We start from the raw sequence: 57671 nt of genomic DNA, 5'->3' as shown, positions 1-57671 counted from the left end.
CTAATCAAGTTGAGGCATGCAGCCTGTGGCATCGGCGGCACAAAATTATTCGTTTAGTCTCTTCGTTTAACGCAATGTGCCAATTCTCGTCAACGACAGCCTGTTAATAAAGATCACAAATTGCCGGTCACATTTGGAATGCAACGACTTGATCAATAGAAAAAACAGAGGAACTCAGTGTACCTTGATACGACCGAAAGTTACAATTTTGTAGCAGTTAAATTGTTAATTTCAGTAATAGTTTGGCCCTTCAATTGTAGAATAAATCCTCAGGGCCAACAGGGTTTTTAGCCAATAATTTCAGAAAGGCTAAGTTCTTCTGTGATCTGTTTCACCCAGGCATCAACACGTTCGCTGGTCAGTTCGGGCTGACGATCTTCGTCAATTGCCAGTCCTATGAAGTGCTTATCATCCGCCAGGCCTTTAGATGCTTCAAAGTGGTAACCTTCGGTAGGCCAATGTCCGACAATCACTGCGCCGCGTGGCTCAATGATATCGCGCACGGTGCCCAGCGCATCGCAGAAATATTCGGCGTAGTCTTCCTGGTCACCGCAACCAAACAGTGCCACCAGCTTACCTTCGAAATCTATCTCTTCCAGCGTTGGGAAAAAGTCGTCCCAGTCACACTGCGCTTCACCGTAATACCAGGTTGGAATGCCGATAAGCAAAATATCGAATTTTTCCAGATCCTCTTTGCTGCTCTTCGCAATGTCATGCACCTCTGCAACATCTTTACCCAATTGCTTCTGGATCATTTTTGCGATGTTTTCGGTGTTACCTGTATCGGATCCAAAGAAGATACCTACAACGGCCATAAGATTACCTAACCTCTTGTTCTCAATGAAGTGCTCTGCAACGCAGGCAATAATAATGCAGATGATAGCAAACTCGTGCGGCGGAGAATATGCTTCTGCTCGCCTTCTTAACTGGGAAATAAGTTTATCGGGCAATATTTTTAAGTGTTATCGCCTTTGTGTGCTTTCACCTGCGGCGAATTAACCTCAGGGTTAATGAGGTCAAAAGCAAGTTTGAGAAATAAGTCGTCACAATACTAAATTTCGAGAACATTCCGCCGATAGATGATTCGGGAGCAATCTCAACATAATAAAGAAATCGATGCCCGGAGAGGTGTTCAAACATGTCCTGGGGCACTTGCCTGCTGGTTACCTGTCTTGATTCTCCGCATCCCCGTCAATCCTCAGGCCAGAAACAGACATGTTTCGAGAGAGGCATATCGTGCAGTTTTTAAAAAATATCACCATCAGGGCCGCTTTATTAACCATTCTTGGCATCTTTTGCGTCATGTGGGCAGGTGTTTCCCTTTACACCGTCACCTCACTGGACACACTGACCCAAAATACCAAAAATAGTACCGAGCTGGTCAACAATATGGCGCTGATCAATAAAGGAAATGATCAGTATTTTCGTACCGTGACGCGCCTGAGCCGCGCCGTGGCACAGCTTCAGGCCGATCCGTCAAAAGGTCCGGAAATTTTTGATACCGCCAAACAATCACTCAGCGGGCTGACGCAGGCACTGGCCAGTTTTAAAGCGGCACCGCATCCGGGGCTGGAAGATTCCTCCGTGCAGGAATTGATCACCAGTTGGGAAAATCTGATCACGCAGGGCGTCACGCCATTGTTCGACGCAGCCCGCAGCAAAAATACGGAGTCCTATAACCAGCTAGCCAATTCCACCGTACCTGCACTGAGCCGCAGCTTTGGCTCATCGATGGAGAAAGTCAGCGGTCAGATCGCTGTCGATTTTGATGCGGCACAACGGCAATCCACCCATCTGACGTCATTTAGCAAAGTGATTCTGCTGACGGCATTTGGTATCGGGCTGGTGATTTTATTGCTGACTGACCGTTATCTGGTGATGGCGCTGGTGAAGCCGCTGGATAAAATCCGCGGTCACTTCGCGGTGATCGCCAGCGGCGATCTGACGTTTTATCTGGAAGAATTCGGTAAAAACTGCGCCGGTAAGCTGATTCCGTTGCTGAACGAGATGCAGTTGAGCCTGGTCAATACCGTTCAGACCATCCGCAACTGCACCAATCACATCTATCAGGGCGCGTCAGAAATTTCAGCCGGGAACAACGATTTGTCTTCCCGTACGGAAGAACAGGCGTCGGCGCTGGAAGAAACCGCTGCCAGCATGGAAGAACTGACGGCTACCGTTAAACACAATGCCGATAACGCGCATCACGCCAGCCAGCTGGTGATGGAGGCTTCCACCACCGCGCAGAAGGGCGGCAACATCGTGGCAGACGTGGTCAGCACCATGAAAGATATCTCCGGCAGCTCGAAGAAAATTGCTGAAATCACTTCTGTGATTAACAGCATCGCTTTCCAGACCAACATTCTGGCGCTGAATGCTGCCGTCGAAGCGGCACGTGCGGGCGAGCAGGGGCGCGGTTTTGCAGTGGTTGCCAGCGAAGTGCGCAATCTTGCACAACGCAGTGCGCAGGCGGCGAAAGAAATCGAGCAGCTCATCAGCGAATCGGTTTCCCGCGTCGACAGCGGTTCGAAATTGGTTGAAAACGCCGGTCAGACGATGAATGAAGTGGTGCGCTCAATTACGCATGTCACTGACATCATGGCGGAAATCGCCTCTGCATCCGATGAGCAAAGCAAAGGAATCAGTCAGGTGGCGGTTGCCGTCACAGAAATGGACAGCGTCACACAGCAGAACGCCGCGCTGGTAGAACAGGCGTCGCAGGCTGCAGTATCACTGGAAGAGCAGGCTTCATTGCTGAACAATGCCGTTGCTACGTTCAAACTTAAAGATAGCGTGACGAGCGTCGGTTCACGTCCGGGGAAGTCAATTTCCGCACCGTTATTGCGTCCGGATACCAGCATGCTTTCGGCGAAAAGTGCTGAAAACTGGGAAACGTTCTGAGCAGGAAGACGTGAATTAATATGGAATAAGTAAGAAAAAACAAACGGGTAGCCTGAGAGGGTTACCCGCTTTTCAATCAGCCTTCATGACCGTTAAGATGCGACAGCAGCATCTCTTCAATCAATTCGCTACGACTGATATTGCGTTCTTCTGCCAGCTTATTGAGCATATCAACAGCATCGGCATTCATTTTCAGCTCCACACGACGCAGGCCGCTCGCTTTATCGCGGCGTAACTGGTTGCGCTTATTGATCCTGAGCTGTTCATCACGGGATAGCGGATTTGTTTTTGGACGCCCCGGACGACGGTCATCTGCGAACAGATCAATCGTCGTGCGATCCAGTTGTTCTTTTGCCATAGGTAGCGGTACAACCAGGGAAGTTTTTACATCGGAAAACCGCAAGCCGGTTCCTGACGAGCGTTTCACACATTTCGGGCTAAGAAACCCTGACCCAATTCACCTCCCGCGACTCACTGTGAGTAAACGGGGCGGCAAAATTATAGCGCGCAATCATACACTGGCGCACCAGGGGTTCACAACGCCTGATTACCCTGATTTCATGATAACTTCTTAAGTTGTGCAGACTTTTTGCACAATTTATCCCCAGGATGTTAAACCTCAGGCCGCATCGATGAAACGGTGCACCGCGCGCAGTACTGCATCGGGTTTTTCCGCGTGCACCCAATGACCGGCTCCCGCCACCACATGCGCTTTGGCCTGCGGAAATTGTCGGGCAATCGCGTCGCGATATTCATCCTGCACATACGGCGATAGCCCGCCACGGATAAACAGCGCCGGGTGATCCCACGGAGGCACGTCTTCCCAGCCGGTAATAGTTTCGTATTCACTGAGCAGCACCGGCACGTTAAAGCGCCATTCTCCCTGCTGGAATGATTTGAGCAGGAACTGGATCACGCCGTCTTCCTTTATATACGTGCGCATACATTCGGTAGCGGAGGTACGGTCGCGGAGTCCTGCCTCGGTCACGGCATTAATCGCCGCAAAAATCTCATCATGGCGACGCACGTGATAATCCACCGGCGCGACATCAATGGCGATCAACTTTTCGATACGGTCGGGGATCAGTGCCGTCAACGCCATCGCCGCTTTCCCACCCATTGAATGGCCGATCACAATGACTTTTTGGAAACCAACAGCATCCAGCGTTTCCACTAAATCCTGCGCCATGGTGGCGTAAGACATTTCATCAGAACGTCCTGACTGGCCGTGATTACGCAAATCCACCTGTAACACGTTATGCTGTTGTCTCAGGTCCCGGGCCAGAATGCCCAGATTATCAAGGGTGCCGAACAATCCGTGGATGAGCAAAACCGGCAGTGCAGTGCTGCCAGCGACTTCAGATTCTTGCAGGCGATAATGTAATTTCATAGAGAAGTTCATACAGATAAACAATCTCATTAGGTTATCATGACTTGCGGATAATTTTTTAAAACAGAAAGTTTCTGCCAGATGCCTGAGCGGGATTTGACTACCAGGAGCAGAACGGGCCGGAGCCTGCATGCAGCAAAATCGGGAAGTTGTCTGGATTTTACTTCGCGGCGCAATTCCTCTGTTTGTTACTGCGTAGAAATTTGTATAATCCTTTCGAATGAATTAAGTAGAAAAACAGTACTGGATAAAGATGAAAACTATTGAGGTTGACGAAGAACTCTACCGCTACATTGCCAGCCACACGCAAGCAATCGGTGAAAGTGCGTCTGATATTTTACGCCGTATGTTGAAGTTTACTGCCGGTCAGACCGCTCCTGCCGTACCAGTGACCACTTCTGTTATCGCCGGAACTGTCGCGCAGGAAAAACCTGCCGCCGCCGCCGCACCGACGTCGCGTGATAAAGTCCGCGCCGTTCGTGAACTGTTGCTGTCCGACGAATACGCAGAACAGACTAAAGCGGTTAACCGTTTTATGCTGATCCTCTCGACCTTGTATACCCTGAACCCTAAAGAATTTGCGACGGCGACCGACTCTCTGACCGGGCGCACGCGGACTTACTTTGCCGGTGACCAGCAAACCTTGCTGCAAAACGGCATTCATACCAAGCCTAAACACGTTCCCGGAACGCCGTATTGGGTTATTACGAATACCAACACAGGTCGCAAACGCAGCATGATTGAACACATCATGCAGCTCATGCAGTTCCCGACGGAACTGACTGACAAAGTTTGCGGCACCCTTTAATTTCAGCGTAAGGGAGAAGCGCCAGTGGCTAATCACCCCCGTGCAGGGCAACCTGCTCAGCAAAGCGATTTGATCAATGTGGCGCAGTTAACGTCACAGTACTACGTTCTGCAACCGGATCCGGCAAACACGGCGCATGCTGTGAAATTCGGCACGTCCGGCCATCGCGGTAGCGCGTTGCGTCACAGCTTTAATGAAGCGCATATTCTGGCGATTGCTCAGGCGATTGCCGAAGTGCGTAAAGAGCAGGGCACCACCGGGCCATGCTACGTGGGTAAAGACACGCACGCGTTGTCTGAACCGGCGTTTATTTCCGTGCTGGAAGTGCTGACCGCCAATGGCGTTGATGTCATTGTTCAGGAAAACAACGGGTTTACGCCGACACCGGCTGTGTCTCACGCCATTCTGACGCATAACCGTAACGGCGGCGCGCTGGCGGATGGCATCGTCATCACGCCTTCGCACAACCCACCGGAAGATGGCGGCATCAAATATAACCCGACCAACGGCGGTCCGGCGGATACCAACCTGACCTCCGTGATTGAGAAACGTGCTAACGCATTGCTGGCCGCGAAACTGACAGGTGTGAAACGTCAGTCTCTGGATCTGGCGTGGAAAAGTGGTCATCTGGCAGCGAAAGATTTGGTTCAGCCGTTTATCGAAGGGCTGACCGACATCGTTGATATGGCTGCGATTCAGAAAGCGGGTCTGAAACTGGGTGTGGATCCCCTCGGTGGTTCCGGTATCGAATACTGGAAACGCATCGCGGAGCATTACAAACTGGATCTGACGCTGGTGAACGATGAAGTCGATCAGACTTTCCGTTTCATGCATCTCGACCACGACGGCGTGATCCGTATGGACTGCTCGTCCGAATCCGCAATGGCGGGTCTGCTGGCGCTGCGTGATAAATTCGATCTGGCCTTTGCTAATGATCCTGACTATGACCGTCACGGTATCGTGACGCCTGCGGGTCTGATGAACCCGAACCATTATCTGGCGGTGGCGATTCAGTATCTGTTCCAGCACCGTCCGCAGTGGGGCAAAGACGTTGCCGTCGGTAAAACGCTGGTCTCAAGTGCGATGATCGACCGCGTGGTGGAAGATTTGGGCCGTAAACTGGTGGAAGTGCCGGTTGGTTTCAAATGGTTCGTTGATGGTTTGTTTGACGGCAGCTTCGGTTTTGGTGGCGAAGAAAGTGCAGGGGCTTCTTTCCTGCGTTTCGACGGCACGCCGTGGTCTACCGACAAAGACGGCATCATCATGTGCCTGCTGGCGGCGGAAATTACTGCCGTTACCGGTAAGAACCCGCAGGAACATTACAATGAGCTGGCTGCCCGCTTTGGCGCACCAAGCTACAACCGTATTCAGGCACCTGCGACTCATGCGCAGAAAGCCGCGTTGTCTAAACTTTCTCCTGAACAGGTGAAAGCCGACACGCTGGCCGGTGACCCGATCACCGCCCGTCTGACCAACGCACCGGGCAACGGCGCGTCCATCGGCGGCCTGAAAGTGATGACCAAAAACGGCTGGTTCGCGGCCCGTCCGTCCGGTACAGAAGAAGCTTACAAGATTTATTGTGAAAGCTTCCTCGGTGCTGAACACCGTGAGCAAATCGAGAAAGAAGCGGTAGAAATCGTCAGCAAAGTGCTTGCCGACGCTAAATAAGCCGTTCTCTGCTTCTCATCAAAGGCGCTGATTATTCAGCGCTTTTTTTTTGTCCATTTTTTGCCGGAAGTTCAGACATCAAAAAGAGTTATCTAAATGCATTTTTCGGCTTGCCAGTTTCTGAAAACCGATCTAGTTTAGATATATCGAAATGATTCGATATATCTAAATGGGACATAAATTATGTTTAGCAAAATGTTTGAAGGCCGCCATCGCGGTCACGGTAGCCGGGAAGAAGGGCATCGCGGCCATTGCCGTCATGAATCAGAACGCAGTGATCACAGTGAGCGTCACATGTTACGCCGTGATGGTCGTCATCGTGGGGAAGACAGGGGTGAGGAAGGGCGTGAACATCGCGGGCGTGGCGATGGTCGTCGGGGTGGTCGTGGCGAGCGCGGTGTACATCGTCTGTTCGAACACGGTGATTTACGCCGCGTCCTGCTGGCGCTGGTGGCGAAAAAACCGAGCCATGGTTATGAGTTGATCAAAGCGATTGAAGAGGCATCGTCAGGTCTTTACGTACCAAGCCCTGGCGTGATTTATCCGACGCTGACGCTGCTGGAAGAGCAGGATTTCCTCGAGCCTGTCGCCACCGGTAATGGCCGGAAAAGTTATCAGATCACCGAAGCCGGTAAAGTGGAACTGGCGCAACATCAGGCGGTGGTTGATGTGATTTTTGCCCGTCTGGCTGGCGCGCAGCGTCCGCGTGAAAACAACCTGGCAGAGGGCATTCATGAGTCGATGCACCGCCTGAGGCATGCACTGCGCGGTAACATGATGCGTGCGGATTTAACGCCGGAACAGGTGGTGCGGGTGAGTGCGATTTTGCAGCAGGCTGCAGAAAGTCTGGAAGCCGAATTTGCCGAAACCAAACCGCAGACTGACGAACCTAAGGCATAAAGCGATAGCCCACGCCGGTTTCGGTCAGTAAATGACGTGGCCGGGTGGCGTCGGCTTCCAGTTTCTGGCGCAAATGCCCCATGTAGATGCGCAGATAATGGCTGTGTTCGACGTAATTCGGGCCCCACACGTGGCTCAGTAACTGACGCTGAGTAATGACTTTGCCGCTGTTCGCCAGCAGTTCGGCCAGCAGACGAAACTCAATCGGCGTCAGATGACAATCATCACCGTTACGCTGTACGCGCCGGTTGATCAAATCTACCGTCACATCAGAAAACGTCACCAGCGGGCTTTCCTGCGCGCTGCCCGTATGGCGGCGCAGGGCCACACGAACCCGCGCCAGCAGTTCACCCACGCCAAACGGCTTGGTGAGAAAATCATCGGCACCGGCATCCAGCGCGGCAATTTTGTCTTCCTCACGGGTGCGTGCCGACAGCACAATAATCGGGATGGCGCTCCAGTGGCGCAAATCACGAATATAGGTCAGGCCGTCACCGTCTGGTAAACCGAGGTCGAGAATAACCAGATCCGGTTTACGCGTGCCGGCCTCAATCAGCCCGCGTTGCAGCGTTTCACTTTCAAACACCCGCAGGCCTTCCGCCTCCAGTGCCGTACGCACAAAGCGGCGGATCTCTTTTTCGTCTTCAACAATTAAAATATTTATCGGGGATGCGCTCACGATACCTCGTCGATGTCTGATTCCATGTCACTTTCCATCTCCGGCGATGCCTCGAGCGGCAGCCTGAAACGAAAACGCGCACCGCCGTTCGGGCCATTTTCCGCCCAGATCCGTCCGTCGTGCACCTCAATAATGGCACGACAAATCGCTAATCCCAACCCCACACCCGGAATGGCGGATTCTTTATTACCGCGGGCGAATTTTTCGAAAATGGTGTGCTCGGCGCCAGCCGGAATACCAGGGCCGTTATCCCAGACTTCCATCTCCAGCCATTCATCCAGCGGCGTGGCTTTAATGCCAATTGTCGCACCGGTTCCGGCATATTTATGGGCATTTTCCAGCAAATTGATCAGCACCCGTTCAATCAGGCTGGCATCGCAGTTAACCAACACCATTTCCTTCGGCAAATCAATTTCGATGTTGTCGTGCGCCAGTACGGGTTCGAGCATCCGCAATGCGCTGCCGGTGATTTCTTCCACTGACTGCCACTCTTTGCGCAAATTAAATCCGCCGGACTGAATGCGCGCCATATCCAGCAGATTATTCACCAGCCGCGTGGTGCTCAGCACCTGCTGGCGGATCTGGCTGGCCTGCGGTGCGTGCTTCGAGCCCTCCGACGCCAGATCCAGCGTAAGGATTTCCGCCTGCCCGAAAAGCACCGTCAGTGGGGTACGTAAATCGTGGGAAAGCGCTGAAAGCAGCGAGTTGCGCAATTGTTCGCGTTCGGTTTCCAGCCGTGCCGTTTCCGCGCGGGCAGCCAGATGCAGACGTTCAAGCGCATTGGCAATCAGCACGGTAAAGGTCTGCAACAGACGCTGCTGTTCAGGCACTAACAACTGACGGATATTCGGCGGTTCGACCGCCAGCAGGCCGCGTGATTCGCCGGATGCAATCAGCGGCAGAAGCTGGTACGGCACGCCAGGCAGGGTATCCGTGCCCGCACCGGCTGGCAGTTTTTTGTCGAAACTCCAGCGGGCGATAGCGTCATCCACCACAATCGAGGTGATTTCACCCGCAGGCTGCGCCAGTTCACCGTTCTCCTGCGGCAGCAAAATGGCGGTTTTGGCATTCAGACTGGAAGAAATAAAGTGGCGGCTGGTCTGCGCGATGGCTTCCGGCGTCAGCGACTGGCTCAGCCCTTTGGACATTTCATACAGATGCTGCGCACGCTTTTCACGGTGACGGGCGATACGCGCCTGATAACGCACCCCTGCTGTCAGGTTCCCGATCAGTATGCCGACAGTCAGCATCACGCCGAAAGTCACCAGATATTGCGCGTCAGTCACCGCCAGCGAGCCACGGGGTTGCACGAAAAACAGATCAAAGCTGATGACGTTAATCACCGCCGCCAGCACCGACGGCCAGCGGCCATAAAACAGCGCGACAATCACCACGCCGAGCAGATACACCATCACCAGATTGGCCTGATCGAACGTCGGCACCAGCCATTGCGACATCACGGTGATCACCGCGCACAGCGCCACGGCCAGCGCACAGCCCCACAACTGGCGACTGAAGCGATCAGCAAACGTGCGCGAGTCCTGCTCTTTGCGCAGGGGCGTGACCGGTGCATCTTCCAGCCCGACGACGATTAAATCGAGGTCGGGCGCGATTTCCGCCAGCTTATCAGCAAAACTGGCGCTGAATTTCCAGCGCTTTTCACGGCGTCTGCCGGTCATGATTTTGCCCAAACGATGTTCGCGGGCGTAACGCAAAATCGCCTGTTCCTCCTGCGGATCGGAGAGCGTGGCAGTTTCTGCCCCCAGTTCCTGCGCCAGTTTCAGGGAACGCAAAATGGCGCGACGCTGACCTTCAGGTAAACGGTGCAGACGCGGGGTTTCGACATACACCGCGTGCCAGACGCAACCGAGGCGCGCTGCCAGGCGCGAGGCGACGCGGACTAATTTCTCATTGCCGCCACCGTGACCGATACACAGCAACAGCGCATCGCGGGTATGCCAGACACGACTGATGCCCTGATCATCGCGGTATTCGCGCATCTGGTCGTCTACCCGGTCGGCGGTACGACGCAGGGACAGCTCGCGCAGGGCAATCAGATTGCCTTTGCGGAAGAAGTGTTCGATGGCGCGTTCGGCCTGACCGGGAATATAAACTTTGCCTTCTTTCAGGCGCTGACGCAGGGAGTCGGGGGGTAAATCCACCAGCACGACTTCGCTGGCGCCATCAAACAGACGGTCGGGAACCGTTTCACGAATAATGATGCCGGTGACGCCGCTGACCACATCGTTCAGGCTTTCCAGATGCTGAACGTTCACGGTGGTAAATACGTCGATACCGGCATCGAGTAACTCTTCGACATCCTGCCAGCGTTTCGGATGGCGCGAACCGGCAGCATTACTGTGCGCCAGTTCGTCCATCAGGATCAGGGCAGGGCGGCGGGCCAGCGCAGCATCGAGGTCAAACTCCTGCACCTGACGTCCGCGGTGTTGAATGCGTTTCGGCGGTAACAGAGAAAGCCCCGGCAACAGCGCCTGTGTTTCCTGCCTGCCGTGGGTTTCCACCACGCCAACCAGCACGTCGAGGCCGGTGGCGCGCAGGCGCTGCGCCTCCTGCAACATGGCAAAAGTTTTACCGACGCCCGCGCAGGCACCGAAAAAGACTTTCAGTTGCCCGCGTGGCTTCTCGTTGGCGAGCGCCAGCAGGCTGTCGGGATCGGGGCGATCTTCTGTCATATCATCCTGTGAGGTTGGTTAATGGGTTTTCAGTTCATCCAGCGCCTGATTCAGGCCGAGCACATTAACGACGTCGGGGCCAAGGTAACCAATCAGCGGTGATGATGTATTATCATCAATCAATTTATTCACTTGCGCCAGTGGCAGCCCGCGTGCGGCAGCAATGCGCGGAGCCTGCCATTGTGCCGCTTCCACTGAAATCTGCGGATCCAGTCCGCTGCCGCTGCTGGTCACCAGATCCACCGGCACCGTTGCCGGGCTTTGCGGATTGGCTTTGCGCAGCGCTGCCACGCGGTCTTTCACTGCCTGATCCAGCGCCGGGTTACTGGCCGCCAGATTACTCCCTGCCGACGCCATCGGGTTATACGGCGAATCGGAGGTGACGGACGGACGGCCCCAGAAGTAATCATTGCGGGTAAAATTCTGCCCGATCAGTTCTGAGCCAATCACTTTATTGCCGCTGTCTTTAATCAGCGAACCCATCGCCTGCGGGCGAAATACCAGCTCTGAAACGCCGGTGGTCAGCAGTGGATAAACGACGCCGGTCGCCAGCGTCAGCAGAACTGTCATCACCAGAGCCGGACGCACATAGGACATTCTTGTAACGGACATAATGGTCTTCCTTAAAAATCAGCTCAGATGTAAAACGGTCAGGATCACGTCTATCAGCTTGATACCCACAAACGGCACCAGCAGCCCGCCCGCACCATAAATCCACAGGTTACGGCGCAACAGGGCGGCGGCACTCATGGCTTTATAGCTCACCCCTTTCAGCGCCAGCGGGATCAGGAACACAATCACCAGGGCGTTGAAAATGACCGCCGACATAATGGCCGAAGACGGCGACGTCAGGTGCATCACGTTCAGCGCATTGAGTTGCGGATAGGTTGCCGCGAACGCCGCCGGGATAATGGCGAAATACTTCGCCACGTCGTTGGCAATACTGAAGGTGGTCAGCGAGCCGCGTGTCATCAGCATTTGTTTACCGATATGCACCACTTCAATCAGCTTGGTCGGGTTGGAGTCGAGATCGACCATGTTCCCGGCCTCCTTCGCTGCCTGCGTCCCGGAGTTCATCGCCACCGCGACATCGGCCTGTGCCAGCGCCGGCGCATCGTTGGTACCATCGCCGGTCATCGCCACCAGACGACCTTCTGACTGATACTGACGAATCAATGCCAGTTTGGCTTCCGGTGTGGCTTCCGCCAGAAAATCATCCACGCCCGCTTCGGCGGCAATCGCGGCGGCGGTCAGGCGGTTATCCCCGGTGATCATCACCGTTTTAATGCCCATTTTGCGCAGCTCGGCAAAGCGTTCCTTGATACCGCCTTTGACAATATCTTTCAGCTCTACCACGCCCAGCACTTTCGCGCCTTCAGCGACCACCAGCGGCGTGCCGCCTTTACGCGCCACGGTTTCCACCAGCCCCTCGACGGCTTTCGGGAAGGTACCGCCGTTGGATTCCACATGGCGACGGATAGCGTCAACCGCCCCTTTACGGATGCTGCGGTCACCGACGTTGACGCCGCTCATGCGGGTCTGCGCGGAGAAGGGCACGAAGGTTGCATTCAGCGAATGAATATCGCGTTCACGCAGGTTAAAGCGCTGCTTCGCCAGCACCACAATACTGCGGCCTTCCGGCGTTTCATCAGCCAGAGAGGATAACTGCGCGGCATCGGCCAGTTCCTGTTCCGTCACCTGCGGCGCGGGCAGGAACTGCGATGCCTGGCGGTTACCGAGCGTGATGGTGCCGGTTTTATCCAGCAGCAGCACATCCACGTCACCGGCGGCTTCCACCGCACGGCCGCTGGTGGCGATGACGTTCGCTTCCAGCATGCGGCTCATACCCGCCACGCCAATCGCCGACAGCAAACCGCCGATGGTGGTCGGGATCAGACACACCAGCAGGGCGACTAGCACGGTGACAGTCACCGGAATACCAGCGTGACTGGCGTCAACACTGAACAGCGAGAACGGATACAGCGTGGCGGTAGCCAGCACGAACACCAGCGTCAGCGCCACCAGCAAAATCGTCAGCGCCACTTCGTTTGGCGTTTTGCGGCGTTTCGCACCTTCGACCATCGCAATCATACGGTCGAGGAAGGTATCGCCTGGGTTCGCCGAACATTCGACCACCAGCCAGTCTGACAAGACGCGCGTCCCGCCGGTGACCGAGGAGAAGTCGCCGCCGGATTCGCGGATCACCGGCGCAGATTCACCGGTAATGGCGCTTTCATCCACCGACGCACCGCCGATCAGCACTTCACCGTCGCATGGCACGGTATCGCCTGCTTCGATCAGCACGTAATCGCCTTTGCGCAGGGTATCGGCGGCGACTTTAATCACCGGCGATTCAGGGCGTGGTTCGTAGATTTTTTTCGCCCAACTGGTTTTCTGCACGCCTTTCAGGCTCTGCGCCTGCGCCTTGCTGCGGCCTTCCGCCAGTGCTTCGGCGAAGTTGGCGAACAGCACGGTAAACCACAGCCACAGCGACACGCTGCCGGTAAAAGCCGCGCTGCCGTCGGTCCGGTGCAGCAGAATTGCCAGCCAGATCAGTGTGGTCAGAATGCTGCCCAGATACACCACGAACATCACCGGATTGCGCCACTGAACACGGGGATCCAGTTTTTTCACCGAATCCAGCAGGGCAGTGCGGATCAGACGGGGTTCAAATAACGCACGTTGTTTACGACTCATCTTTTTAGTCTCTATATTCATCAGTTCAACGAGTTACGCAGCATTACTGTGCTGACCAGACCTGCAAATGTTCTGCCACCGGTCCCAGCGCCAGCGCCGGAATAAAGGTCAGTGCACCGACTAACAACACGGTACCGACCAGCAGACCGATGAACAGCGGGCCGGACGTCGGCAACGTGCCGTTGCCTGCCTGCTGGCGTTTTTTCATCACCAGAGAACCGGCAATCGCCAGCACCGGAATGATGACGCCGAAGCGGCCGAAGAACATACAGGCTGCCAGCAACAGGTTGTAGAACGGCGTATTGACGCTCAGCCCGGCAAACGCACTGCCGTTGTTATTGGCGGCGGAAGACACCGCATACAGCACTTCACTGAATCCGTGCGCGCCGGGGTTTAAAATGCCTGCGCGACCGGCGTCGGTGACCAGCGCCAGTGCCGTGCCGAGCAGCACCAGCGTCGGTGTCACCAGGATTGCCAGCGCGGTCATCTTCATATCGTAAACGTCTATTTTCTTACCGAGATATTCCGGTGTACGGCCAATCATCAGCCCGGCGATAAACACCGTCAGCAGTACAAACAGCAGCATGCCGTACAGACCGGAACCCACGCCGCCGAACACCACTTCGCCAATCTGCATCAGCCACATCGGCACCATACCGCCGAGTGCCGTAAAGGAATCGTGCATGGCGTTGACCGCACCGCACGAGGCCGCCGTAGTGACGACGGCGTACAGGCTGGAGGCCAGAATGCCGAAGCGGCTTTCCTTACCTTCCATATTAAAATTGCTGCTGGCACCAAGTGCTATGAAGTGCGGATTGCCTTTAAGCTCGGCGTACATCACTACCACGACCGACACCACGAAAATCACCGACATCGCCCAGACCAGCGCGTGCCCCTGACGGTTATCGCCGACCACGCGGCCAAAAGCGAAGCACAAGGCACAAGGGATAATGAAGATCGCCAGCATCTGCACCATGTTGGTCAGTGCGGTCGGGTTCTCAAACGGATGGGCAGAGTTAGCACCAAAGAAGCCACCACCGTTGGTGCCGAGCATTTTGATCGCTTCCTGCGAAGCCACCGGCCCCATAGGTAAGGTCTGTTGCAGGCCTTCCAGTGTGGTGATGTGCTGGTACGCTTCGAAGTTTTGCAGTACACCCTGACTGACGAAAAACAGTGCCAGCAGGAAAGCCACCGGCAGCAGCAGATACAGTGTGATGCGCCATAAATCCGTCCAGGCATTGCCGATGGTGTGTGCTGAAGGGCGTGCAAAGGCGCGGATCAGGGCAAACGCCACGGCGATACCGGTCGCTGCGGAGAGGAAGTTTTGCACAGTCAGCCCGACCATCTGGCTGAGATAGCTCAGCGTGCTTTCGCCGCTGTAAGCCTGCCAGTTGGTGTTGGTCACGAAACTCACTGCGGTATTAAAGGCCAGATCCCATGACAATCCGCCGAAATGCTGCGGGTTCATCGGCAATACGCCTTGCGCCATCAGCAGCGCCATCAGCACGATAATGCCCAGAATGTTAAATACCATGATCGCCAGTGCATACTGCCACCAGTTCATTTCAGCATTGCTGCTGCCAGACGTGCGTAAAACACCGTTTTCTATGCGCTGAATAAATGCGCCGGGCTGTCCTTCAATCAGTTGAGCAATAAAGTTACCCAGTGGTTTTGCCAGCAGCAAAAGCACCAGCATAAAACTGGCAATCAGTAAGAATCCGGTTGCAGCCATTTAAAAATCCTCCGCATTCAGCAGGGCATAAACCAGATAGCCGAGCAGCAGAAGAACCAGTAATGCGCCGCAGATTACGCCAACACTCACAATCCACCTCCACAGGTGTGTTTTTATGTTGTGGCGAGAATAAGGAAAGGCGGGAAAAGATCCTGAAAAGAAAGCGTTCCTGCGTGTAAAAAAAGTATAAAAATTCCTTCGTCCTTAAAGCCACAGCGGCGTTACCTGCGCTCACTAACCCGAATCACTGACCTGAGTCCGCTCATCGGGATGCTTTCGCCTGCTGCCTTGCTGTTACTCCAATGACTTAGGAATTGGTGGTTAACCTGGGTTACGTATTTATTTAACCATTTTGTAACTCAATTACAGCAACAGGCCAAAATTGGCGAAAATTTACACTTTAAAGTGGTCAGATGAGTAGTAAAATTTCATCAATTGCAGTATATTTTTCACAACTTACAGTTTCCGAAAACTTTCCAAATTGCACAGGAGCAACGCGATGAATGATTACACGCCATACACAATGACCCGCATACTGGCCCGCCGCGCTTTTGTTATCGCTGCCGGTGTTCTGGCCCTGCCGGTTATGCTGTTCCGCGCTGACCGCGCCCGTTTTTACAGCTATTTACACCGCGTCTGGATGAAAACCAGCGATAAGCCGGTATGGCTGAGTCATGCCGAGATGGCGACCCAAGACTTTTACTGATTTAGCTCTCTCCCCTGCGAAGGGGAGGCGCCAGAAACCCCGTTCCCCGCGGGGTTTTTTATTGCCTGTCGATAAACCTGTACAATATTATTTTTATGTATAACTTGTGCTAAAGTTATACATAAGGGTGATGAATCAATGCCACCTCTTACTTTCCTTTCTGGGACACAAGGCGCCGACAATGACGAAAACAATTCCGATTGGTATCAGTGCATGCCTGCTGGGTGAAAATGTCCGCTTTGATGGCGGGCATAAACGTCTGGCGTTTGCCGTAGAGCAACTGGCGCCTTATGTGCGGTTCGAGCCGATCTGCCCGGAAATGGCGATAGGCTTACCGACGCCGCGTCCGGCGCTGCGTCTGGTGAAAATGGATGACAGTATCGTGATGCGTTTCAGCAATGACGAGAGCATCGACGTCACCGAAAAGATGCAGAGTTACGCCGAAAAACGCGTGGCGCCGCTGACCGGCCTTTGCGGTTATATCGTCTGTGCAAAATCCCCGAGCTGCGGGATGGAGCGGGTGCGGGTGTACAGCGCTAACGGTAAAGATGCCAAAAAAGCCGGTATCGGGATGTATACCGCCGAGCTGATGAAACAGCATCCGTGGTTGCCGGTGGAAGAAGATGGCCGGTTAAACGATCCGGTGCTGCGGGAGAATTTTGTTGAGCGCGTTTTTGCGCTGTTTGAACTGAACCAGCTTCGCGAAAGTGGCCTGACGCGCGGCAAACTGATGGCATTTCACAGCCGTTATAAACTCATTTTGCTGGCCCATTCTCAGCCGGAATATCGTGAGCTGGGGCGCTTTGTGGCTGCGATGGCAGAGTGGGATTCCCTTGAGGACTACTTCACTGAATACCGGTTACGGCTGATGAACCTGTTGATCCACAAAGCCACGCGCCGCAATCACACCAACGTGCTGATGCATGTGCAGGGGTATTTCCGCAAACAGCTGAGTTCGCCGCAGCGTCAGGAACTTGCGGGCCTGATCGACCGCTATCGCCAGGGCATGCAGCCATTGCTGGCGCCGATCACCTTGCTCAAACATTACATGTCGGAATACCCGGATGCCTATCTGGCTGACCAGCGTTATTTCGAGCCTTATCCGGAAGCTTTAAAACTTCGATACGGACATTAATACGGATATAAAAGGGAAAATATGACCACGCATTTAGTCTGGTTCCGTAATGACCTGCGGATAACCGACAATCGCGCGTTGCATGCCGCCTGTGAAGACCCGCAGGCGCGTGTTATTGCCGTATTTGTTGCCACGCCCGAACAGTGGAAACAACATGAAATGGCACCGCGGCAGGCGATGTTTATTTATCAACATCTTCAGGCGTTACAGCATGCGCTGGCTGAGCGTGGCATCGGTCTGCATTACCACCAGTGTGATGATTTTGCCGACAGCGTGGCGTGGCTGAAAGATTTCTGCAAAACCGAAAAAGTGGATGCGCTGTTTTACAATAAACAGTATGAGTTCAACGAGCGTCAGCGTGATGCGGCGCTGGAGAACGCGGTCAGTGAATCGGTCATCTGCCACGCTTTTGACGACAGTCTGCTGCTGCCGCCGGGTTCGGTAATGACCGGCAATAATGAAATGTACAAGGTTTATACGCCTTTTCGCCGCGCGTTTTTATCCCGCCTGACCGAATCTGACAGCCGTTCGCTGCCTGCGCCACAGGCGCGAGAAAATGCTGAAAAAGTGGTGACACACCGGCTGATGCCGTTCGATTATCCGCTGGCGGATATCGGCGATCATTTTGCGATTGGCGAGGAAGCCGCGCGTAACCGGCTGCGCAGTTTTTGTCGTGAACAGGTGCAGGATTACCTCGAACAACGTGATTTACCGGCGGTCGACGGCACCAGTTCGCTTTCGCCGTATCTGGCCATTGGCGTGCTTTCGCCGCGCCAGTGTCTGAACCGTCTGCGCGCCGAATGCCCGGACGTGCTGGAGAAAACCGACGGCGGCGCGTTCGGCTGGCTGAATGAGCTGGTGTGGCGCGAGTTTTACCGCCATCTGATCGTCGCCTGGCCGAAACTTTGCAAACATCAGCCGTTCGTTGCATGGACTGACAACGTGCGCTGGCGTCATGCGCCCGATGATTTGCAGGCGTGGAAAGACGGGAAAACCGGTTATCCGATTGTAGATGCGGCTATGCGTCAGCTGAATGCGACGGGCTGGATGCATAACCGTCTGCGTATGATTGTCGCCAGTTTTCTGGTGAAGGATTTACTGATCAACTGGCGTGAAGGCGAACGCTATTTCATGTCGCAACTTCTGGATGGTGATCTGGCGGCCAACAACGGCGGCTGGCAGTGGGGTGCCTCGACGGGGACTGACGCCGCGCCGTATTTTCGTATTTTCAATCCGACGACACAGGGCGAACGTTTTGATAAAGCCGGAAGCTTTATCAAAGCCTGGGTGCCTGAACTCGCGGATGTGCCGGAAAGAGACATTCATCAACCGCATCGCTGGGCGGAAAAACATCATCGCGTGCTAGACTACCCGCTGCCGGTTATTGATCACGCGCAGGCGAGAAAAGACACGCTCGCGGCGTTTGAGGCGGCAAAAAACCGGTCAGACTGACTTTACTCTCTCACCACGACAAGGAGCGATGTGATGAAAAAATACCTGCTGGCGATGATGCTGGCATGCTGGGCGGGCCAGGCCAATGCGGGATTTGATGTTGTGGCGCTCGGCGTGAACGGCGGCGTCGAAGAAGGTAACCTCACCTCCTATCTGATCCGAAGTGATGATCAAAAACTCTATCTCGGACTGGATGCCGGTTCTGTTTTACCGGGCATCCGCAAGGCGCTGGAGAAAGGCAGTTTTCCGCAGGTTACCGCCGAAAATGCCGCACCGCTGACCCCGCAGGGCGCGGTTTTCCGTAACCTGATTGGCGGATACTTTATCAGTCACGGTCATCTCGACCATCTTGCAGGGTTGATTATCAGCTCGCCGGAAGACAGCAAAAAACCGATTTACGGCATGGCCGATACCATTGGCACGCTGCGTCAGCATTATTTCAATGGTCGCGTCTGGCCGAACTTTACCGACTCCGGCAGTGGTTTACGTATCGGCACCTATCGCCTCAACCAGCAGCGTCCGGCACAGAGATTTTCTCTCGGGCTGACCGGTCTGGACGGCATTATTTATCCTCTGAGTCACGGCGGTACGCCATCCAGCATGATCCTGGTCAGCCGCAATAATCAGTCTTTTGCCTTCTTCGGCGACACCGGCCCGGATGAAGTCGAGAAATCAAAAAATCTCGATACCGTGTGGCGCGTGCTGGGCGATGAAGTGAAAGCACAACGGCTGAAAGGGCTGATTATCGAAACGTCGTATCCCGATGGCGTACCCGACAGCAAACTGTTTGGGCATCTGACGCCGGACTGGCTGCTGAAAGAGCTGGGAACGCTGCAACAATACGCCGGTGGCGAAGGTTCGCTGAAAGGCCTGACGGTGATTATCAGCCACGTTAAGCCCAGCCTGAAAGCCGGGGCAGATCCTGAACAGGCGATCATGGCGCAGCTGGAAAAAGGGAATAATCTGGGCGTGAATTTTGTCAGGATGGCGCAGGGTGATAAATTAGAGATCAAGTAGACCATCCATTAATAACGAGAAACGCCATGAATAATCTCCAGCTTGAAAAGCTGATTAATCAGAAACTGGATATCAGCAATTACAAAGATTACGCACCGAACGGATTGCAGGTTGAAGGGCGTCGTGAAGTGCAGCGCGTGGTGACCGGCGTGACGGCGTCGCAGGATCTGCTGGATGCCGCGATTGCTGTCGAAGCTGATGCGGTTCTGGTGCATCACGGTTATTTCTGGAAAGACGAACCGGCTGAAATCCGCGGCATGAAGCGTAACCGTCTTAAGACGTTGCTGGCAACGGATACCAATATGTACGCCTACCATCTGCCGCTGGACGGCCATCCGGAGCTGGGGAATAACGCGCAACTGGCGAAACTGTTCGGTATCGACGTGCAGGGGGAAATTGCCCTGCTGTTGCCGTGGGGCGAGCTGGAAAAACCACTGACCGGTGAAGCATTCCGCCAGCGCATTGAAGTGACGCTGGATCGCAACGTGCTGCACAGTTCACAGAATGCACCTGCCGAAATCCGTCGCGTGGCATGGTGTTCCGGTGGCGGTCAGGGCTACATTCAGAAAGCCGCAGAATTTGGCGTCGATGCCTTTATCAGCGGCGAAGTGTCTGAACAAACCATTCATATTGCCCGTGAAATGGGCCTGCATTTCTTTGCCGCAGGCCATCACGCCACCGAACGTTATGGCGTGAAAGCGCTGGGCGAATGGCTGGCAGCGGAACACGGGTTAGACGTCATGTTCATCGACATCGACAATCCTGCCTAATTTTTCTTTTCGACCGTCTCTTCAGAAACGTTGTCTTCCAGCAGGGTGAACGCCCGCTGTAATCCGGTATCCACTTCGGGGTCTGCGCCCTGCGGTGGATACTTGCTTTCTTCTTCCTCTGCGGCTTCGCTTTCCTCAACCTGCGGTTCCACCACGTTTTCCGGTGCGGGCATGGTTTCCTGAATCATCTGTTCGTCAAACGCCGGGTTTAGCGCAGGCGAGAGCGGGGAACTGCTCAGGCTGTCCGGCATGGCGATGTGCGGAACCGGTGCATCGACCGCCATCTGTGTTTCTTCTTCCTTTTTCGACGTCCGGCTCAGTGCCACAATCCCGGCACCGCACAGGGCAAAAAACGCATACAGGATATTGCCACCCAGCGGTTCGATCAGCGCGCCGACCGCCAGCGGGCCGATACAGGCGCCGACGCCAAAAGCCATCAGCAGACAGGCTGAAAGCGAGACGCGACGCTCCGGTTCGATCATGTCATTGGCGAGTGCGACGATCAGCGGGTACAAGGTGAACTGCATCAGGCTGACGACAAAACCAATGGCGAGCAACAGCGGGAATGAGATGTGGCTGAACAACGCCAGTGGCAGGGCAGTAACGGCCAGCAGGATGGCGTTTATGCGCATCAGCATGTTGCGGTTATAGCGGTCGGAAAGCCAGCTGAGCGGGAACTGTGCCAGCAGCCCGGCGAAAATCGCCAGCGCCATAAACAGACCGGTTTGTTGTGTGCTCAGCGATTGCTGGCTGGTGTAAATCGGCGCCAGCCCGTAGAACGAACCGACAACCATGCCAATCAGCAACGTGATAGCCAGCACTTTGGGGATAGCACCAATAAAGAATTTCAGTTCCATCGGCGCTGGCGACATATGGCCGACGTTGGTGCGTGTAGTCAGCGCAATCGGCACCAGGCACAGGGCAAAACACAAGGCAATAACGATAAGCGTACTGACGCCTAAATCGCTGTTGAGCATCAGTACGACCTGACCAAGCGCCATCCCGAGATAAGACGCCACCATATAAAAGCCGAATACCACGCCGCGCTGACTGGCTTCGGCCTGATCGTTGAGCCAGCTTTCCAGCACCATATATTGCACCATCATGCATAAGCCGATGATCAGGCGCAGCACCACCCAGACCGGGATGATGTCAGTCAGGCCATGGCCCAGCACGGCGGCGGTGATAATGCCGGAGCAGGAAACGTAGGCACGAATATGGCCGACGCGGGCGATCAGGATATGGCCGACTTTGCCGCCGATCACCAGCCCGATGTAGTTGGCTGCGATGATCGCCCCGATCATCGCGCCGCTGACATGAATCGCGGAAAGACGCAGGGAAATGTAAGTCGTCAGCAGGCCGGAACCCAGTAACATCAGTAATGTCGTGGTGTAGAGCGGAAAAAAGAGTGCTAATGGTTTTCTCACAGGCCATCCCTATTGTGTAACGAAGGCGTTATCCAAACGCTAAAAAACAGCAACGTTTCTGAGAGTAGCAGTTGCGGGCGGCGGGCGAAACCTCCGTCACCTGCGCGAAGAGGCAGATGAGTTGACATCAGCACTCTGTTTCACGCATAACTGATAACAAATCTCACGCTATTGATTCGATGAATAACCCAATGATCCACAACCCTTCTTTAAGGAGTGCCTGAGTGCAACGAGCACGATGTTACCTGCTGGGCGAACGCGCGGTAGTGCTGGAACTTGAACCCCCGGTATCACTGGTAAGCCAGCAACGGATCTGGGGGCTGACGCAACGTTTACAGGATCGCGCCGCGTATCCGGGCGTGCGTGAAGTCATTCCCGGCATGAATAATCTGACGGTATTACTCTCCGAGGCGCAAAGTTCGGCGCTGGATGCCATTGAGCGTCTGCAAAACTGGTGGGAAGAAAGCGAAGCCATCGAGCCTGAATCGCGGCTGATCGAAATTCCGGTGATTTACGGGAAGGCGCAGGGGCCGGATTTGGACAACGTGGCGCGTCATACCGGCATGACGCCGCGGCAGGTCGTCGAATGTCATGCAGGTGCTGATTACATCGTCTATTTTCTCGGTTTCCAGCCAGGTTTCCCTTATCTGGGCGGCATGCCTGCGACACTTGCCACGCCACGTCACGGCGAACCGCGCCTGTCAGTGCCTGCGGGTTCGGTTGGCATTGGTGGCAGTCAGACAGGTATTTATCCTCTTGAGACCCCGGGGGGCTGGCAACTGATCGGCCAGTCGCTCATCGCGATGTTTGATCCGCTGCGGGAAGAGCCGACATTATTGCTGCCGGGCGACAGCGTGCGTTTTGTGCCACAGAAGGAGGGCGTATGCTGAAGGTTTTACGCGCCGGGATGTTGTCCACGGTGCAGGATTTAGGCCGCAATGGTTACCGCCAGCAGGGCGTCAGTCAGTCCGGCGCGCTGGATGCCCCGGCGCTGCGGTCTGCCAATCTGCTGGTTGGCAATGACGAAAATGCGGCTGCGCTGGAAATTACCCTCGGTCAGTTCAGTGCCGGGTTTCACCGCGAAGGCTGGATCGCGCTGACCGGCGCCGGTTGTCACGCACAACTTGATGGTAAAGAGGTGTGGACCGGCTGGTGTTACGAAGTGAAACCGGGGCAGGTGCTGACTCTGAAAATGCCCACCCGCGGCATGCGCAGCTATCTGGCAGTTTCCGGCGGCATCGATGTGCCGGAAGTTATGGGATCACGCAGTACCGATCTGAAAGCCAAATTCGGCGGTTTCCACGGGCGTCCGTTGCAGGATGGCGATATGTTGCCCATCGGTGATTCGTTCCGGCAACCGCAAAAAACCGGTGGCATTAAACAACTGCTGTTTGGCAACCGCATTCGTGCATTGCCGGGGCCGGAGTATCAGGAATTCAGCGAGAAGTCGCGCGATGAATTCTGGCGCGCCGCCTGGCAGCTCAGCCCGCAAAGTAACCGTATGGGATACCGTCTGCACGGGCATACCCTGAAACGCGAAACTGACCGTGAAATGCTGTCGCACGGCTTATTGCCGGGCGTGGTGCAGGTGCCACATGGTGGCCAGCCGATTGTTCTGATGGCCGATGCTCAGACCACTGGCGGCTATCCGCGTATTGCCTGTGTTATTGAGGCGGATTTGTATAATCTGGCGCAAATCCGCCTGGGCGAACCGATTCATTTCGTCAAATGCACACCGGAAGACGCGCAGAAGGCCTTACGTGAGCAATCACTCTTTATCGAACAGATTAAACGGGGGCTGCATGGTTGTTGATCTTAACGCCGATTTAGGCGAAGGCTGTGGGAATGACGAGGCGCTGTTGCAGCTCGTCAGTTCAGCCAATATCGCCTGCGGATTTCATGCCGGTGACGCGCAGACCATGCAGCAATCCGTGCGCCGGGCGCTGAAATACGGTGTGGCGATTGGCGCGCACCCGAGTTTCCCTGATCGGGAAAATTTTGGCCGCACCGCCATGCAACTCCCTGCCGAAACCGTGTATGCGCAGGTGGTGTATCAGCTGGGTGCGCTGGCTGCCATCACCCGTGCGGAAGGCGGACACATGGTGCATGTAAAGCCGCACGGCATGTTGTACAACCAGGCAGCAACCGACGCCGTGCTGGCGGATGCCATCGCCCGAGCGGTACATGCGGTGGATCCGGCATTGCGTCTGGTCGGGCTGGCGGGCAGCGAATTAATTCGTGCTGGCGAACGCCTTGGCCTGCAAACCCGTCAGGAAGTGTTCGCTGACCGGCGTTATCAGAACAACGGATCACTGGTGCCGCGCACTCAGCCGGATGCGATGATCGAAAGCGACGAACTGGCGTTGGATCAGACATTGTCGATGATACAGCAACAAAAAGTGCTCAGCCGCGAAGGTGTCTGGGTGCCCGTTAATGCGGAAACTGTCTGTCTGCATGGTGATGGTGAGCACGCGCTGACGTTTGCCCGCCGGTTGAGGCACGCGTTTGCTGAACAGGATATTCAGATCAGCGCAGGCTGATTTTTGCAGAATCTGAGGAGTACCTCTATGCGTAAAGTTTTAGTCACCGGTTTTGAGCCTTTTGGCGGCGAGCGCGTTAATCCATCATGGGAAGTAGTAAAGCAACTGGGCGACCTGGAATTGTCGGGCGCGCAGATTGTGGTTCGTCAGTTGCCGTGCGTGTTCGGCAAAGCCATTGATGCGCTGAATGCGGCGATCGATGAAGTGCTGCCGGAAATGGTGATCTGCGTCGGACAGGCCGGTGGCCGCAATGATTTCAGCATCGAACGCGTGGCGATCAACGTCGATGACGCGCGTATTGCCGATAACGACGGCAATCAGCCGGTGGATGAGGTGATTGTCAGCGACGGCCCGGCGGCGTATTTTTCCACTCTGCCGATCAAGACAATTGTCAACGGATTGCGCGAGTCGGGAATCCCGGCATCGGTGTCGCAAACCGCCGGTACCTATGTCTGTAACCACGTGATGTACGGCCTGATGCATCGTCTGGCGCAGCCTGCCTGTAAGGTGGTGAAGGGCGGTTTTATCCATATTCCTTATCTGCCTGAACAGGCCGCGCATCATCCGGGGGCGCCAAGTATGTCAGTACATACTGTTCTGAACGCCCTTGAGCTGACGATCGCCATCGCGCTGCACACGGAACAAGATTTGAAAATTGCCGGGGGTGCGACTCACTGATGCCTGAAGGTCCTGAAATTCGCCGTGCGGCCGATGTGCTGGCTACGGCGGTAGTGAATAAGCCTCTGACGGATGTCTGGTTTGCGTTTCCGGCCCTGAAACCTTATCAGTCAGCGCTGCGTGGAACCAGAATCACGTCGATTGAAACGCGGGGGAAAGCCCTGCTGACGCACTTTTCCAACGGACTGACGTTGTACAGCCACAATCAGCTTTACGGCGTCTGGCGGGTGGTCAATGCCGGTGAAGTGGAGAAAGAAACCAAACGCTCGCTGCGGGTAAAGCTGGAAACCACCGAAGCGGCGATTTTGCTCTACAGCGCGTCCGAAATCAGTATTTACGATACGGCGGAAATCGAAAAGCATCCGTTCCTGCAACGTATCGGCCCCGACGTGCTGGATGAGACGTTGACGGTCGCACAGGTACGTGAACGGTTACTTTCACCTAAATTCTGCAACCGGCAGTTAGGCGGAATGTTGCTGGATCAGGCTTTTCTGGCCGGGTTGGGGAATTATCTGCGGGCGGAAATTCTCTGGCTGGCGAAACTGCTGCCGGATCATAAACCGAAAGAGCTGAATGACACGGAACGGGATGCGCTGGCCGATGCCTGTTTGTCTGTTGCGCGGTTGTCGTACGCCACGCGAGGTACGATGGATGAAAATGTGCATCACGGCGCGCTGTTCCGTTTTAAGGTATTTGGCCGCACAGGCCAGCCATGTGAACGTTGCGGCGATCCGATCATGAAAACCAGTGTGTCATCGCGACCATTCTTCTGGTGTCCGGTGTGCCAGGTCTGAAAGATAAAAAAGAAAAGGGCACCGGAGTGCCCTTGCTCAGTGTTTTCAGAATCAGAAATTCACTTTGATACCCAGATTACCGCTGTAACCTTCCAGATCTGAATCAAATCCTTTCTGGTAGCGGACGTCTGTATAAATTGTGGTGTTTTCACTGAGTTTGCCCGCCAGCCCTGCGCCAGTCTGCCACCAGTTGTCGCTGAATTCCGCTTTAAGCCGTTGAGTCGCGAATTGTACTTCGGGTTCATCGCCAATAGTCGTGACGGCATCCAGCGTCAGATAAGGCGTCCAGGTTGGATTATCCATGAACAACCGCACACCGCCGCGTGCCTGCGCATTACTGGTTGATACGCCGGAGACATTGCTGATGCCATCGTTGAAATCTTCCAGATTCAGATACTGATAAATCACCTGCGCCTGAGGTTCAATTTTCAGATTTTCATGCAGTGTAAAGGGTTTGCCGGCTTCTACTGATAACGCGACGCCATAACCGTCCTGATCGGCATCATGCGTGCTGTCATAGCTGTTTTTATACCAGCTGCCTATACCCACCGCGTCAATGTAGCCGCCATCCTGCGCTTTTAGCGTGTAGTAACCGCCGAGGCTGTAGATGTCGCTGTCTACACTGCCTGCTTGTACGGAATATATCGGGTTATTGCTGCGAAGGCTGTCTTCCGCGTCGGTATTCTGACGTCCGAGTGTCACGAGAATACCGGCACTGCGTTCGGTGTTTTCTTCGTTTTTATCCCACATCAGATCCATACCCAACTGCGCATACCAGGTATCGGTATCATAGCTGTAACGGCCTGCGTCATTCTCGGTGTGAGTACCGACAATCCGACCCCATGCGCCGTCTTTATGCAGGACATCACCACCGGTACGTTGGTGATAAGTGCCAATCGCATCAAAGCCATACTGCATATTCAGCGCCGGTGCCGCGATATATCCCGGCACTTCCTCACGCCACGGCTGGATGTCGTCGGATGGCGTCGGAGTTGGGTTCACATCAGGATTGGCGTCAGGCGCAGGCGCAGGGATCGGCGTTGAACAATCATAATTAGCGCAGGTGCTCAGATACCAGTTTTCACCCTCACCGGTGGTGATATCACCTTTACGCAGCCCGTAGTTGAACGCACCCGCTGAGACAGAATTTCCCAGCGTGAAGGCATTGGTTCCCTGTGTATTGGTTCCATCCACGGTAACCACTTCAATCCCGTTGCCCTGTGTATAGTTACCGTTGCCGCCTGTGCTGGTGACAAACAAGGTATTTTGACCGGTAATGTCGCCCGTTACGTGGATCTTGTCTGTCGGCGAGTTGCTGTCATCCAGATAGGTATTGATACGGTATGTGCCGTCGCCGGTCATATTGCTGTTCACGGTAAGTTCAGAGTATTCATTACCGTTATGTGTGAAGAACGTGGTGCCACCGGAGTTCATCTGCGAAATCGTGGAATCACCGGTCAGCGTCCACCGGCTGGAATCGTCGATATTAATGCTGTTGGTACTGGCGGTGATGCCTTGCCATTCAGAGCCGCTGTTAAGATAGACATCCACAACACTGCCGGTATCGGCAATGATGTCGCCTTCCATATAAGAATTACTGGCAGATAAATTCACCTGACTTTGCGCGGTAACGCCCGTATCAGTATCTGTGAAACTTCCGGCTCTCAGCAGAATACCGTTTCCGCTTTGCACGGTTGACCGGTTGTTCACGTTAATCCGGGTATTGGCACCTGCAGCCAGTATTCCCTCACTGGTGGCGCTGCTGACAAGGCTGTTATCCAGCGTCACGATAGCCTGATGATCTGCATCAAAACCCTGCGTATAGATGCCATTTGCGAATGCACCGGAGGCCGATAACTCGCTGTTGCTGATGGTCATCTGGCTGTTGGCGTAGGAACGGACAGCGGAAGCCCCTTCGCCGGTAGAAATCCCCGTAACCGCATTGGCATCAAGGGTAGAATCATTCATCGCAACCAGCAGATTACTTCCCGTACCGGTTGTGGTGATCTCAGCGGTATCAAGTGCCATAGCCCCGGAGCCTGTGGCTACAGCAGCGGCTGAACGGGTACCTTCGGTCTTGAGCACTATATTTTTGGCCGTTAGCGTTGCGCCCTGACTGGCAAAAAAACCGATGTTATTATTGCCTGTCGTGGTGTAGGTCCCGCCTGTCAACGTCACATCGCTATAGGCGTTGCTATTCACCATGATATCGTCAGTGCCGGTCATTTCGACGTTGCCGTTTATTATGTCAACGGTAGTTCTTTTGGCATCGCTGGAACCTGACGCATAAATGACATTTTGGGAACCTGCAGAGTTTTGTTTAACCGTGAGATTTTCAATGCTCAATGAGGCGTCAGAAACGGTGAGCGCATGTTTTGCGTTAGTTAATTCTATGTTTACATTACTCAGGTTCACCGATGCACCCGACTGGATATTAATTCCCTGTGCCTGAGCGGCATCACTGGTGATACGTATATCATTACCTGTTAATGTTGAACCGACATCTGAGACATAAATAACACTGCTGTCATCTTTACCCGTACGGATGTCGGTATTATTAATTTCGGCTGATGCGCCAGTAATAATGTTAAATGTTTTGCTGGAATCTGTTGTGCTGACATCAGCATAATTAAGGATTAACTTACCTCCGCTAATAATATTGAATGCATAAGCTTCGCTGCCGGTCGTGGAAACTACGGATTGAACGGGCACTGGCGAAGGTATTCCGGGAATAGTGATTTCACCATCAACAATAACTTCTGTACCCGCGCCGGTGATGGTGTAAGCGTGATCGCCCGCCCCCGTCGTAGCGAAACTCAAGGCATCATCAGGGGTTATGCCCGTTGAAAATGTGGTTGTTGCAAGTGCAATAGAAGACGGTAATAAAAGACTAAAGATGGCGCTCGATAATAATGTTTTTTTAAATGAACGCGGGTGTTCCCGATATTCTTCCATGTCAAAATGTCCTTTGTTTTAATAATGGCGTGTTTATCTTACATGTTTCATTAATACGCTTTTTTAATTGGCGGATTGCAATGAATCATATTGTTGATGACTATGAGTTTATTGTCAGATGAATTTCGGGGGATGGTATATCACGGAAGGATAAGCGTCAAATATTGGTACTGATATATTGAATGGTTAATTTATGCTTAATATATAATTAAGGTCTCTTTGGGTTGAATAAATAAAAAGGCCAATGAATTATTCATCGGCCTTGTATATTAGGACAGGAGGGAATTATTTTTTCAGCTGAGAATGGAAATCGCGTTTGTCATAGCCGGTATAAAGCTGGCGAGGACGGGCAATTTTGATACCTTCCTGATGCATTTCGCTCCAGTGAGCAATCCAGCCAACAGTACGCGCCATCGCGAAGATCACGGTGAACATGGAAGAGGGAATACCCATGGCTTTCAGGATGATGCCGGAGTAGAAATCGACGTTCGGGTACAGTTTCTTCTCGATGAAGTACGGGTCGTTCAGTGCGATATGTTCAAGCTCCATCGCTACTTCCAGCAGGTTGTCTTTCAGATCCAACTCTTTCAGCACTTCATGACAGGTTTCACGCATCACGGTTGCGCGCGGGTCGTAGTTTTTGTAAACACGGTGACCAAAGCCCATCAGGCGGAAAGAATCATTCTTGTCTTTTGCACGTTTCACAAATTCAGGGATGTGATCAACGCTGCTGATTTCTTCCAGCATTTTCAGTGCAGCTTCGTTCGCGCCGCCGTGAGCCGGTCCCCACAAGGACGCGATACCGGCAGCAATACAGGCGAACGGGTTAGCGCCAGAAGAACCGGCGGTACGCACGGTGGACGTGGAGGCGTTTTGCTCATGGTCAGCGTGCAGGATCAGAATACGATCCATCGCGCGTTCCAGAATTGGATTCACTTTGTATTCTTCACATGGGGTGGCGAACATCATGTGCAGGAAGTTACCTGCATAGGACAGGTCGTTGCGCGGATATACAAACGGCTGGCCGATAGAATATTTGTAACACATGGCAGCGACGGTCGGCATTTTAGACAGCAGACGGTAAGCCGCGATTTCACGGTGACGTTCGTTTTCTACGTCGATGGAGTCGTGATAAAAGGCGGCCAGTGCGCCGGTGACGCCACACAGCACAGCCATCGGGTGAGAGTCGCGACGGAAGCCGTGGAACAGACGGGTGATTTGCTCATGCACCATGGTGTGGCGGGTGACATTGGTTTTGAATTCATCGTACTGTTTCTGAGTCGGCACTTCGCCGTTCAGCAGCAGATAGCTCACTTCAAGGAAAGTGGACTCCTGTGCCAGCTGGTCAATCGGGAAACCACGGTGCAGCAGAACGCCTTCGTCACCGTCGATATAGGTGATTTTGGACTCGCAGGATGCAGTAGAGGTGAAACCGGGGTCATAAGTGAAAAGACCTTTAGAACCGAGGGTGCGGATATCCACTTCATCCTGGCCCAGTGTGCCGGACAGCACGTTTAGTTCAATCGGGTCGTGACCTTGTAGGGTAAGTGTCGCTTTCTTATCAGCCATTTACAGTCTCCTTAGCGCCTTATTTTTAAAAATCAGTAACAACAGAAATGCCTGGAAGCGACGCCTTGTAAGGTCATTATTATTGTCAGCCTTAGCTCTGCGATCGAATGGGAAGGGAACGTAGAGCTGAGTCGAAGTGCAGTCTCAGACTGCTCTGTGACAAACAAGCGGCGTTTCATCGTTGTTAACGATTCGGTAAATCATTACTGTTCTGTCGCTCAGTACCTGTGAAGAGTATGAGGATTTACACAATCACCACTTTTGCATAACTTGGGCCGTCAGGGAAGACCCTGCATTGCGATTGTGTGATCCACTGATTCTTCAGAAACTTTCACCATTTTGGTGCGTGAGGGCGAAGCCGGTATGTGCGCAGAATCACAGTCCTATAGGGATAGTTCATTTGTAATGGAAATGTTGATCAAATGTCAAACTGGATAATTTATTTCGTGTCTTTTGTGAAAAATGGGAGCTAACTCACTGTTTCGGAGAAATGTGAATAAAGCATTTGTAGGGCAATTGTAATAGGAATGTGATCAACCTATACTCCTACAAGGTCTCCGGGCAATCCGAAGTAGGAGCACCCAGCACTCTCTTTTTTGTCTCAGATTTTATGAAAATGGACTTAAAGGAAAACACATTTCTGCGCCGTTTAAGCACATCGGATGTCGTTGTTTGAGCGCGTGAAATGTTGGGCTTTTAGCTCAGCTTTCCAACGTTATTGGTTCTGTGGGGAGGCGGTAAGTCAACGCATCCACAACGACAAGAACGAAGGAAAGGGTGCTGTCTGACATACTGCTCCGGACCGGAGGAAAAATAATAAGAGCTGTGTGGGCAAAACCGTGAAAAAACAAAGACCTGTCAATCTGGATCTGCAAACGATCCGGTTTCCTGTTACTGCGATAGCGTCCATCTTACACCGAGTCTCTGGCGTAATTACCTTCGTCGCCGTCGGTATCCTCCTCTGGCTGTTAGGCCTGTCTCTCTCTTCTCCTGAAGGGTTTGCGCATGCTGCCGCCATCATGAATAGCTTCTTCGTCAAATTCATCTTTTGGGGAATACTCACTGCGCTGGCCTATCACGTTTGCGGTGGCGTACGCCATTTGCTGATGGATTTTGGCTATATCGAAGAGAGTTTGGCTGCCGGTACCCGTTCTGCCCAGGTGGCAATCGGGCTGACCGTCGTGCTGTCAATTCTGGCTGGAGTTCTCGTATGGTAAGCAACGTTTCTGCGTTAGGGCGTAATGGTGTGCACGACTGGCTGTTACTGCGTGCTTCCGCAATTATCCTCACCCTGTATATCCTCTATATTCTGGGCTTCGTGGTTCTGGCTCAGGAACTGACATTTGATGTCTGGCATGGCTTCTTCTCTTCCTCCATCACCAAAGTATTCACACTGCTGGCGCTGCTCTCAATTCTGATACACGCGTGGATCGGCATGTGGCAGGTGTTAACGGACTATGTGAAACCGCTGGCTGTCCGGCTGATGCTGCAACTGGCTATCGTCGTGGTGTTAGTGGTTTACCTACTTTACGGAACAATTGTTGTTTGGGGAGCGTAGTAAATGAATCTGCCAGTCAGAGAGTTTGATGCTGTCGTCATCGGTGCAGGTGGCGCCGGTATGCGTGCCGCGTTACAGATTTCACAAATGGGGCTGTCTTGCGCCCTGATTTCAAAAGTCTTCCCGACCCGCTCCCATACGGTGTCCGCGCAGGGCGGTATCACCGTCGCGCTGGGTAACACCCATGAGGATGACTGGGAATGGCACATGTACGACACCGTAAAAGGTTCCGACTATATCGGTGACCAGGACGCCATTGAATATATGTGTAAAACCGGGCCGGAAGCGATTCTGGAACTCGAACACATGGGGCTGCCTTTCTCCCGTCTTGAAGATGGCCGCATTTATCAGCGTCCGTTTGGCGGCCAGTCGAAAAACTTCGGTGGCGAGCAGGCGGCACGTACTGCGGCCGCCGCTGACCGTACCGGTCACGCCTTGCTGCACACGCTGTATCAGCAAAACCTGAAAAAAGGCACCACGATTTTCTCCGAATGGTATTCACTGGATTTAGTGAAAAACCAGGACGGCGCGATCGTCGGCTGTACCGCAATCTGCATTGAAACCGGCGAAGTGGTGTACTTCAAAGCCAAAGCGACCGTACTGGCGACCGGCGGCGCAGGCCGTATTTACCAGTCCACCACCAACGCCCACATTAATACTGGCGACGGTGTTGGCATGGCGTTACGTGCAGGTGTTCCGGTGCAGGACATGGAAATGTGGCAGTTCCACCCGACCGGTATCGCCGGCGCAGGCGTTCTGGTGACAGAAGGCTGCCGTGGTGAAGGCGGTTATCTGCTCAATAAAGACGGCGAACGTTTCATGGAACGTTATGCGCCGAATGCCAAAGACCTGGCGGGTCGTGACGTGGTGGCGCGTTCCATCATGATCGAAATCCGTGAAGGCCGTGGCTGCGAAGGTCCGTGGGGCCCGCACGCTAAACTGAAACTCGATCATCTGGGTAAAGACGTTCTGGAATCCCGCCTGCCGGGCATCCTTGAACTGTCGCGTACCTTCGCACACGTCGATCCGGTGAAAGAACCGATCCCTGTTATCCCAACCTGTCACTACATGATGGGCGGCATTCCGACCAAAGTGACCGGTCAGGCGCTGCGTGTTAACGCACAGGGTCAGGATGAAGTGATTCCGGGTCTGTTCGCGGTGGGTGAAATTGCCTGCGTATCGGTACACGGCGCTAACCGTCTCGGTGGTAACTCACTGCTGGATCTGGTGGTGTTTGGCCGTGCGGCGGGTATGCATCTGCAGGAATCTATCACCGAACAGGGCGAAAGCCGTGATGCTTCTCAGGACGACATTGATGTATCTCTGGAGCGTCTGAACCGCTGGAACAACACCCGTTCAGGTGAAGATCCGGTGGCTATCCGTAAAGACCTGCAATCGTGCATGCAGAACAACTTCTCGGTATTCCGTGAAGGTGATGCGATGGCGAAAGGTCTGGAAGAACTGAAAGTGATCCGCGAGCGTCTGAAATCTGCCCGTCTGGATGATACGTCCTCAGAATTCAATACCCAGCGCGTTGAGTGTCTGGAACTGGATAATCTGATGGAAACTGCGTTCTCCACCGCTGTCTCTGCAAACTACCGCACTGAAAGCCGTGGTGCTCACAGCCGTTTCGACTTCCCTGAGCGTGATGATGCGAACTGGTTGTGCCACACGCTGTATCAGCCAGAAACAGAAAGCATGACCCGCCGTGAGGTGAACATGCAGCCTAAGCTTCGCGCGGCGTTCCCGCCGAAAGCGCGTACTTACTAGGGCGGAGCGGAGACAGATTATGAAAATTGAATTTTCGATTTATCGCTACAACCCGGACGTTGATGACGTGCCGTACATGAAAGATTACGTGCTGGAAGCTAAAGAAGGGCGCGATATGATGTTGCTCGACGCGCTGATTTTGCTGAAAGAACRGGATCCGACGCTGGCTTTCCGCCGCTCATGCCGTGAAGGTGTTTGCGGGTCAGATGGCGTCAACATGAACGGCAAAAACGGCCTGGCGTGTATCACCCCCGTCTCGACGTTGCGTAACGGCAGCAAGAAAATTGTAATCCGTCCGTTGCCGGGGTTACCGGTTGTCCGTGACCTTGTAGTAGACATGGGACAATTCTATAAGCAGTATGAGAAGATTAAGCCTTACTTGTTGAATGATGGGAAAAATCCTCCGGCGCGTGAACATTTGCAAATGCCGGATGACCGCGAAAAGCTGGACGGATTGTACGAATGTATTCTCTGCGCCTGCTGTTCAACGTCCTGCCCGTCTTTCTGGTGGAATCCCGACAAGTTTGTCGGTCCGGCAGGTCTTCTGGCCGCTTACCGTTTCCTGATCGACAGCCGCGATACCGAGACACAATCGCGCCTTGACGATCTGAATGATGCTTTCAGTGTATTCCGCTGCCACAGCATCATGAACTGTGTGAGTGTATGTCCAAAGGGGCTGAACCCGACCAAGGCTATCGGCCATATTAAATCGATGCTGCTACAACGCGGTGCCTGATTGATAAGCACGCACAGCGGGAACTCAGGTTCCCGCTGTTATTTAGTTACCACCGGTTTTTCGCTTTCTTTAGTTACAAATGTGGTAACTGAGGTGGGGATAGCAAATAATTAATTTTTTAATAACAAAGTAGCAACAAGTGCAACAAAGTTGCGCCTGACTGGAGTAAGATAGCCGGGTCAAAAACCGGGAGATAAAAATCCCCCGAAAGGCAGCAGAAATAAGCAGGGTAACTTCAAAAATCAGTCACGCGCATGGCGGATTTCTGAAGGTTCCTTGAAGAGCCAACCGCTCAACCAACGAACTGTTTTAGTATGGAAAACCGTTTTACCGCGGTGTATCACGGTCATTATTATTAACCACGGCGAAAACTAAAGCTTCAAAGCTTAAGGGATCACGATGCAGAACGGCGCAATGAAGGCCTGGCTGGATTCCTCCTATCTGGCGGGTGCAAACCAGTCTTACATAGAGCAACTCTATGAAGACTACTTAACCGATCCTGGTTCCGTTGACGATAGCTGGCGTTCGATTTTTAAACAGCTACCAACAGTGGGTGTGAAACCAGAGCAACTCCATTCTCAAACTCGGGACTACTTCCGCCGCCTGGCGAAAGACGCGTCACGTTATAACTCCTCCATCAGCGATCCGGAAACGGATGCCAAGCAAGTCAAGGTGCTGCAGTTAATCAACGCCTTCCGCTTCCGTGGTCATCAGAACGCAAACCTTGATCCCCTCGGCCTGTGGAAGCTGGACGCCGTGCCTGATCTGGACCCGGCGTTCCACCATCTGACTGAAGCTGATTTCCAGGAAACCTTCAACGTCGGTTCATTTGCCATTGGCAAGGAAACCATGCAGCTCGGCGAGCTGTATAAAGCCCTGAAGCAAACCTATTGCGGTTCCATTGGTGCGGAATACATGCACATTACCAACACTGAAGAGAAACGCTGGATCCAACAGCGAATCGAATCCGTGGCAGGTCGTGCGAGTTTCACCAATGATGAGAAGAAAACGTTTCTTAAAGAGCTGACCGCAGCAGAAGGTCTGGAGCGTTATCTGGGGGCGAAATTCCCGGGTGCAAAACGCTTCTCACTCGAAGGTGGCGATGCGCTGGTTCCGATGCTGAAAGAAATGATCCGTCATGCCGGCAAAAACGGAACCCGCGAAGTCGTGCTGGGTATGGCGCACCGCGGTCGTCTGAACGTACTGATCAACGTGCTGGGCAAAAAACCTCAGGACCTGTTCGACGAATTCTCCGGTAAGCATAAAGAACACCTGGGCACCGGTGATGTGAAATACCACATGGGTTATTCGTCTGATGTGGAAACCGAAGGCGGTATGGTTCACCTGGCGCTGGCGTTTAACCCGTCGCACCTGGAAATCGTCAGCCCGGTCGTCATCGGTTCTGTTCGTGCCCGTCGTGATCGTCTGGACGAAGCGCGCAGCAACATGGTTCTGCCAATCACCATTCACGGTGACGCGGCCATTACCGGTCAGGGTGTGGTTCAGGAAACCCTGAACATGTCGCTGGCACGCGGTTATGAAGTGGGCGGTACCGTGCGTATCGTCATTAATAACCAGGTGGGCTTCACCACCTCGAATCCGAAAGATGCGCGTTCTACCGACTACTGTACCGATATCGCGAAAATGGTGCAGGCACCGATTTTCCACGTCAATGCCGATGACCCTGAAGCGGTGGCTTTCGTGACCCGCCTGGCATTGGATTTCCGTAACACCTTTAAACGTGACGTCATGATCGACCTGGTTTGCTACCGTCGCCACGGCCATAACGAGGCCGACGAACCTAGCGCAACCCAGCCGCTGATGTACAACAAGATCAAGAAACACCCGACGCCACGCAAGATTTACGCTGATGTCCTGACTGAGCAAAACGTAGCCAGCCTCGAAGATGCCACGGAAATGGTCAACCTGTACCGCGATGCGCTGGATGCCGGTGAATGCGTAGTGGAAGAGTGGCGTCAGAATGACATGCACACTTTCACCTGGTCACCGTATCTGAATCATGAGTGGGATGAGGCTTATCCGAACAAGGTCGAGCTGAAACGCCTGCAGGAACTGGCGCGTCGTGTCAGCCATGTGCCTGATGCGATCGAAATGCAATCCCGCGTTGCCAAGATTTACGGCGACCGTAACGAGATGGCCGAAGGCAATAAGAAGTTCGACTGGGGTGGCGCGGAAAATCTGGCCTACGCGACGCTGGTAGATGAAGGTATTCCGATTCGTCTGTCCGGTGAAGATACCGGCCGCGGCACCTTCTTCCATCGTCATGCGGTGATCCATAACCAGAAAAACGGTTCCGTGTACGTGCCGCTGGCCAATATTCATAACAGCCAGGGCGAATTCAATGTCTGGGATTCCGTGCTTTCCGAAGAAGCGGTGCTGGCCTTTGAATACGGTTACGCGACCGCTGAACCGCGCACCCTGACCATCTGGGAAGCGCAGTTCGGTGACTTCGCCAACGGTGCACAGGTGGTTATCGACCAGTTCATCAGTTCCGGCGAACAGAAATGGGGCCGCATGTGTGGTCTGGTGATGCTGCTGCCGCACGGCTACGAAGGGCAGGGGCCGGAGCACTCCTCCGCGCGTCTGGAACGTTATCTGCAACTTTGCGCTGAGCAAAATATGCAGGTATGTATCCCGTCTACCCCGGCGCAGGTTTACCACATGATCCGCCGTCAGGCACTGCGCGGTATGCGCCGTCCGCTGATCGTGATGTCACCGAAGTCTCTGTTGCGTCATCCTCTGGCGGTTTCTACGCTTGAGGAGTTGGCTGACGGCAGCTTCCTGCCAGCGATTGGTGAAGTCGACGAACTGGATCCGAAACAGGTTAAGCGCGTGGTGATGTGCTCCGGTAAGGTTTATTACGACCTGCTGGAACAACGTCGCAAAAACGAGCAAACCGATGTGGCGATTGTCCGCATCGAACAGCTTTATCCGTTCCCGCACAAGGCAATTCAGGAAGTGCTTGAGAAACTCTCACACGTTCATGATTTCGTCTGGTGTCAGGAAGAGCCACTGAACCAGGGCGCGTGGTATTGCAGCCAGCACAATTTCCGTGAAGTGATTCCTTTCGGGGCTTCTTTACGTTACGCAGGACGCCCGGCCTCTGCCTCTCCGGCAGTGGGCTACATGTCCGTTCACCAGAAGCAACAGCAAGATCTGGTTAACGATGCGCTGAACGTTAAATAACCGCGTCGGTGTCAGTTAACTATATGGAACATAAGAAGGATTGATAATGAGTAGCGTAGATATTCTGGTCCCTGACCTTCCTGAATCCGTTGCGGATGCGACGGTTGCCACCTGGCACAAAAAGCCGGGCGACAGTGTTGAGCGTGACGATGTACTGGTAGAAATTGAAACCGACAAAGTGGTTCTGGAAGTCCCGGCGAGTGAAGCCGGTATCCTGGACAGCATTATCGAAGACGAAGGTGCGACGGTCATTTCCCGTCAGATCCTGGCGCGTATTCGTCCGGGTAACAGCAGCGGTAAGCCAAGCACTGAGAAAAGCTCCGATAAAGAAGCGACTCCTGCGGCACGCCACACAGCAGCACTGGAAGAAGAGAACAACGACGCACTCAGCCCGGCTATCCGCCGTCTGATTGCAGAACATTCTCTGGATGCCAGCGCGATTAAAGGCAGCGGTGTTGGTGGTCGTCTGACCCGTGAAGATATCGAACAGCATCTGGCGAAAGCCAAAGACGCGAAACCGGCAGCCGCGCCAGCCGCCGCTCCGGCAGCGACCAGCGCCGCTCCGGCTCTGGGTTCACGTAGCGAAAAACGTGTGCCTATGACCCGTCTGCGTAAGCGTGTTGCTGAGCGTCTGCTTGAAGCGAAGAACAGCACTGCGATGCTGACGACCTTCAACGAAATCAACATGAAGCCAATCATGGATCTGCGTAAGCAGTACGGTGATGGTTTCGAAAAACGTCACGGCGTGCGTCTGGGCTTCATGTCTTTCTATCTGAAAGCCGTGGTTGAAGCACTGAAACGCTACCCGGAAGTGAATGCCTCTATTGACGGCGAGGATGTGGTTTACCACAACTATTTCGATGTCAGCATCGCGGTATCCACGCCACGCGGCCTGGTGACCCCGGTTCTGCGTGATGTCGATACGCTGGGCATGGCGGATATCGAGAAGCAAATCAAAGAGCTGGCGATCAAAGGTCGTGACGGCAAACTGAAAGTGGAAGAACTGACCGGCGGTAACTTTACTGTGACCAACGGCGGCGTCTTCGGCTCCCTGATGTCCACGCCAATCATCAACCCACCACAGAGTGCGATCCTCGGCATGCATGCCATTAAAGATCGTCCTATGGCGGTCAATGGTCAGGTAGTGATTTTGCCAATGATGTATCTGGCGCTGTCCTACGATCACCGTCTGGTTGATGGCCGTGAATCGGTCGGCTTCCTGGTGACCATTAAAGAGATGCTGGAAGATCCGGCTCGTCTGCTGCTGGACGTCTAGTCCCGGCACTGCGAAAGATTAGAGATCGAAAAATCTGCGGCACAGTTCGCTGTGCCCTGATAAGCCTTCCTACTAAGAATGGATAGAACATCATGAATTTACACGAGTATCAGGCGAAACAGCTGTTCCTGCGCTACGGCCTGCCAGCACCGACGGGCTTCGCCTGTTCCACCCCGCGTGAAGCGGAAGAGGCTGCATCGAAAATCGGTGCCGGTCCGTGGGTGGTGAAATGTCAGGTTCATGCCGGTGGCCGCGGTAAAGCGGGCGGCGTGAAAGTGGTCAAAAGCAAAGAAGAGATCCGCGCTTTTGCTGAGCACTGGCTGGGTAAACGTCTGGTCACTTATCAGACAGACGCCAGCGGTCAGCCGGTTAACCAGATCCTGGTTGAAGCGGCAACGGATATCGATCAGGAACTGTACCTCGGTGCGGTAGTGGATCGCAGCTCCCGTCGCGTGGTGTTCATGGCGTCTACAGAAGGCGGCGTGGAAATTGAGAAAGTGGCAGAAGAGACGCCACACCTGATCCATAAAGTGGCACTGGATCCGCTGGCAGGTCCGCAGCCTTATCAGGGGCGCGAACTGGCTTTCAAACTGGGCCTGACCGGTAAGCAGGTTCAGCAGTTCACCAAGATCTTCATGGGTCTGGCGAACATCTTCCTTGAGCGCGATCTGGCGCTGATCGAAATCAACCCGCTGGTGGTGACTACCGCTGGCGACCTGATCTGCCTCGACGGCAAACTGGGTGCAGACGGCAACGCCTTGTTCCGTCAGCCAGAATTGCGCGAAATGCGCGATTACAGCCAGGAAGATGCCCGTGAATCTCAGGCAGCGCAGTGGGAACTGAACTACGTTGCACTCGACGGCAACATCGGTTGCATGGTGAACGGTGCCGGTCTGGCAATGGGTACCATGGATATCGTGAAACTGCACGGTGGCGAACCGGCTAACTTCCTGGATGTTGGCGGTGGCGCAACCAAAGAACGCGTGACCGAAGCCTTCAAAATCATCCTGTCCGATGAAAAAGTCAAAGCTGTCTTCGTTAACATCTTCGGCGGTATCGTTCGTTGCGACCTGATCGCCGACGGTATCATCGGCGCGGTGGAAGAAGTGGGCGTCAGCGTACCGGTTGTGGTGCGTCTTGAAGGTAACAATGCCGAGCTGGGTGCCAAAAAACTGGCAGACAGCGGTTTGAACATCATTGCAGCGACCAGCCTGACGAATGCGGCTCAACAAGTTGTCGCGGCAGTGGAGGGGAAATAATGTCGATTTTAATCAACAAGAACACCAAAGTTATCTGCCAGGGTTTCACCGGTAGCCAGGGGACTTTCCACTCCGAACAAGCCATCGCTTACGGCACCAAAATGGTTGGCGGCGTTACGCCAGGCAAAGGCGGCACCGAGCATCTGGGCTTGCCAGTGTTCAATACCGTGCGTGAAGCGGTAGAAACTACCGGCGCAACGGCGTCTGTGATTTATGTGCCGGCACCGTTCTGTAAAGACTCTATTCTGGAAGCGCTGGATGCAGGTATTAAACTGATCATCTGTATCACTGAAGGCATTCCGACGCTGGATATGCTGGTGGTTAAAGTGAAACTGGATCAGAGCGATGCAGTGATGATCGGGCCAAACTGTCCGGGTGTTATCACGCCGGGCGAATGCAAAATCGGCATCATGCCGGGCCACATTCATCTGCCAGGCAAAGTGGGCATCGTTTCCCGTTCCGGTACGCTGACGTATGAAGCCGTTAAACAGACAACTGATTACGGTTACGGCCAGTCTACCTGCGTCGGTATCGGCGGTGACCCGATCCCGGGCTCTAACTTCATCGATATCCTGAAGCTGTTCCAGGAAGATCCACAGACTGAAGTGATCGTGATGATCGGTGAAATCGGTGGTAACGCGGAAGAAGAAGCTGCCGCGTACATCAAAGCACACGTGACTAAACCGGTTGTGGGCTATATCGCGGGTGTGACTGCGCCTAAAGGCAAACGTATGGGCCATGCAGGCGCCATCATTGCCGGTGGTAAAGGCACTGCTGATGAGAAATTTGCAGCGCTGGAAGCGGCAGGCGTGAAAACCGTTCGCAGCCTGGCCGATATCGGCGAAGCCGTGAAATCATTGCTTCCGCAATAAGTATTACCCCACCCGCACCGGTGAAATTACGGTGCGGGTGAAGCCATTTTATTTAAGAAAAAGATTCGACATGTTGGCCACCTTCGGGTGGCCTTTTTTATTTTAAGCGAAATAGTTAACATTCGCTGAATTGAGCTATATTTATTAACACAGCACGATAGGTTCATTGGAAATAAAAGGTTAATAATTAGGTTTAAACAGGTAGCAAAAGAAATATTAACGATAACCATATAAACACAATTAATTAACATAAAGGCCACCCTTAAAGCTCAATGAAACCAACGGTTAACATCCTGAAATATTTTTTTCGAAATTGATGAAGACATTATAGAAATAAACAATGAGATAGGCTTAAATTGCGTCAGATCAATTACAGCGATTATCACTGTTTTGTTCTTAAATTGACCTGTACACGGAAATCCGCTTTGGGTCACTAAAAAACCTATTTAATGTGTGGGATTACTGGCGTAACATAATGCTCCTGTAACCATCCGTTTTTTGTATGATTATTTTTCCCGTGATTTTGCCCGTTCATCAGCCTGTTACAGGCCCGCGGTTCGCGCTTTTTCCGGGTTCAGAGTGTCCCGCTGACAGCGTTACTCGCACTGAATGCTGGCTCTCTGTTCTGCACACATTTGAATACTGGTAGTCATGAGGCGTTCCGGCAACCGGTTCGTCAGAGATCGCAATTTGGGGTCTTCCTCCGAGGAGCAAGGGGTCAAGATGTTTGATATCGTTGAACTGTCGCGTTTACAGTTTGCTTTAACAGCCATGTACCATTTCCTATTTGTCCCATTAACGCTGGGTATGGCGTTTTTACTGGCAATTATGGAAACGGTTTATGTGCTTTCCGGCAAACAAATCTATAAAGATATGACCAAATTCTGGGGCAAACTTTTTGCAATTAACTTTGCATTGGGCGTTGCAACCGGTTTAACCATGGAATTCCAGTTCGGGACTAACTGGTCATATTTCTCACATTACGTCGGTGATATCTTCGGTGCGCCTCTGGCGATTGAAGGTTTAATGGCGTTCTTCCTGGAATCCACTTTAGTGGGCCTGTTCTTCTTCGGATGGGACCGTCTTTCTAAAGTTCAGCATATGACAGTGACCTGGTTTGTTGCCCTTGGCTCAAACTTGTCAGCACTGTGGATCCTGGTGGCGAACGGCTGGATGCAAAACCCGATTGCATCGACCTTCAACTACGAAACCATGCGTATGGAAATGGTCAGCTTCTCTGAGCTGGTTCTGAACCCGGTCGCACAGGTTAAATTCGTTCATACCGTAGCGTCTGGTTATGTGACTGGCGCGATGTTCATTCTGGCTATCAGCTCTTACTACCTGTTAAAAGGCCGCGACGTAGGTTTTGCGAAGCGTTCATTTGCTATCGCTGCAAGCTTCGGTCTGGCCGCAGTGCTCTCCGTTATCGTACTGGGTGATGAATCCGGTTATGAAATGGGTGACGTACAGAAAACCAAACTGGCGGCTATCGAAGCAGAGTGGGATACTCAACCTGCACCGGCAAGTTTCACGCTGTTCGGCATGCCTAATCAGGACAAAATGGAAAATGAATATTCCATTCAAATTCCTTACCTGCTCGGCCTGATTGCTACGCGTTCCGTGGATACGCCGGTTACTGGTCTGAAAGACCTGATGGCGCAACATGAAGTGCGTATCCGCAACGGTATGAAAGCGTACACCCTGCTGGAAGAACTGCGTTCGGGCAATACTGACCCGAAAGTCCGCAGCGATTTCGAAAATGCTAAGCAGGATCTGGGCTACGGTATGTTGCTCAAACGCTATACCGACAACCCGGCGGGAGCGACTGACGCACAGATTCAGAAAGCGACCAAAGATTCTATTCCACGCGTTCTGCCTCTGTACTTCGCATTCCGTATCATGGTTGCCTGCGGCATCCTGATGTTCGTCCTGATTGCGCTGTCCTTCTATACTGTCCTGCGCGGCAAGATTGGTCAGAAACGCTGGTTACACCGCGCGGTATTCATCGGCCTGCCATTACCGTGGATTGCTGTCGAAGCGGGCTGGTTCGTGGCTGAATATGGTCGTCAGCCTTGGGCGATTGGTGAAGTGTTACCGACTGCGGTTGCACACTCTTCACTGACTGTGGGTGATGTACTGTCCTCGATGATCCTCATCTGCGGTCTGTACACCCTGTTCCTGGTCGCTGAAATGTTCCTGATGTTCAAATATGCGCGCCTGGGCCCAAGCAGCCTGAAAACTGGCCGTTATCATTATGAACAAACTTCAGCGCCACTTGAGCAAGCTCGGTAATAGGGAGTCCACTTATGTTTGATTATGAAGTTTTACGGTTCATCTGGTGGGTGCTGATTGGCGTGCTGTTTATCGGCTTCGCCGTCACCGATGGATTTGATATGGGCGTAGGCATCCTGGTGCGCATTATCGGTAAAACCGATACTGACCGCCGCGTGATGATTAACGCCATCGCCCCGCACTGGGACGGCAACCAGGTCTGGCTGATTACGGCCGGTGGCGCATTGTTCGCTGCCTGGCCGATGGTCTACGCAGCGGCTTTCTCCGGCTTCTATGCCGCGATGGTGCTGGTGTTGTGCGCCTTGTTCTTCCGTCCGCTGGGCTTTGATTACCGTTCAAAACTCGAGAGCGCTCGCTGGCGTGGCATGTGGGACTGGGGCATCTTTATCGGCAGCTTCGTGCCCGCTCTGGTGTTCGGTGTGGCCTTCGGTAACCTTCTGTTAGGGGTGCCGTTCCATATCGACAGCGACCTGCGTCTGTTCTACACCGGTAATCTGCTGGGCTTGCTGAACCCGTACGGCATTCTGGCCGGTCTGGTGAGCCTGACTATGCTGATCACCCAGGGCGCTACCTACCTGCAAATGCGTACTGTGGGTGAACTGCACCTGCGTACCCGTACCGCGTCGCAGATTTCTGCGCTGGTGATGATGGTGTGCTTCCTGCTGGCGGGTATCTGGTTAGTGAAAGGGATTGATGGCTTCACCGTGACATCCGTTATGGATCACGCGGGTCCGTCTAACCCGCTGCGCAAAACTGTGTCTCATGAAGCGGGTGCATGGCTGGCGAACTTCAACAAGACGCCGGGCCTGTGGGCAATTCCTGCGTTAGGTGTGATTTTGCCGCTGCTGACCATTTTGTTCTCGCGCATGAATAAAGCCGCGCTGGCGTTCATCAGTAACTCACTGACTATCGCCTGTGTGATCCTGACTGCCGGTATCACTATGTTCCCGTTCGTGATGCCTTCTATCACTGAACCGAATGCCAGCCTGACAATGTGGGATGCAACATCTACGCTGTTGACGCTGAGAGTGATGACCGTTGTCGCTTGTATCTTTGTGCCAATCATCCTGATTTACACCTCATGGGCGTATTACAAGATGTTCGGGCGCCTCGATAAACACTACATCGAGAACAACAAGCATTCGTTGTATTAAGGAGAACACCATGTGGTATTTTGCCTGGATCCTCGGCACCTTACTGGCTTGCTCATTCGGTATCATTACCGCGCTGGCGTTTGAACACAGCGAAGCCAATAAAGCGGCTAAAGAAGAGAAGTAATAATGAGTGTGATCGTGGATAAACTCTACGCCATCACAGACAAGGGCCCCTTGCGGGCCCTTTCGCTTGTGATGTCACTGGCACTGGCCGGTTGCGTTTTCTGGAAACCGGGCATGTTTGCCTCGTCGACCAGTCAGCTTGAAGTCTGGCATGGGCTCATTTTGATATGGGCTGTGTGCAGTGGCGTGATCCACGGCCTGGGTTTTCGCCCGAATAAATCAGTCTGGAAGGCTTTCTTCTCGCCATTGCTGGCGATGATTGCGCTAGCTGCAGGACTTTATTACTTTTTCAGCTGATTTTTTGCATAAAAAAAAGACAAATTTACAGTAATTTTCTTATGGGCCGTGCTGGCCCATAATTATTTTCATTCCAGCAATCCTACCCATTCCCAACCCCAATTCTCTTGCGTATAGTAGTGCCGTCAAATTGCATTACGGGATGTACAGTGAGTAATTCGTTGTTCCGATGGCCGGTTCGTGTCTATTTTGAGGACACAGACGCGGGAGGTGTGGTCTACCATGCCCGATACGTCGCCTTTTATGAAAGGGCTCGCACAGAGATGTTGCGCCAACGCAATTTTCACCAGCAGCAGTTGCTGAGTGAACACGTCGCTTTTGCTGTCCGCCGCATGACGGTCGAATACTTTGCACCAGCTCGCTTAGATGACCTGCTGGATGTTCAGAGTGAGATTACGTCCATTCGCGGAGCTTCTCTTACTTTTGCACAACGAATTCTTGATTCGCATGGAAACCTTCTGAGTTCTGCAGAAGTGTTGATCGCATGCATTGATCCAAACCAAATGAAGCCCCGAGCGCTTCCTAAGTCTATTGTCGCGGAGTTTAAGCAGTGACTGACATGAACATTCTTGATTTATTTTTGAAGGCCAGCATCCTGGTCAAGCTGATTATGCTTGTCCTGGTGTGCTTCTCTATCGCGTCCTGGGCGATCATCATTCAACGCACCAAAGTGCTGAATGCCGCCACCCGCGAGGCAGAAGCGTTCGAAGATAAATTCTGGTCCGGTATCGAACTTTCCCGTCTGTATCAGGAAAGTCAGGGCCGCCGCGAAACCCTGAGCGGGGCAGAGCAGATCTTCCATTCCGGTTTTAAAGAGTTCGCCCGCCTTCATCGTGCCAACAGCCACGCGCCAGAAGCCGTGATTGAAGGTTCTTCACGTGCGATGCGTATTTCTTTTAACCGTGAACTCGAATCACTTGAAACTCACATTCCGTTCCTTGGTACTGTCGGTTCTATCAGCCCTTATATCGGTCTGTTCGGTACAGTCTGGGGGATCATGCACGCCTTTATCGGTTTAGGTTCTGTGAAACAGGCAACGTTGCAAATGGTTGCTCCGGGTATCGCAGAAGCACTGATCGCCACCGCGATTGGTCTGTTTGCCGCTATCCCTGCTGTTATGGCGTACAACCGCCTGAACCAGCGTGTGAACAAGCTTGAGCAAAACTACGATAACTTCATGGAAGAATTCACGGCTATCCTGCACCGTCAGGCTTTCTCTCGCGAAACCAGCAGTAACTAAAGGGGGAGAGTATGGCTCGTTCACGAGGTCGTCGTAACCGTCGCGAAGGTAAGTCGGAGATCAATATCGTTCCGCTGCTGGACGTACTGCTGGTTCTGTTACTGATTTTTATGGCAACAGCGCCCATCATTACCCAGAGTGTGGAAGTTGATTTGCCTGACGCAACGGATTCTAAAACGGTGTCCAGCGATGATAATCCGCCAGTGATTGTTGAAGTGTCTGGCGTGGGTCAATACACCATCGTGGTTGACCATCAGCGTATGGAACAATTGCCTGAACAGCAGGTGATCGCGGAAGCGACCAGCCGTATTCAGGCCAATCCGAAGACGGTATTTCTGATCGGTGGTGCGAAAGATGTGCCTTATGATGAAATTATTAAGGCGCTGAACATGCTGCATCAGGCTGGCGTGAAGTCTGTCGGATTGATGACACAACCTATCTGAGGATAGGTAATTTGTAACACTTATTTGAAACCCGGCATTCTCTGGCTTGTTAAAAGTATGACAGGCAATACAGGAAACCGGGTTTTTAGTAATCCTGTCTTGGGAAATCTATTTTGGTAAAGGCAACTGCAACTGAACAAAACGATAAGCTCAAACGCGCCGTTATTGTTTCGGTCGTTCTGCATATCATCATTATAGCCCTGTTGATTTGGGGATCGCTGGACGAAGATACCAGCATGAGTGGCGGCGGTGGCGGTAGCGATATCTCTGCCGTAATGGTTGATCCAAGTGCCGTGGTCGATCAGTACAACCGTCAGCAGCAGCAGCAGGCTGATTCCCAACGTGCTGCCGCAGCGCGTCAGAAAAAATCAGAACAACAGGCTGAAGAGCTGCAACAGAAACAGGCCGCAGAACAGCAACGCCTGAAAGAACTTGAGAAAGAGCGTCTGCAAGCGCAGGAAAATGCCAAGCAGCAGGCTCAGGAACAGGCTCAGCAGCAGAAGCAGGCTGAACAAGCCGCTGAGCAGGCGAAAGAACAGCAGAAACAGGCAGAAGCTGCTGCCGCACAAGCGAAGGCTGAAGCGGCCAAAGCGGCCGCTCTGGCGAAAGCAGATGCTGCGAAAGCACAAGCTGATGCTAAAAAACAAGCAGAGGCTGAAGCTGCCGCCGCCGCTGCCGCAGCGAAGAAACAAGCCGAAGTGGACGCTAAGAAAGAAGCGGCCGCAGAAGCCAAAAAACAGGCTGCTGCTGAGGCAAAAGCTCAGGCCGCGGCTGATGCGAAGGCACAAGCTGACGCCGATGCCAAAGCCGCCGCCGATGCAAAAGCTGCCGCTGCCGCAGAGAAAAAAGCGGAAGCTGCCGCTGCTGCCAAGAAAGCTGCAGCGGATAAAAAAGCTGCCGCCGCCGCCGCAGCCAAAGAAGCCGCTGATGCGAATAACTTATTTGATGGCCTTGCCGACTCCAAAAATGCACCGAAAGGCGCAACAGGTGGCGGCGCTTCTGCTCCTTCAGGGAAGGGGACTCAGAAAAAGGCGGGGGCATCCGGGGCTGATATTGCGAACTATGGTAGCCAGATTAAGGCTGCCATCGAGAGCAGATTCTATGACGCGTCATCTTATACAGGCAAAACCTGTGCGTTGCGCGTTAAAATGAACCCTGATGGCTCATTAATCAGTGTGTCGGCAGAAGGTGGGGATCCTGCACTGTGTCAGGCGGCGCTTGCCGCAGCCCGACAGGCGAAGTTCCCGAAACCGCCTTCTGAAGCCGTCTATGAAGTATTTAAAAATGCTCCGATAGATTTCAAACCTCAATAAAAGATGAAAATGATAACTTTTCAGATTTTTACGATGGTTTGCAGGGTGTGATTCTAGTTTTGTGTGCGTTGGTTTGTTAAAATTCTGCTAAATTATCGCGGGCAGATACGTCCAGATAAGGGAGATACAATGAAGCAGGCATTTCGAGTAGCGTTCGGCCTTTTGATGATGTGGGCATCTGTGGTTCATGCAGAAGTTCGCATTGAAATTACCCAAGGGGTAGATACAGCTCGTCCGATTGGCGTTGTGCCATTCAAATGGGCTGGCCCGGGTACACCACCTGAAGATGTGGGTGGTATCGTTGCTGCTGACTTACGTAACAGTGGCAAATTCAATCCTATTGATGCATCACGTATGCCTCAGCAGCCAACCTCCGCCGCAGAAGTGACCCCTGCAGCCTGGACCGCGCTGGGTATTGATGCTGTTGTTATCGGTCAGGTTCAGCCTGCAGCCGATGGCAGCTATGTGGTGTCTTACCAACTGGTGGATACCTCTGGCGCACCAGGTACCGTGCTGGCGCAAAACCAGTACAAAGTGACCAAACAATGGTTGCGTTATTCCGCCCATACCGCCAGCGATGAAGTGTTTGAAAAGCTGACCGGTATTAAAGGCGCATTCCGTACCCGTATCGCTTATATCGTGCAGACTAACGGCGGGAAATTCCCGTATGAACTGCGTGTAGCGGATTACGATGGATACAATCAGTTTGTCGTTCACCGTTCACCTGAGCCTCTGATGTCTCCGGCCTGGTCTCCGGACGGCAGCAAACTGGCTTACGTCACCTTTGAGAGCGGTCGTTCAGCATTGGTGGTTCAGACGCTGGCAAACGGTGCAATCAAGCAGATTGCTTCATTCCCTCGTCACAACGGTGCACCTGCTTTCTCTCCGGATGGCAGCAAACTGGCTTTCGCACTGTCTAAAGACGGTAGCCTGAACCTGTATGTGATGAATCTGTCTTCTGGCCAGATTAGTCAGGTGACTAACGGACGTAGCAACAATACGGAACCAACCTGGTTCCCGGACAGCCAGAATCTGGCATTCACGTCGGATCAGGGCGGTCGTCCGCAGGTTTATAAAGTCAACATTAATGGCGGTGCGCCTCAGCGTCTGACCTGGGAAGGCTCGCAGAATCAGGACTCTGACGTAAGTACAGATGGCAAGTTCCTGGTTATGGTGAGCAGCGCCAGCGGTACACAGCACATCGCTAAACTAGATCTGGCAACGGGAGCCGTTCAAACATTGACGGACACGTTCCTGGATGAAACGCCTAGCCTCGCACCAAATGGCACCATGGTAATTTACAGTTCCTCTCAAGGACTGGGTTCCGTATTGCAGTTGGTATCGACTGATGGGCGCTTCAAAGCGCGTCTTCCGGCAACTGATGGACAGGTCAAATTTCCTGCCTGGTCGCCGTATCTGTAATGCATAGAAAAACTATGTATGGCAAAAAATTATAAAAGGATCGAATAGATGCAACTGAATAAAGTGCTGAAAGGGCTGATGCTGGCGTTGCCTGTACTGGCAGTAGCTGCTTGTAGTTCTCACAAGAACGCAGACAACGACCAATCCAACGGTATGGGTCTGAACTCTGGCGCAGGCACTGAAAACGCAAACATGTCTTCAGAAGAGCAAGCTCGTCTGCAGATGCAAGAACTGCAGAAAAACAACATCGTTTACTTTGGCCTGGACAAATACGATGTGTCTTCTGAATTCGCTCAGATGTTGGACGCGCACGCTGCTTTCCTGCGTAGCAACCCGTCTTACAAAGTGACTGTAGAAGGTCATGCTGACGAACGTGGTACTCCAGAGTACAACATCGCCCTGGGCGAACGTCGTGCTACTGCTGTTAAAATGTACCTGCAAGGCAAAGGCGTTTCTGCTGACCAAATCTCTATCGTTTCTTACGGTAAAGAAAAACCAGCTGTACTGGGCCATGACGAAGCGGCATACGCTAAAAACCGTCGTGCCGTACTGGTATACTAAGAGAGTAGTATGAGCAGTAACTTCAGAACTCACTTGTTGAGTCTGTCGTTACTGGTTGGCGTAGCGGTCCCATGGGCCGCTACTGCCCAAGCGCCAATCAGTAATGTCGGCTCAGGCTCGATTGAAGATCGGGTCACCTCTCTGGAGCGTATTTCTAACGCTCACAGCCAGCTATTAACTCAACTCCAGCAACAACTTTCTGATACCCAACGTGATATGGATACTCTTCGTGGTCAAATCCAGGAGAACCAATATCAGTTGAGTCAGCTTGGTGATCGCCAGAAGCAGATTTTTAATCAACTGGACAGCTTAAGCCAGAGTTCTGCCGGAGCCGCCAGCACGGGTGCTGCAGCAGCCACAGGTGACGCTTCCGGTTCTGCTGCCACAACGCCTGATGCGGGTGCTGCACAAGCCCCGGCAAGCACCGGTGACGTGAACAGTGACTACAATGCTGCAGTTTCACTGGCGCTGGAAAAGAAACAGTATGATGAAGCCATCGCGGCTTTTCAGAGTTTCGTAAAAAAATATCCTGATTCAACTTATCAGCCTAATGCCAATTACTGGCTGGGACAGTTGTATTACAACAAGGGTAAAAAAGACGATGCTGCCTATTATTTTGCGGTTGTGGTCAAAAACTACCCTAAGTCTCCAAAAAGTTCTGACGCAATGTTCAAGGTTGGGGTGATCATGCAGGAGAAAGGGCAGGCTGATAAAGCCAAAGCCGTCTTCGCACAGGTCGTGAAACAGTACCCAAATACCGATGCGGCAAAACAAGCTCAAAAACGTTTATCTGCAAAATAGTTCCTCGTTCAGGTCCGGAAAATGTACATATCGTGCATTTTCTGGGCTTGAGTGTGTGAAACGCCATCAGTTAGCACTCTTTCTGAAAATTAAAGTTGCACTGAAAAGTTAAATAAGTAATATATGCCGCCGTTGCCCAGACAACTCCAAACGGCTAACGCTGTCAGAGATTTAGGCAATATGCAGCAGGTTTAGATGGGCCGTTAGCTCAGTTGGTAGAGCAGTTGACTTTTAATCAATTGGTCGCTGGTTCGAATCCAGCACGGCCCACCACTTTTAAAGTGGAAAATGCAGTGAAGCAGTGCAGGATGAGAACCATAGGTTCGAGCCGAGCGAAGCGAGACGACAACGCGTAAGCGTTGCCCGCAGGCGAGGTGAAACCGAGTCAATCCAGCACGGCCACCAATCTAAATCAGCATTGCATGTGGCTTGCACACCAACTGCAAGACACGCTGGCAATAAGCAGTATTCAGGAAGGGCCGTTAGCTCAGTTGGTAGAGCAGTTGACTTTTAATCAATTGGTCGCTGGTTCGAATCCAGCACGGCCCACCACTGTTAAAGTGGAAAATGTAGTGAAGCAGTGCAGGATGAGAACCACAAGTTCGAGCCGAGCGAAGCGAGACGACAACGCGCAAGCGTTGCCCGCAGGGCGAGGTGAAACCGAGTCAATCCAGCACGGCCCACCACTCTTTAGAGTGTAATGTCCTGAATAATTTTAGAAGCCGACAGTAAAAGCAGTACGCAGCATTTAGATGGGCCGTTAGCTCAGTTGGTAGAGCAGTTGACTTTTAATCAATTGGTCGCTGGTTCGAATCCAGCACGGCCCACCACTTTCAAAGTGGAAAATGTAGTGAAGCAGTGCAGGATGAGAACCACAAGTTCGAGCCGAGCGAAGCGAGACGACAACGCGCAAGCGTTGCCCGCAGGGCGAGGTGAAATCGAGTCAATCTAGCACGGCCCACCACTGTTAAAGTGGAAATGCAGTGAAGCCATCTAAATTGCAAAATTCAGAGAAAAGCGCCTTTTGGCGCTTTTTTCGCATGTGAGTCCCAAAAGACCTCATTTTTTCTTAAGTCTTCGCTTTTTGTTCCCCCGTTGCGTGTCTCATTCGAGACTCTTTTAAGTCCAGTAAACATTTTAAGCCATGCGTCTATTATTTGGACGACTTTCCCTGCTTTTTGCGGTATTTTGTTTAGCATACAAAACTAAGGATTCCCGGGTGGGATCTGTTGTGGCTTATGGCTATCCGGGCAAGTTGCCTGACTGAATGAGATAACGAGTATGAGCGAAACATTGGATCTGAATGCGACGGTTTATCCTTTCCCTCCGAAACCCGCGGTGCTGACTGCAGATGAAAAGACCTTCTATAAAGAGAAGATCAGAAAACTGCTGAAGGAACGTGATGCCGTGATGGTGGCGCATTATTACACCGATCCTGAAATTCAGGCGCTCGCTGAAGAAACCGGTGGTATTGTCGCGGATTCTTTAGAGATGGCGCGTTTTGGCAGCCAGCATCCTGCTTCGACCCTGCTTGTCGCGGGTGTGCGCTTCATGGGAGAAACGGCCAAAATCCTCAGCCCGGAAAAAACCGTGCTGATGCCAACCCTCAACGCTGAATGTTCTTTGGATCTGGGCTGCCCGGAGCAAGCTTTCTCAGATTTTTGCGACCAGCACCCCGACCGCACCGTTGTGGTCTACGCTAATACCTCAGCAGCAGTAAAAGCCAGAGCCGACTGGGTCGTGACCTCAAGCATTGCGGTTGAGCTGATTGAACATCTCGATAGTCTGGGTGAAAAAATAATCTGGGCACCTGACCGGCACCTCGGAAATTACGTCCGTAAGCAGACGGGGGCAGACGTCTTGTGCTGGCAGGGCGCCTGTATCGTCCATGACGAGTTTAAAACACAGGCCCTGGCCCGAATGAAAGGCTTGTATCCGAACGCCGCTGTTCTGGTGCATCCGGAGTCTCCTCAGGCGATCGTTGATATGGCTGATGCGGTCGGTTCTACCAGTCAGCTTATTCAGGCGGCAAAAACGTTGCCTCAGAAGCAACTGATCGTCGCCACTGACCGTGGCATTTTTTACAAAATGCAGCAGGCGTGCCCGGACAAAGAATTGTTTGAAGCGCCGACGGCGGGTGAGGGCGCAAGTTGCCGAACCTGCGCGCATTGTCCGTGGATGGCGATGAATGGCCTTAAAGCCATTGCTGAAGGTCTGGAACACGGCGGCACGGAACATGCTATCGAGGTGGAAGAAGCGCTGCGTGTGAAATCACTGATCCCCCTGAATCGCATGCTGGATTTTGCTGCCCAACTTAGATTACGGACGCAGGCTAAAGCGCTGTAAGCATTTTTTGTGACTGATAATGTCTTGTGACTGACAATAAAAGGAAAAGGATGTGATGATGGATTTTTTCAGTACCAGCAATATTCTGGTTCATATACCGCTTGGAAAGGGCGGATATGACCTGTCGTGGATTGAAGCTGTAGGCACCCTTTTTGGATTGCTCTGCATCTGGTACGCCAGCAAAGAAAAGCTGATCAACTATCCGTTCGGTCTGATCAACGTCACATTGTTTGCGATCATCTTTTTCCAGATCCAGCTTTACGCCAGCCTGCTGCTTCAGATTTTCTTCTTTGCCGCGAATATCTACGGCTGGTATGCCTGGAGTCGTCAGACAGCCGATCAGGAAGCTGAATTGCAGATCCGCTGGTTGCCGCGTGGCAAAGCGCTGATATGGGGCGTAGTGTGCGTCGCAGGCATTCTGCTGATGACCTTCAACATTGACCGCGTTTTTGCCACCCTGACGCTAGTGGCGGTGAATCTGATGCAGGCGCTGGGGCTGAATGTGCAGATGCCTGAACTGCAACCTGATGCCTTCCCGTTCTGGGATTCGTCAATGATGGTGTTGTCGATTGTGGCAATGCTGCTGATGACCCGAAAATATGTCGAGAACTGGCTGCTGTGGGTCATCATTGATGTCATCAGCGTCGCGATTTTCGCTTATCAGGGCGTTTATGCGATGGCGCTTGAATACGTGCTGCTGACGCTGATTGCACTGAACGGTTCGTGGCTGTGGATCAAAAGTGCAAAGCAAAACGGTTCTCAGCCTTTGCAACGGGCCTGATTTTGCGACCATAAAAAACGCCTCCATAACGGAGGCGTTTTGCTTTCTCGTTCTGACCTGAGGAATCAGTGGTGATGATGTGCATGGCTATGACCATGATGATCGTGCCCGGCGCGGGTCACCGGAATTTCATTCATCTCACAATCCGGTGCTTCACACTGGCCATATTCCATCTGTATCGTGGCATGGCCGATGCGGCATTTTTCCAGTAAATGGTGCTGAATGCGGTAAAGCAGCGCGTCGTGATCGTGCGGTGGAACAACCTGCACGTGCACGGTCATCAGACGCTGTTCACCAATCTGCCAGACGTGAACGTGATGCACGTTGCGCACCTCCGGGATACTCAGGGATAAATCCCGGCGCAGTTTATTGATATCGATCTCTTCCGGTGTGCCTTCCAGCAACTCATGGAAACTCTCCCGCAGCAACCGCCAGGCATTGTTTAACACCAGGCAGGAAACCAGCACTGATAAAATCGGGTCCACAGGTGTCCAGCCGGTATACATGATGATCAGCGCCGCAGCGACCGCCCCAATTGACCCCAGCAAATCACCCAGAACATGCAGCGCGGCGGCACGCACATTAATGTTGGCTTTTTCCTGGCCCTGATGCAGCAGCCAGAAGGCCAGAATATTGGCAAACAGGCCAGCGATGGCGATCACCAGCATAGTGGTGCCCATCACCGGCTGCGGATTAAAGAATCGCGCGATGGCTTCCCAGACAATCAGAACGACAATCACCAGCAGCGCAGCGGCATTGACGAAGGCCGCCATGGTCGTCAGGCGCAAATAGCCAAAAGTATGGCGGGTATTCGGCTTACGTTTAGCAAAGCGTACGGCAAGCAATGCGACAAGCAGCGCGGCGGCGTCAGTCAGCATGTGTCCTGCATCGGCCAGAAGCGCCAGAGAGCCGGAGACCAGCCCGCCAATCACTTCGGCCACCATGAAAATCACAGTAACGAGGAAAGCCAGCAACAAACGGCGACTGTTTTTGTCCTGTGGTAACAGGGAAGAAGACATAATTATATTCACAAAAATGATGAACCGAGACAATCACAATAGCGTAATCATAACGTGTTGCAAGAAGGGGAAGTTAAGGAAGAAGGAGGAAACAAAGTTCCTCCTGTGTGAACAACCGTGACGGGATTAGTTACCGGTTTCTTTCGACGGTGTTGTGCCCGGGGTCTGATTCGGACAACGGCCATCTTTGCACATGGTTTTCTTATGCTGTTTGTCTTTGCTCATGTGATGCGTAGTGGTATCCGTTTTGGTATTCACTTCATTCACAGGTTTACTGGTATTGTTGATCTGATCGTTGCTCACACTTTTTGGCGCAATTTTCTGAATTGAACCCGGCGAGCCGGACTGATTTGCCTGGCCATTGTTATCGCTGGCTGAGGATTCGCCGGCAGCATAAGCAGCGCCGGTGGTCAGCGCCATGGTTGCGGTCAGTAACATGATTGCGAGCTTTTTCATAATGTTCATCTCCATTGTTTCGTTAAAGGTCCATGGTCGTTTTTCATGTGCCTGATAAAAGCCTAGCTAAATAAATTATGTCCTAAATCAAAATGAGACGAATCGTAAGTGTAAAAGCAGGTTTACACTGACATTCAATACGGCTAGATTGAACGCGGTCAGCGTTTCGCTTTGTCTCTTATGAACACCCGAATGGAACAGTTATGAATTATCAAAACGACGATTTACGCATTAAAGAAATCAAAGAACTTTTACCTCCGGTTGCCCTGCTCGAAAAATTTCCCGCCACTGACAAAGCGGCAAAAACAGTTTCTCAGGCTCGCAATGCCATTCATAAGATACTGAAAGGAAACGATGATCGCCTTCTTGTCGTCATCGGGCCGTGCTCCATTAACGATCCGAAAGCCGCGAAAGAATACGCTGCCCGTTTGCTGAAAATGCGTGAAGAGCTGCAAGGTGAGCTGGAAGTGGTGATGCGTGTTTATTTTGAAAAACCGCGCACTACGGTAGGCTGGAAAGGGCTCATTAATGATCCGCACATGAATAACAGCTACCAGATTAACGACGGTTTGCGCATTGCCCGCAAACTGTTACTGGATATTAATGACAGCGGTCTGCCAGCGGCGGGCGAGTTCCTGGACATGATTACGCCACAATATCTGGCGGATTTAATGAGCTGGGGCGCCATCGGCGCACGTACCACGGAATCTCAGGTACACCGTGAGTTGTCCTCCGGCTTATCTTGCCCGGTTGGTTTCAAAAACGGCACCGACGGTACCATTAAAGTGGCGATCGACGCCATCAACGCGGCTGGCGCGCCGCATTGCTTCCTGTCTGTCACCAAATGGGGTCACTCCGCTATCGTGAACACCAGCGGGAACAACGACTGCCATATCATTCTGCGCGGCGGCAAAAAGCCAAACTACAGTGCTCAGGATGTGCAGGAAGTGAAAGAAGGCCTGAAAAAAGGCGGACTGCCAGCCCGTATTATGATCGATTTCAGCCACGCCAACAGCAGTAAGCAATTCAAAAAGCAGATGGAAGTGTGTGAAGACGTTTGTGGTCAGATTGCGGGTGGCGAACAGGCGGTGATGGGCGTGATGGTCGAAAGTCATCTGGTCGAAGGGAATCAGAGCCTCGACAGCGGCGAGCCACTGGTTTACGGCCAGAGCGTGACCGATGCCTGCATCGGCTGGGAAGATACCGAAGTGCTGCTGCGTAATCTCGCGAACGCCGTTAAAGCGCGTCGCGGATAATTCTTTAACGCCAGCATATCTTTCTGAGCCCCGCTTTTGCGGGGCTTTTTATTACCTGAATATGTTCAGAGCGTGCATTTCATATCCATACAACGCAAATCAGCATTCGCCATCTCAGAGCGGTAAAGACTCTCTTTTACCAGACTGAAACCGTTCCTCTTATAAAATTCAAAAGCATTCGGTGTGGAAGCCAGCGTAAGTGCTGTGAATCCCCGCGATTTGGCTTCCGCTTTTATGGCAGCAAGAATTTGCGTGGCGAGACCTTTGCCTTCGAATTCCGGCAACGTAAAAATCGCTTCAACACTGCCATTTTTCAGATCGAGAAAACCTGTTGCCGCCGGTGTCTCCAGCCCGTGCACCTGTGCGACAAAAAAAGGATTCTCCGCAATAGCTTTGCGATATCCGGCAGGCATCTGTTCGGGCGTCCACGCCATCACAATGTCTGCGCCATAGGTATTTTTACATCCGTGGCGGATAGCCTGATTTCTGATTTCCCAGAGTATTTCCGCTTCATCGGGGCAGGCGAGTCTGACGGGCATTGTTATCTCCTTTTTGATGGCGTTCAGAAATAACTTACATGAATTCATCGCTCAATGTGTTGAATATGAAGTTTATTTTTTCACCGCGAGGTGTAACATTATCTTTTGCTAACAATAAAAACTGACAGGGATGAGAGATGAACGCAGTACAGATAAGAACAATAGAAATCCGAAAAATTACCGCCGGGACTAATGCCGGTCACTTAAGGTGACCGGCATTGTTTTTTAAGGGATATTTCGACCTTTTTTCTCTCACTTCCCTCGCATATTCACGCTCACGTCTCGAGGGCAGTTTTAGCATCGCTGCGTTGCTGTAAAAATGCTTCAGATGACCCGGGATGGCTCCCGCTGATGCCCACGGCAGCCCGATTAACAACCGTAATATCTCCGACACTGCACCGCTAAAACTCAGCTGATAAGGCAGATAATCTCCCTTCAG

The 57671-nt window shown here is 52.9% G+C and carries 51 protein-coding genes, 3 tRNA genes, 3 other RNA genes and 1 pseudogene; 42 read left to right on the top strand and 16 right to left on the bottom strand.

Translation table 11 applies throughout. From position 1 onward, the window contains the following. Positions 1–287 precede the first annotated feature (287 nt). Positions 288–815, bottom strand: a complete 528-nt coding sequence (fldA, locus tag AC1DUO_RS12340; RefSeq protein ID WP_013576468.1) for a flavodoxin FldA — start codon at positions 813–815, stop codon at positions 288–290. 421 nt (positions 816–1236) lie between these two features. Between fldA and AC1DUO_RS12335 the strand changes: the two genes are divergently transcribed. Continuing rightward, entirely contained in the window at positions 1237–2901 is a 1665-nt protein-coding gene (locus tag AC1DUO_RS12335; RefSeq protein WP_015690260.1) for a methyl-accepting chemotaxis protein, read from the top strand. 76 nt (positions 2902–2977) lie between these two features. Here the strand turns inward: AC1DUO_RS12335 and ybfE are convergent, their stop codons facing one another. Both ybfE and ybfF read right to left on the bottom strand, forming a co-directional pair. Continuing rightward, a complete protein-coding gene (ybfE, locus tag AC1DUO_RS12330) occupies positions 2978–3259 on the bottom strand; it encodes a LexA regulated protein (protein ID WP_015690259.1) in 282 nt (93 codons plus the stop codon). 261 nt (positions 3260–3520) lie between these two features. Next, the gene (gene ybfF / locus AC1DUO_RS12325; RefSeq protein ID WP_119262248.1) at positions 3521–4303 is read right to left on the bottom strand and encodes an esterase; all 783 of its coding nucleotides are present in this window, start codon (positions 4301–4303) and stop codon (positions 3521–3523) included. 241 nt (positions 4304–4544) lie between these two features. Between ybfF and seqA the strand changes: the two genes are divergently transcribed. From seqA to AC1DUO_RS12310, 3 genes are all read left to right on the top strand, one after another. After that, positions 4545–5099: a replication initiation negative regulator SeqA gene (gene seqA, locus AC1DUO_RS12320; protein ID WP_037037064.1), complete on the top strand. Its 555-nt coding sequence runs from the start codon at positions 4545–4547 to the stop codon at positions 5097–5099. A gap of 24 nt (positions 5100–5123) precedes the next feature. After that, positions 5124–6767 carry a phosphoglucomutase (alpha-D-glucose-1,6-bisphosphate-dependent) gene (gene pgm, locus AC1DUO_RS12315; protein WP_119261854.1) on the top strand — a complete coding sequence of 548 codons (1644 nt, stop codon included), beginning with the start codon at positions 5124–5126 and terminating at the stop codon, positions 6765–6767. 183 nt (positions 6768–6950) lie between these two features. Next, positions 6951–7667 carry a PadR family transcriptional regulator gene (locus AC1DUO_RS12310; protein WP_013576462.1) on the top strand — a complete coding sequence of 239 codons (717 nt, stop codon included), beginning with the start codon at positions 6951–6953 and terminating at the stop codon, positions 7665–7667. Here the strand turns inward: AC1DUO_RS12310 and kdpE are convergent. From kdpE to AC1DUO_RS12280, 6 genes are read right to left on the bottom strand one after another with little or no spacing between them, the layout of a single operon-like run. Continuing rightward, entirely contained in the window at positions 7657–8346 is a 690-nt protein-coding gene (kdpE, locus tag AC1DUO_RS12305; RefSeq protein ID WP_013576461.1) for a two-component system response regulator KdpE, read from the bottom strand. The two genes, AC1DUO_RS12310 and kdpE, sit on opposite strands and share 11 nt — an antisense overlap. After that, positions 8343–11039, bottom strand: coding sequence for a two-component system sensor histidine kinase KdpD (kdpD, locus tag AC1DUO_RS12300; RefSeq protein ID WP_037037073.1), 2697 nt, complete (start codon positions 11037–11039; stop codon positions 8343–8345). The genes kdpE and kdpD overlap by 4 nt, the downstream gene beginning before the upstream one ends. 18 nt (positions 11040–11057) lie before the next feature. Next, a complete protein-coding gene (gene kdpC / locus AC1DUO_RS12295) occupies positions 11058–11636 on the bottom strand; it encodes a potassium-transporting ATPase subunit KdpC (protein WP_173362110.1) in 579 nt (192 codons plus the stop codon). 33 nt (positions 11637–11669) lie between these two features. Next, on the bottom strand, positions 11670–13736 hold the full coding sequence (kdpB, locus tag AC1DUO_RS12290; protein WP_013576458.1) for a potassium-transporting ATPase subunit KdpB: 2067 nt from the start codon (positions 13734–13736) through the stop codon (positions 11670–11672). A 43-nt stretch (positions 13737–13779) separates the two neighbouring features. After that, positions 13780–15468 (bottom strand): potassium-transporting ATPase subunit KdpA, encoded by a 1689-nt coding sequence (gene kdpA / locus AC1DUO_RS12285; protein WP_013576457.1) that lies wholly within the window; start codon positions 15466–15468, stop codon positions 13780–13782. Then, a complete protein-coding gene (locus AC1DUO_RS12280) occupies positions 15469–15558 on the bottom strand; it encodes a K(+)-transporting ATPase subunit F (protein ID WP_071823630.1) in 90 nt (29 codons plus the stop codon). 409 nt (positions 15559–15967) lie between these two features. Here AC1DUO_RS12280 and AC1DUO_RS12275 point away from each other — a divergent pair, with 409 nt between their 5' ends. The 5 genes from AC1DUO_RS12275 to AC1DUO_RS12255 all read left to right on the top strand — a co-directional run bounded on the left by AC1DUO_RS12275 (position 15968) and on the right by AC1DUO_RS12255 (position 20548). Then, positions 15968–16174, top strand: coding sequence for a YbfA family protein (locus AC1DUO_RS12275; RefSeq protein ID WP_013576456.1), 207 nt, complete (start codon positions 15968–15970; stop codon positions 16172–16174). Positions 16175–16355: 181 nt separating this feature from the next. Beyond that, positions 16356–17309 carry a YbgA family protein gene (locus AC1DUO_RS12270; protein ID WP_119261853.1) on the top strand — a complete coding sequence of 318 codons (954 nt, stop codon included), beginning with the start codon at positions 16356–16358 and terminating at the stop codon, positions 17307–17309. A 21-nt stretch (positions 17310–17330) separates the two neighbouring features. Next, positions 17331–18761 (top strand): deoxyribodipyrimidine photo-lyase, encoded by a 1431-nt coding sequence (phrB, locus tag AC1DUO_RS12265; protein WP_119261852.1) that lies wholly within the window; start codon positions 17331–17333, stop codon positions 18759–18761. Positions 18762–18794: 33 nt separating this feature from the next. Beyond that, positions 18795–19778, top strand: a complete 984-nt coding sequence (locus tag AC1DUO_RS12260) for an MBL fold metallo-hydrolase (protein WP_119261851.1) — start codon at positions 18795–18797, stop codon at positions 19776–19778. A 26-nt stretch (positions 19779–19804) separates the two neighbouring features. Then, entirely contained in the window at positions 19805–20548 is a 744-nt protein-coding gene (locus tag AC1DUO_RS12255; protein WP_013576452.1) for a type 2 GTP cyclohydrolase I, read from the top strand. On the opposite strand, the gene AC1DUO_RS12250 is transcribed toward AC1DUO_RS12255, so the two are convergent. Next, complete coding sequence (locus AC1DUO_RS12250; RefSeq protein ID WP_013576451.1) at positions 20545–21975, bottom strand: MFS transporter; 1431 nt, start codon at positions 21973–21975, stop codon at positions 20545–20547. The two genes, AC1DUO_RS12255 and AC1DUO_RS12250, sit on opposite strands and share 4 nt — an antisense overlap. Before the next feature lie 224 nt (positions 21976–22199). Between AC1DUO_RS12250 and pxpB the strand changes: the two genes are divergently transcribed. Genes pxpB through nei form a run of 5 tightly spaced genes read left to right on the top strand, consistent with a single transcriptional unit; the run spans position 22200 to position 25987 of the window. Further along, the gene (gene pxpB / locus AC1DUO_RS12245) at positions 22200–22865 is read left to right on the top strand and encodes a 5-oxoprolinase subunit PxpB (protein ID WP_119261850.1); all 666 of its coding nucleotides are present in this window, start codon (positions 22200–22202) and stop codon (positions 22863–22865) included. Further along, positions 22859–23788 (top strand): 5-oxoprolinase subunit PxpC, encoded by a 930-nt coding sequence (gene pxpC, locus AC1DUO_RS12240; protein ID WP_112151670.1) that lies wholly within the window; start codon positions 22859–22861, stop codon positions 23786–23788. The genes pxpB and pxpC overlap by 7 nt, the downstream gene beginning before the upstream one ends. Next, complete coding sequence (gene pxpA, locus AC1DUO_RS12235) at positions 23778–24515, top strand: 5-oxoprolinase subunit PxpA (RefSeq protein ID WP_013576448.1); 738 nt, start codon at positions 23778–23780, stop codon at positions 24513–24515. Before pxpC ends, pxpA begins: the two co-directional genes overlap by 11 nt. A 27-nt stretch (positions 24516–24542) precedes the next feature. Beyond that, complete coding sequence (pcp, locus tag AC1DUO_RS12230; protein ID WP_013576447.1) at positions 24543–25193, top strand: pyroglutamyl-peptidase I; 651 nt, start codon at positions 24543–24545, stop codon at positions 25191–25193. Further along, positions 25193–25987: an endonuclease VIII gene (nei, locus tag AC1DUO_RS12225; RefSeq protein WP_112151668.1), complete on the top strand. Its 795-nt coding sequence runs from the start codon at positions 25193–25195 to the stop codon at positions 25985–25987. The genes pcp and nei overlap by 1 nt, the downstream gene beginning before the upstream one ends. Positions 25988–26038: 51 nt before the next feature. Here nei and AC1DUO_RS12220 read toward each other — a convergent pair whose 3' ends face one another. Next, positions 26039–28807, bottom strand: coding sequence for an autotransporter outer membrane beta-barrel domain-containing protein (locus tag AC1DUO_RS12220; protein ID WP_240433001.1), 2769 nt, complete (start codon positions 28805–28807; stop codon positions 26039–26041). 420 nt (positions 28808–29227) lie between these two features. After that, positions 29228–30511, bottom strand: a complete 1284-nt coding sequence (locus AC1DUO_RS12215) for a citrate synthase (protein ID WP_013576444.1) — start codon at positions 30509–30511, stop codon at positions 29228–29230. Positions 30512–31338: 827 nt separating this feature from the next. Here AC1DUO_RS12215 and sdhC point away from each other — a divergent pair. The 27 genes from sdhC to pnuC all read left to right on the top strand — a co-directional run bounded on the left by sdhC (position 31339) and on the right by pnuC (position 53962). Further along, positions 31339–31728: a succinate dehydrogenase cytochrome b556 subunit gene (sdhC, locus tag AC1DUO_RS12210; RefSeq protein ID WP_013576443.1), complete on the top strand. Its 390-nt coding sequence runs from the start codon at positions 31339–31341 to the stop codon at positions 31726–31728. After that, positions 31722–32069 (top strand): succinate dehydrogenase membrane anchor subunit, encoded by a 348-nt coding sequence (gene sdhD, locus AC1DUO_RS12205; RefSeq protein WP_013576442.1) that lies wholly within the window; start codon positions 31722–31724, stop codon positions 32067–32069. Before sdhC ends, sdhD begins: the two co-directional genes overlap by 7 nt. 3 nt (positions 32070–32072) lie before the next feature. After that, positions 32073–33839, top strand: coding sequence for a succinate dehydrogenase flavoprotein subunit (gene sdhA, locus AC1DUO_RS12200; protein ID WP_013576441.1), 1767 nt, complete (start codon positions 32073–32075; stop codon positions 33837–33839). 19 nt (positions 33840–33858) lie between these two features. Further along, positions 33859–34575 carry a succinate dehydrogenase iron-sulfur subunit gene (locus AC1DUO_RS12195; protein WP_477987474.1) on the top strand — a complete coding sequence of 239 codons (717 nt, stop codon included), beginning with the start codon at positions 33859–33861 and terminating at the stop codon, positions 34573–34575. Positions 34576–34974: 399 nt separating this feature from the next. Next, on the top strand, positions 34975–37782 hold the full coding sequence (gene sucA, locus AC1DUO_RS12190; protein WP_119261848.1) for a 2-oxoglutarate dehydrogenase E1 component: 2808 nt from the start codon (positions 34975–34977) through the stop codon (positions 37780–37782). A gap of 46 nt (positions 37783–37828) precedes the next feature. After that, positions 37829–39058 (top strand): 2-oxoglutarate dehydrogenase complex dihydrolipoyllysine-residue succinyltransferase, encoded by a 1230-nt coding sequence (odhB, locus tag AC1DUO_RS12185; RefSeq protein WP_013576438.1) that lies wholly within the window; start codon positions 37829–37831, stop codon positions 39056–39058. 92 nt (positions 39059–39150) lie between these two features. Then, the gene (sucC, locus tag AC1DUO_RS12180; RefSeq protein WP_013576437.1) at positions 39151–40317 is read left to right on the top strand and encodes an ADP-forming succinate--CoA ligase subunit beta; all 1167 of its coding nucleotides are present in this window, start codon (positions 39151–39153) and stop codon (positions 40315–40317) included. Then, on the top strand, positions 40317–41189 hold the full coding sequence (gene sucD / locus AC1DUO_RS12175; RefSeq protein ID WP_013576436.1) for a succinate--CoA ligase subunit alpha: 873 nt from the start codon (positions 40317–40319) through the stop codon (positions 41187–41189). Before sucC ends, sucD begins: the two co-directional genes overlap by 1 nt. Positions 41190–41912: 723 nt before the next feature. Continuing rightward, on the top strand, positions 41913–43481 hold the full coding sequence (cydA, locus tag AC1DUO_RS12170; protein WP_013576435.1) for a cytochrome ubiquinol oxidase subunit I: 1569 nt from the start codon (positions 41913–41915) through the stop codon (positions 43479–43481). Positions 43482–43495: 14 nt separating this feature from the next. After that, a complete protein-coding gene (cydB, locus tag AC1DUO_RS12165) occupies positions 43496–44635 on the top strand; it encodes a cytochrome d ubiquinol oxidase subunit II (protein ID WP_013576434.1) in 1140 nt (379 codons plus the stop codon). Between the two features lie 10 nt (positions 44636–44645). Beyond that, entirely contained in the window at positions 44646–44759 is a 114-nt protein-coding gene (cydX, locus tag AC1DUO_RS12160; RefSeq protein ID WP_013576433.1) for a cytochrome bd-I oxidase subunit CydX, read from the top strand. Between the two features lie 2 nt (positions 44760–44761). Beyond that, a complete protein-coding gene (ybgE, locus tag AC1DUO_RS12155; protein ID WP_013576432.1) occupies positions 44762–45055 on the top strand; it encodes a cyd operon protein YbgE in 294 nt (97 codons plus the stop codon). A gap of 149 nt (positions 45056–45204) precedes the next feature. Beyond that, the gene (ybgC, locus tag AC1DUO_RS12150) at positions 45205–45609 is read left to right on the top strand and encodes a tol-pal system-associated acyl-CoA thioesterase (RefSeq protein ID WP_013576431.1); all 405 of its coding nucleotides are present in this window, start codon (positions 45205–45207) and stop codon (positions 45607–45609) included. After that, the gene (tolQ, locus tag AC1DUO_RS12145; protein ID WP_013576430.1) at positions 45606–46295 is read left to right on the top strand and encodes a Tol-Pal system protein TolQ; all 690 of its coding nucleotides are present in this window, start codon (positions 45606–45608) and stop codon (positions 46293–46295) included. Before ybgC ends, tolQ begins: the two co-directional genes overlap by 4 nt. A gap of 11 nt (positions 46296–46306) precedes the next feature. Continuing rightward, on the top strand, positions 46307–46738 hold the full coding sequence (tolR, locus tag AC1DUO_RS12140) for a colicin uptake protein TolR (protein ID WP_013576429.1): 432 nt from the start codon (positions 46307–46309) through the stop codon (positions 46736–46738). 113 nt (positions 46739–46851) lie between these two features. After that, positions 46852–48051: a cell envelope integrity protein TolA gene (gene tolA, locus AC1DUO_RS12135; protein WP_119261847.1), complete on the top strand. Its 1200-nt coding sequence runs from the start codon at positions 46852–46854 to the stop codon at positions 48049–48051. A gap of 129 nt (positions 48052–48180) precedes the next feature. Then, the gene (tolB, locus tag AC1DUO_RS12130; RefSeq protein ID WP_013576427.1) at positions 48181–49473 is read left to right on the top strand and encodes a Tol-Pal system beta propeller repeat protein TolB; all 1293 of its coding nucleotides are present in this window, start codon (positions 48181–48183) and stop codon (positions 49471–49473) included. Between the two features lie 48 nt (positions 49474–49521). Then, complete coding sequence (gene pal, locus AC1DUO_RS12125) at positions 49522–50034, top strand: peptidoglycan-associated lipoprotein Pal (RefSeq protein ID WP_013576426.1); 513 nt, start codon at positions 49522–49524, stop codon at positions 50032–50034. Between the two features lie 9 nt (positions 50035–50043). Next, complete coding sequence (cpoB, locus tag AC1DUO_RS12120) at positions 50044–50835, top strand: cell division protein CpoB (protein ID WP_013576425.1); 792 nt, start codon at positions 50044–50046, stop codon at positions 50833–50835. A gap of 197 nt (positions 50836–51032) precedes the next feature. Continuing rightward, a tRNA-Lys gene (locus AC1DUO_RS12115) sits at positions 51033–51108 on the top strand. 15 nt (positions 51109–51123) lie between these two features. Then, positions 51124–51240, top strand: a non-coding RNA gene (locus tag AC1DUO_RS12110) — RtT sRNA. Positions 51241–51311: 71 nt separating this feature from the next. Next, positions 51312–51387 (top strand) — tRNA-Lys (locus AC1DUO_RS12105). A 14-nt stretch (positions 51388–51401) separates the two neighbouring features. Further along, a non-coding RNA gene (locus AC1DUO_RS12100) (RtT sRNA) lies at positions 51402–51521 on the top strand. Positions 51522–51589: 68 nt separating this feature from the next. Then, positions 51590–51665 (top strand) — tRNA-Lys (locus AC1DUO_RS12095). 14 nt (positions 51666–51679) lie between these two features. Next, positions 51680–51799, top strand: a non-coding RNA gene (locus tag AC1DUO_RS12090) — RtT sRNA. Between the two features lie 317 nt (positions 51800–52116). After that, positions 52117–53181: a quinolinate synthase NadA gene (nadA, locus tag AC1DUO_RS12085; protein ID WP_119261845.1), complete on the top strand. Its 1065-nt coding sequence runs from the start codon at positions 52117–52119 to the stop codon at positions 53179–53181. Between the two features lie 58 nt (positions 53182–53239). Then, the gene (gene pnuC / locus AC1DUO_RS12080; protein WP_119262247.1) at positions 53240–53962 is read left to right on the top strand and encodes a nicotinamide riboside transporter PnuC; all 723 of its coding nucleotides are present in this window, start codon (positions 53240–53242) and stop codon (positions 53960–53962) included. A 65-nt stretch (positions 53963–54027) separates the two neighbouring features. On the opposite strand, the gene zitB is transcribed toward pnuC, so the two are convergent. Then, positions 54028–54981, bottom strand: coding sequence for a CDF family zinc transporter ZitB (zitB, locus tag AC1DUO_RS12075; RefSeq protein WP_015690251.1), 954 nt, complete (start codon positions 54979–54981; stop codon positions 54028–54030). A gap of 126 nt (positions 54982–55107) precedes the next feature. After that, positions 55108–55437, bottom strand: a complete 330-nt coding sequence (locus AC1DUO_RS12070; protein ID WP_013576421.1) for a protein YbgS — start codon at positions 55435–55437, stop codon at positions 55108–55110. 203 nt (positions 55438–55640) lie between these two features. Here AC1DUO_RS12070 and aroG point away from each other — a divergent pair, with 203 nt between their 5' ends. After that, a complete protein-coding gene (gene aroG, locus AC1DUO_RS12065; protein WP_112151663.1) occupies positions 55641–56693 on the top strand; it encodes a 3-deoxy-7-phosphoheptulonate synthase AroG in 1053 nt (350 codons plus the stop codon). A gap of 65 nt (positions 56694–56758) precedes the next feature. Here the strand turns inward: aroG and AC1DUO_RS12060 are convergent, their stop codons facing one another. Both AC1DUO_RS12060 and AC1DUO_RS12055 read right to left on the bottom strand, forming a co-directional pair. Beyond that, entirely contained in the window at positions 56759–57232 is a 474-nt protein-coding gene (locus tag AC1DUO_RS12060; protein ID WP_015690248.1) for a GNAT family N-acetyltransferase, read from the bottom strand. 199 nt (positions 57233–57431) lie between these two features. Then, positions 57432–57671 (bottom strand): annotated as a pseudogene (locus AC1DUO_RS12055) (IS4 family transposase); the annotation flags it as partial.

It is taken from the genome of Rahnella sp. P4_A8, assembly GCF_056402435.1.
The sequence above is the reverse complement of the archived record's forward strand: the minus strand, read 5'-3'. Positions and strand labels throughout refer to the sequence as shown.

What these genes read in the sequence shown, in the direction of transcription:
- ybgE (WP_013576432.1), top strand. Translation starts at nt 44,762, where the DNA reads ATGAGTGTGATCGTGGATAAACTCTACGCCATCACAGACAAGGGCCCC.
- kdpC (WP_173362110.1), bottom strand. Translation starts at nt 11,636, where the DNA reads ATGTCCTATGTGCGTCCGGCTCTGGTGATGACAGTTCTGCTGACGCTG.
- cydB (WP_013576434.1), top strand. Translation starts at nt 43,496, where the DNA reads ATGTTTGATTATGAAGTTTTACGGTTCATCTGGTGGGTGCTGATTGGC.
- cydA (WP_013576435.1), top strand. Translation starts at nt 41,913, where the DNA reads ATGTTTGATATCGTTGAACTGTCGCGTTTACAGTTTGCTTTAACAGCC.
- AC1DUO_RS12070 (WP_013576421.1), bottom strand. Translation starts at nt 55,437, where the DNA reads ATGAAAAAGCTCGCAATCATGTTACTGACCGCAACCATGGCGCTGACC.
- seqA (WP_037037064.1), top strand. Translation starts at nt 4,545, where the DNA reads ATGAAAACTATTGAGGTTGACGAAGAACTCTACCGCTACATTGCCAGC.
- sucA (WP_119261848.1), top strand. Translation starts at nt 34,975, where the DNA reads ATGCAGAACGGCGCAATGAAGGCCTGGCTGGATTCCTCCTATCTGGCG.
- ybfF (WP_119262248.1), bottom strand. Translation starts at nt 4,303, where the DNA reads ATGAACTTCTCTATGAAATTACATTATCGCCTGCAAGAATCTGAAGTC.
- sucD (WP_013576436.1), top strand. Translation starts at nt 40,317, where the DNA reads ATGTCGATTTTAATCAACAAGAACACCAAAGTTATCTGCCAGGGTTTC.
- tolR (WP_013576429.1), top strand. Translation starts at nt 46,307, where the DNA reads ATGGCTCGTTCACGAGGTCGTCGTAACCGTCGCGAAGGTAAGTCGGAG.
- aroG (WP_112151663.1), top strand. Translation starts at nt 55,641, where the DNA reads ATGAATTATCAAAACGACGATTTACGCATTAAAGAAATCAAAGAACTT.
- nadA (WP_119261845.1), top strand. Translation starts at nt 52,117, where the DNA reads ATGAGCGAAACATTGGATCTGAATGCGACGGTTTATCCTTTCCCTCCG.
- AC1DUO_RS12060 (WP_015690248.1), bottom strand. Translation starts at nt 57,232, where the DNA reads ATGCCCGTCAGACTCGCCTGCCCCGATGAAGCGGAAATACTCTGGGAA.
- pal (WP_013576426.1), top strand. Translation starts at nt 49,522, where the DNA reads ATGCAACTGAATAAAGTGCTGAAAGGGCTGATGCTGGCGTTGCCTGTA.
- pcp (WP_013576447.1), top strand. Translation starts at nt 24,543, where the DNA reads ATGCGTAAAGTTTTAGTCACCGGTTTTGAGCCTTTTGGCGGCGAGCGC.
- pxpA (WP_013576448.1), top strand. Translation starts at nt 23,778, where the DNA reads ATGGTTGTTGATCTTAACGCCGATTTAGGCGAAGGCTGTGGGAATGAC.
- tolB (WP_013576427.1), top strand. Translation starts at nt 48,181, where the DNA reads ATGAAGCAGGCATTTCGAGTAGCGTTCGGCCTTTTGATGATGTGGGCA.
- kdpB (WP_013576458.1), bottom strand. Translation starts at nt 13,736, where the DNA reads ATGAGTCGTAAACAACGTGCGTTATTTGAACCCCGTCTGATCCGCACT.
- pxpC (WP_112151670.1), top strand. Translation starts at nt 22,859, where the DNA reads ATGCTGAAGGTTTTACGCGCCGGGATGTTGTCCACGGTGCAGGATTTA.
- AC1DUO_RS12260 (WP_119261851.1), top strand. Translation starts at nt 18,795, where the DNA reads ATGAAAAAATACCTGCTGGCGATGATGCTGGCATGCTGGGCGGGCCAG.
- pnuC (WP_119262247.1), top strand. Translation starts at nt 53,240, where the DNA reads ATGGATTTTTTCAGTACCAGCAATATTCTGGTTCATATACCGCTTGGA.
- AC1DUO_RS12215 (WP_013576444.1), bottom strand. Translation starts at nt 30,511, where the DNA reads ATGGCTGATAAGAAAGCGACACTTACCCTACAAGGTCACGACCCGATT.
- zitB (WP_015690251.1), bottom strand. Translation starts at nt 54,981, where the DNA reads ATGTCTTCTTCCCTGTTACCACAGGACAAAAACAGTCGCCGTTTGTTG.
- AC1DUO_RS12255 (WP_013576452.1), top strand. Translation starts at nt 19,805, where the DNA reads ATGAATAATCTCCAGCTTGAAAAGCTGATTAATCAGAAACTGGATATC.
- kdpD (WP_037037073.1), bottom strand. Translation starts at nt 11,039, where the DNA reads ATGACAGAAGATCGCCCCGATCCCGACAGCCTGCTGGCGCTCGCCAAC.
- kdpA (WP_013576457.1), bottom strand. Translation starts at nt 15,468, where the DNA reads ATGGCTGCAACCGGATTCTTACTGATTGCCAGTTTTATGCTGGTGCTT.
- ybfE (WP_015690259.1), bottom strand. Translation starts at nt 3,259, where the DNA reads ATGGCAAAAGAACAACTGGATCGCACGACGATTGATCTGTTCGCAGAT.
- AC1DUO_RS12270 (WP_119261853.1), top strand. Translation starts at nt 16,356, where the DNA reads ATGACGAAAACAATTCCGATTGGTATCAGTGCATGCCTGCTGGGTGAA.
- nei (WP_112151668.1), top strand. Translation starts at nt 25,193, where the DNA reads ATGCCTGAAGGTCCTGAAATTCGCCGTGCGGCCGATGTGCTGGCTACG.
- sdhD (WP_013576442.1), top strand. Translation starts at nt 31,722, where the DNA reads ATGGTAAGCAACGTTTCTGCGTTAGGGCGTAATGGTGTGCACGACTGG.
- sucC (WP_013576437.1), top strand. Translation starts at nt 39,151, where the DNA reads ATGAATTTACACGAGTATCAGGCGAAACAGCTGTTCCTGCGCTACGGC.
- sdhA (WP_013576441.1), top strand. Translation starts at nt 32,073, where the DNA reads ATGAATCTGCCAGTCAGAGAGTTTGATGCTGTCGTCATCGGTGCAGGT.
- AC1DUO_RS12310 (WP_013576462.1), top strand. Translation starts at nt 6,951, where the DNA reads ATGTTTAGCAAAATGTTTGAAGGCCGCCATCGCGGTCACGGTAGCCGG.
- odhB (WP_013576438.1), top strand. Translation starts at nt 37,829, where the DNA reads ATGAGTAGCGTAGATATTCTGGTCCCTGACCTTCCTGAATCCGTTGCG.
- fldA (WP_013576468.1), bottom strand. Translation starts at nt 815, where the DNA reads ATGGCCGTTGTAGGTATCTTCTTTGGATCCGATACAGGTAACACCGAA.
- cydX (WP_013576433.1), top strand. Translation starts at nt 44,646, where the DNA reads ATGTGGTATTTTGCCTGGATCCTCGGCACCTTACTGGCTTGCTCATTC.
- AC1DUO_RS12275 (WP_013576456.1), top strand. Translation starts at nt 15,968, where the DNA reads ATGAATGATTACACGCCATACACAATGACCCGCATACTGGCCCGCCGC.
- phrB (WP_119261852.1), top strand. Translation starts at nt 17,331, where the DNA reads ATGACCACGCATTTAGTCTGGTTCCGTAATGACCTGCGGATAACCGAC.
- cpoB (WP_013576425.1), top strand. Translation starts at nt 50,044, where the DNA reads ATGAGCAGTAACTTCAGAACTCACTTGTTGAGTCTGTCGTTACTGGTT.